This is a genomic window from Methylocella sp. (assembly GCF_041905455.1).
Taxonomy (GTDB): Bacteria; Pseudomonadota; Alphaproteobacteria; order Rhizobiales; family Beijerinckiaceae; genus Methylocapsa.
The window spans coordinates 224,123-277,516 of sequence record NZ_JAYRLA010000001.1 but is presented as its reverse complement, the minus strand read 5'-3'; the positions used below and the strand labels follow the sequence as shown (position 1 = coordinate 277,516).

Annotated in this window: 59 protein-coding genes and 2 tRNA genes (1 of these 61 running past the window's edge); 21 read left to right on the top strand and 40 right to left on the bottom strand. The window is 69.3% G+C overall.

Annotated elements, in window-relative coordinates:
* Positions 1-208: 208 nt before the first annotated feature.
* Both ACE3OG_RS01325 and ACE3OG_RS01320 read right to left on the bottom strand, forming a co-directional pair.
* Positions 209-826, bottom strand: coding sequence for an acyl-homoserine-lactone synthase (locus ACE3OG_RS01325; protein WP_374305319.1), 618 nt, complete (start codon positions 824-826; stop codon positions 209-211).
* Between the two features lie 242 nt (positions 827-1,068).
* The gene (locus ACE3OG_RS01320) at positions 1,069-1,803 is read right to left on the bottom strand and encodes an autoinducer binding domain-containing protein (RefSeq protein ID WP_374305317.1); all 735 of its coding nucleotides are present in this window, start codon (positions 1,801-1,803) and stop codon (positions 1,069-1,071) included.
* A 332-nt stretch (positions 1,804-2,135) separates the two neighbouring features.
* Here ACE3OG_RS01320 and ACE3OG_RS01315 point away from each other — a divergent pair, with 332 nt between their 5' ends.
* Positions 2,136-2,744 carry a TetR/AcrR family transcriptional regulator gene (locus ACE3OG_RS01315; RefSeq protein WP_374305315.1) on the top strand — a complete coding sequence of 203 codons (609 nt, stop codon included), beginning with the start codon at positions 2,136-2,138 and terminating at the stop codon, positions 2,742-2,744.
* A gap of 317 nt (positions 2,745-3,061) precedes the next feature.
* On the opposite strand, the gene ACE3OG_RS01310 is transcribed toward ACE3OG_RS01315, so the two are convergent.
* The 4 genes from ACE3OG_RS01310 to ACE3OG_RS01295 all read right to left on the bottom strand — a co-directional run bounded on the left by ACE3OG_RS01310 (position 3,062) and on the right by ACE3OG_RS01295 (position 7,550).
* The gene (locus ACE3OG_RS01310) at positions 3,062-4,312 is read right to left on the bottom strand and encodes a WcaI family glycosyltransferase (protein ID WP_374305313.1); all 1,251 of its coding nucleotides are present in this window, start codon (positions 4,310-4,312) and stop codon (positions 3,062-3,064) included.
* A gap of 190 nt (positions 4,313-4,502) precedes the next feature.
* Positions 4,503-5,729 carry a polysaccharide biosynthesis/export family protein gene (locus ACE3OG_RS01305; protein ID WP_374305311.1) on the bottom strand — a complete coding sequence of 409 codons (1,227 nt, stop codon included), beginning with the start codon at positions 5,727-5,729 and terminating at the stop codon, positions 4,503-4,505.
* A 260-nt stretch (positions 5,730-5,989) separates the two neighbouring features.
* Positions 5,990-7,114 (bottom strand): HPP family protein, encoded by a 1,125-nt coding sequence (locus tag ACE3OG_RS01300; protein ID WP_374305309.1) that lies wholly within the window; start codon positions 7,112-7,114, stop codon positions 5,990-5,992.
* 360 nt (positions 7,115-7,474) lie between these two features.
* Positions 7,475-7,550: transfer RNA gene (locus tag ACE3OG_RS01295), tRNA-Asn, on the bottom strand.
* A gap of 168 nt (positions 7,551-7,718) precedes the next feature.
* On the opposite strand from ACE3OG_RS01295, the gene ACE3OG_RS01290 reads away from it, so the two are divergent.
* The 4 genes from ACE3OG_RS01290 to ACE3OG_RS01275 all read left to right on the top strand — a co-directional run bounded on the left by ACE3OG_RS01290 (position 7,719) and on the right by ACE3OG_RS01275 (position 11,291).
* Positions 7,719-7,792: transfer RNA gene (locus tag ACE3OG_RS01290), tRNA-Cys, on the top strand.
* Positions 7,793-7,878: 86 nt separating this feature from the next.
* Positions 7,879-8,781: an efflux RND transporter periplasmic adaptor subunit gene (locus ACE3OG_RS01285; RefSeq protein WP_374305307.1), complete on the top strand. Its 903-nt coding sequence runs from the start codon at positions 7,879-7,881 to the stop codon at positions 8,779-8,781.
* 55 nt (positions 8,782-8,836) lie between these two features.
* Positions 8,837-9,883, top strand: a complete 1,047-nt coding sequence (locus tag ACE3OG_RS01280; protein WP_374305305.1) for an RluA family pseudouridine synthase — start codon at positions 8,837-8,839, stop codon at positions 9,881-9,883.
* A gap of 100 nt (positions 9,884-9,983) precedes the next feature.
* Complete coding sequence (locus tag ACE3OG_RS01275; RefSeq protein ID WP_374305303.1) at positions 9,984-11,291, top strand: choice-of-anchor tandem repeat GloVer-containing protein; 1,308 nt, start codon at positions 9,984-9,986, stop codon at positions 11,289-11,291.
* A 129-nt stretch (positions 11,292-11,420) separates the two neighbouring features.
* Here ACE3OG_RS01275 and ACE3OG_RS01270 read toward each other — a convergent pair whose 3' ends face one another.
* From ACE3OG_RS01270 to panC, 4 genes are all read right to left on the bottom strand, one after another.
* Complete coding sequence (locus tag ACE3OG_RS01270) at positions 11,421-11,603, bottom strand: hypothetical protein (RefSeq protein WP_374305301.1); 183 nt, start codon at positions 11,601-11,603, stop codon at positions 11,421-11,423.
* Between the two features lie 75 nt (positions 11,604-11,678).
* Positions 11,679-12,002: an acylphosphatase gene (locus ACE3OG_RS01265; RefSeq protein WP_374305299.1), complete on the bottom strand. Its 324-nt coding sequence runs from the start codon at positions 12,000-12,002 to the stop codon at positions 11,679-11,681.
* 27 nt (positions 12,003-12,029) lie between these two features.
* Positions 12,030-12,917, bottom strand: a complete 888-nt coding sequence (locus tag ACE3OG_RS01260; RefSeq protein WP_374305298.1) for a hypothetical protein — start codon at positions 12,915-12,917, stop codon at positions 12,030-12,032.
* A 112-nt stretch (positions 12,918-13,029) separates the two neighbouring features.
* A complete protein-coding gene (gene panC, locus ACE3OG_RS01255; protein WP_374305296.1) occupies positions 13,030-13,890 on the bottom strand; it encodes a pantoate--beta-alanine ligase in 861 nt (286 codons plus the stop codon).
* Positions 13,891-13,980: 90 nt separating this feature from the next.
* Between panC and ACE3OG_RS01250 the strand changes: the two genes are divergently transcribed.
* From ACE3OG_RS01250 to ACE3OG_RS01230, 5 genes are all read left to right on the top strand, one after another.
* Positions 13,981-16,335: an NADP-dependent malic enzyme gene (locus ACE3OG_RS01250; RefSeq protein WP_374305294.1), complete on the top strand. Its 2,355-nt coding sequence runs from the start codon at positions 13,981-13,983 to the stop codon at positions 16,333-16,335.
* 246 nt (positions 16,336-16,581) lie between these two features.
* Positions 16,582-17,640 carry a GDP-mannose 4,6-dehydratase gene (gmd, locus tag ACE3OG_RS01245; RefSeq protein WP_374305292.1) on the top strand — a complete coding sequence of 353 codons (1,059 nt, stop codon included), beginning with the start codon at positions 16,582-16,584 and terminating at the stop codon, positions 17,638-17,640.
* Between the two features lie 85 nt (positions 17,641-17,725).
* On the top strand, positions 17,726-18,691 hold the full coding sequence (locus tag ACE3OG_RS01240; RefSeq protein ID WP_374305290.1) for a GDP-L-fucose synthase family protein: 966 nt from the start codon (positions 17,726-17,728) through the stop codon (positions 18,689-18,691).
* A 216-nt stretch (positions 18,692-18,907) separates the two neighbouring features.
* Complete coding sequence (locus ACE3OG_RS01235; protein WP_374305288.1) at positions 18,908-20,194, top strand: hypothetical protein; 1,287 nt, start codon at positions 18,908-18,910, stop codon at positions 20,192-20,194.
* 82 nt (positions 20,195-20,276) lie between these two features.
* On the top strand, positions 20,277-20,588 hold the full coding sequence (locus ACE3OG_RS01230) for a hypothetical protein (protein WP_374305286.1): 312 nt from the start codon (positions 20,277-20,279) through the stop codon (positions 20,586-20,588).
* Positions 20,589-20,640: 52 nt separating this feature from the next.
* On the opposite strand, the gene ACE3OG_RS01225 is transcribed toward ACE3OG_RS01230, so the two are convergent.
* The 3 genes from ACE3OG_RS01225 to ACE3OG_RS01215 all read right to left on the bottom strand — a co-directional run bounded on the left by ACE3OG_RS01225 (position 20,641) and on the right by ACE3OG_RS01215 (position 23,239).
* Positions 20,641-21,063, bottom strand: a complete 423-nt coding sequence (locus ACE3OG_RS01225) for a hypothetical protein (RefSeq protein WP_374305284.1) — start codon at positions 21,061-21,063, stop codon at positions 20,641-20,643.
* 266 nt (positions 21,064-21,329) lie between these two features.
* Entirely contained in the window at positions 21,330-22,226 is an 897-nt protein-coding gene (locus ACE3OG_RS01220) for a hypothetical protein (protein WP_374305283.1), read from the bottom strand.
* Entirely contained in the window at positions 22,211-23,239 is a 1,029-nt protein-coding gene (locus ACE3OG_RS01215) for an acyltransferase family protein (RefSeq protein ID WP_374305281.1), read from the bottom strand. The genes ACE3OG_RS01220 and ACE3OG_RS01215 overlap by 16 nt, the downstream gene beginning before the upstream one ends.
* A 512-nt stretch (positions 23,240-23,751) precedes the next feature.
* Between ACE3OG_RS01215 and ACE3OG_RS01210 the strand changes: the two genes are divergently transcribed.
* Positions 23,752-24,267, top strand: coding sequence for a hypothetical protein (locus tag ACE3OG_RS01210; RefSeq protein ID WP_374305279.1), 516 nt, complete (start codon positions 23,752-23,754; stop codon positions 24,265-24,267).
* Between the two features lie 48 nt (positions 24,268-24,315).
* Here the strand turns inward: ACE3OG_RS01210 and ACE3OG_RS01205 are convergent, their stop codons facing one another.
* From ACE3OG_RS01205 to ACE3OG_RS01190, 4 genes are all read right to left on the bottom strand, one after another.
* Positions 24,316-26,673, bottom strand: coding sequence for an RND family transporter (locus tag ACE3OG_RS01205; RefSeq protein WP_374305277.1), 2,358 nt, complete (start codon positions 26,671-26,673; stop codon positions 24,316-24,318).
* Between the two features lie 96 nt (positions 26,674-26,769).
* Entirely contained in the window at positions 26,770-27,297 is a 528-nt protein-coding gene (locus ACE3OG_RS01200; RefSeq protein WP_374305275.1) for a gamma carbonic anhydrase family protein, read from the bottom strand.
* 36 nt (positions 27,298-27,333) lie between these two features.
* On the bottom strand, positions 27,334-27,729 hold the full coding sequence (locus tag ACE3OG_RS01195) for a DUF3126 family protein (protein ID WP_374305273.1): 396 nt from the start codon (positions 27,727-27,729) through the stop codon (positions 27,334-27,336).
* Positions 27,730-27,812: 83 nt separating this feature from the next.
* Positions 27,813-28,580: an alpha/beta fold hydrolase gene (locus tag ACE3OG_RS01190; protein ID WP_374305271.1), complete on the bottom strand. Its 768-nt coding sequence runs from the start codon at positions 28,578-28,580 to the stop codon at positions 27,813-27,815.
* Between the two features lie 156 nt (positions 28,581-28,736).
* Between ACE3OG_RS01190 and ACE3OG_RS01185 the strand changes: the two genes are divergently transcribed.
* Complete coding sequence (locus ACE3OG_RS01185; RefSeq protein WP_374305269.1) at positions 28,737-28,961, top strand: DUF2093 domain-containing protein; 225 nt, start codon at positions 28,737-28,739, stop codon at positions 28,959-28,961.
* 36 nt (positions 28,962-28,997) lie between these two features.
* Here the strand turns inward: ACE3OG_RS01185 and ACE3OG_RS01180 are convergent, their stop codons facing one another.
* The 4 genes from ACE3OG_RS01180 to ACE3OG_RS01165 all read right to left on the bottom strand — a co-directional run bounded on the left by ACE3OG_RS01180 (position 28,998) and on the right by ACE3OG_RS01165 (position 32,324).
* Positions 28,998-30,374: a 3-deoxy-D-manno-octulosonic acid transferase gene (locus ACE3OG_RS01180; RefSeq protein ID WP_374305267.1), complete on the bottom strand. Its 1,377-nt coding sequence runs from the start codon at positions 30,372-30,374 to the stop codon at positions 28,998-29,000.
* Positions 30,375-30,418: 44 nt separating this feature from the next.
* Positions 30,419-30,682: a DUF4170 domain-containing protein gene (locus tag ACE3OG_RS01175; RefSeq protein WP_374305265.1), complete on the bottom strand. Its 264-nt coding sequence runs from the start codon at positions 30,680-30,682 to the stop codon at positions 30,419-30,421.
* A 94-nt stretch (positions 30,683-30,776) separates the two neighbouring features.
* Positions 30,777-31,598: a 3'(2'),5'-bisphosphate nucleotidase CysQ gene (locus ACE3OG_RS01170; protein WP_374305263.1), complete on the bottom strand. Its 822-nt coding sequence runs from the start codon at positions 31,596-31,598 to the stop codon at positions 30,777-30,779.
* Between the two features lie 105 nt (positions 31,599-31,703).
* Complete coding sequence (locus ACE3OG_RS01165) at positions 31,704-32,324, bottom strand: hypothetical protein (protein WP_374305261.1); 621 nt, start codon at positions 32,322-32,324, stop codon at positions 31,704-31,706.
* A gap of 216 nt (positions 32,325-32,540) precedes the next feature.
* On the opposite strand from ACE3OG_RS01165, the gene ACE3OG_RS01160 reads away from it, so the two are divergent.
* From ACE3OG_RS01160 to ACE3OG_RS01140, 5 genes are read left to right on the top strand one after another with little or no spacing between them, the layout of a single operon-like run.
* Positions 32,541-33,674, top strand: coding sequence for an ABC transporter substrate-binding protein (locus ACE3OG_RS01160; protein ID WP_374305259.1), 1,134 nt, complete (start codon positions 32,541-32,543; stop codon positions 33,672-33,674).
* A gap of 5 nt (positions 33,675-33,679) precedes the next feature.
* Positions 33,680-34,558, top strand: coding sequence for a branched-chain amino acid ABC transporter permease (locus tag ACE3OG_RS01155; RefSeq protein ID WP_374305257.1), 879 nt, complete (start codon positions 33,680-33,682; stop codon positions 34,556-34,558).
* A 4-nt stretch (positions 34,559-34,562) separates the two neighbouring features.
* A complete protein-coding gene (locus ACE3OG_RS01150; protein ID WP_374305255.1) occupies positions 34,563-35,411 on the top strand; it encodes a branched-chain amino acid ABC transporter permease in 849 nt (282 codons plus the stop codon).
* A complete protein-coding gene (locus ACE3OG_RS01145) occupies positions 35,408-36,202 on the top strand; it encodes an ABC transporter ATP-binding protein (protein ID WP_374305253.1) in 795 nt (264 codons plus the stop codon). The genes ACE3OG_RS01150 and ACE3OG_RS01145 overlap by 4 nt, the downstream gene beginning before the upstream one ends.
* Entirely contained in the window at positions 36,199-36,915 is a 717-nt protein-coding gene (locus tag ACE3OG_RS01140) for an ABC transporter ATP-binding protein (RefSeq protein WP_374305251.1), read from the top strand. Before ACE3OG_RS01145 ends, ACE3OG_RS01140 begins: the two co-directional genes overlap by 4 nt.
* Here the strand turns inward: ACE3OG_RS01140 and ACE3OG_RS01135 are convergent.
* From ACE3OG_RS01135 to modA, 5 genes are all read right to left on the bottom strand, one after another.
* Complete coding sequence (locus ACE3OG_RS01135) at positions 36,900-37,214, bottom strand: ArsR/SmtB family transcription factor (protein ID WP_374305249.1); 315 nt, start codon at positions 37,212-37,214, stop codon at positions 36,900-36,902. The two genes, ACE3OG_RS01140 and ACE3OG_RS01135, sit on opposite strands and share 16 nt — an antisense overlap.
* Before the next feature lie 7 nt (positions 37,215-37,221).
* Positions 37,222-37,968: an SDR family NAD(P)-dependent oxidoreductase gene (locus ACE3OG_RS01130; RefSeq protein ID WP_374305247.1), complete on the bottom strand. Its 747-nt coding sequence runs from the start codon at positions 37,966-37,968 to the stop codon at positions 37,222-37,224.
* Between the two features lie 98 nt (positions 37,969-38,066).
* Positions 38,067-39,149: a molybdenum ABC transporter ATP-binding protein gene (modC, locus tag ACE3OG_RS01125; protein WP_374305245.1), complete on the bottom strand. Its 1,083-nt coding sequence runs from the start codon at positions 39,147-39,149 to the stop codon at positions 38,067-38,069.
* A 4-nt stretch (positions 39,150-39,153) separates the two neighbouring features.
* Positions 39,154-39,849 carry a molybdate ABC transporter permease subunit gene (gene modB, locus ACE3OG_RS01120; RefSeq protein ID WP_374305243.1) on the bottom strand — a complete coding sequence of 232 codons (696 nt, stop codon included), beginning with the start codon at positions 39,847-39,849 and terminating at the stop codon, positions 39,154-39,156.
* Between the two features lie 49 nt (positions 39,850-39,898).
* Positions 39,899-40,690 (bottom strand): molybdate ABC transporter substrate-binding protein, encoded by a 792-nt coding sequence (gene modA, locus ACE3OG_RS01115; RefSeq protein ID WP_374305241.1) that lies wholly within the window; start codon positions 40,688-40,690, stop codon positions 39,899-39,901.
* Between the two features lie 235 nt (positions 40,691-40,925).
* Here modA and ACE3OG_RS01110 point away from each other — a divergent pair, with 235 nt between their 5' ends.
* Positions 40,926-41,375, top strand: a complete 450-nt coding sequence (locus tag ACE3OG_RS01110) for a hypothetical protein (protein WP_374305239.1) — start codon at positions 40,926-40,928, stop codon at positions 41,373-41,375.
* 4 nt (positions 41,376-41,379) lie between these two features.
* Here ACE3OG_RS01110 and ACE3OG_RS01105 read toward each other — a convergent pair whose 3' ends face one another.
* The 10 genes from ACE3OG_RS01105 to ACE3OG_RS01060 form a co-directional block, all read right to left on the bottom strand.
* The gene (locus ACE3OG_RS01105) at positions 41,380-41,859 is read right to left on the bottom strand and encodes a hypothetical protein (RefSeq protein WP_374305237.1); all 480 of its coding nucleotides are present in this window, start codon (positions 41,857-41,859) and stop codon (positions 41,380-41,382) included.
* Positions 41,860-41,920: 61 nt separating this feature from the next.
* Positions 41,921-42,394: a hypothetical protein gene (locus ACE3OG_RS01100; RefSeq protein ID WP_374305235.1), complete on the bottom strand. Its 474-nt coding sequence runs from the start codon at positions 42,392-42,394 to the stop codon at positions 41,921-41,923.
* Between the two features lie 69 nt (positions 42,395-42,463).
* Complete coding sequence (locus ACE3OG_RS01095; RefSeq protein WP_374305233.1) at positions 42,464-42,907, bottom strand: hypothetical protein; 444 nt, start codon at positions 42,905-42,907, stop codon at positions 42,464-42,466.
* Positions 42,904-43,320 (bottom strand): hypothetical protein, encoded by a 417-nt coding sequence (locus ACE3OG_RS01090; protein WP_374305232.1) that lies wholly within the window; start codon positions 43,318-43,320, stop codon positions 42,904-42,906. Before ACE3OG_RS01090 ends, ACE3OG_RS01095 begins: the two co-directional genes overlap by 4 nt.
* A gap of 3 nt (positions 43,321-43,323) precedes the next feature.
* The gene (locus ACE3OG_RS01085) at positions 43,324-43,782 is read right to left on the bottom strand and encodes a flagellar biosynthesis protein FlgJ (RefSeq protein WP_374305230.1); all 459 of its coding nucleotides are present in this window, start codon (positions 43,780-43,782) and stop codon (positions 43,324-43,326) included.
* A gap of 33 nt (positions 43,783-43,815) precedes the next feature.
* Positions 43,816-44,232: a hypothetical protein gene (locus tag ACE3OG_RS01080; RefSeq protein ID WP_374305228.1), complete on the bottom strand. Its 417-nt coding sequence runs from the start codon at positions 44,230-44,232 to the stop codon at positions 43,816-43,818.
* A gap of 19 nt (positions 44,233-44,251) precedes the next feature.
* Positions 44,252-45,007 carry a flagellar biosynthetic protein FliR gene (locus ACE3OG_RS01075; RefSeq protein WP_374305226.1) on the bottom strand — a complete coding sequence of 252 codons (756 nt, stop codon included), beginning with the start codon at positions 45,005-45,007 and terminating at the stop codon, positions 44,252-44,254.
* Positions 45,004-47,094, bottom strand: a complete 2,091-nt coding sequence (gene flhA, locus ACE3OG_RS01070; RefSeq protein WP_374305224.1) for a flagellar biosynthesis protein FlhA — start codon at positions 47,092-47,094, stop codon at positions 45,004-45,006. Before flhA ends, ACE3OG_RS01075 begins: the two co-directional genes overlap by 4 nt.
* 69 nt (positions 47,095-47,163) lie before the next feature.
* Positions 47,164-48,165, bottom strand: coding sequence for a bile acid:sodium symporter family protein (locus tag ACE3OG_RS01065; RefSeq protein WP_374305222.1), 1,002 nt, complete (start codon positions 48,163-48,165; stop codon positions 47,164-47,166).
* Positions 48,166-48,250: 85 nt separating this feature from the next.
* Positions 48,251-49,297 carry an extensin family protein gene (locus ACE3OG_RS01060; RefSeq protein ID WP_374305220.1) on the bottom strand — a complete coding sequence of 349 codons (1,047 nt, stop codon included), beginning with the start codon at positions 49,295-49,297 and terminating at the stop codon, positions 48,251-48,253.
* Positions 49,298-49,381: 84 nt separating this feature from the next.
* On the opposite strand from ACE3OG_RS01060, the gene arfB reads away from it, so the two are divergent.
* Entirely contained in the window at positions 49,382-49,804 is a 423-nt protein-coding gene (gene arfB / locus ACE3OG_RS01055; RefSeq protein ID WP_374305218.1) for an alternative ribosome rescue aminoacyl-tRNA hydrolase ArfB, read from the top strand.
* 10 nt (positions 49,805-49,814) lie between these two features.
* Here the strand turns inward: arfB and ACE3OG_RS01050 are convergent, their stop codons facing one another.
* The 4 genes from ACE3OG_RS01050 to efp form a co-directional block, all read right to left on the bottom strand.
* Positions 49,815-50,705, bottom strand: coding sequence for an alpha/beta hydrolase (locus ACE3OG_RS01050; protein ID WP_374305216.1), 891 nt, complete (start codon positions 50,703-50,705; stop codon positions 49,815-49,817).
* 150 nt (positions 50,706-50,855) lie between these two features.
* Positions 50,856-51,308 carry a DUF2852 domain-containing protein gene (locus ACE3OG_RS01045; protein ID WP_374305214.1) on the bottom strand — a complete coding sequence of 151 codons (453 nt, stop codon included), beginning with the start codon at positions 51,306-51,308 and terminating at the stop codon, positions 50,856-50,858.
* A 120-nt stretch (positions 51,309-51,428) separates the two neighbouring features.
* Positions 51,429-52,247, bottom strand: a complete 819-nt coding sequence (locus ACE3OG_RS01040; RefSeq protein WP_374305212.1) for an inositol monophosphatase — start codon at positions 52,245-52,247, stop codon at positions 51,429-51,431.
* Complete coding sequence (efp, locus tag ACE3OG_RS01035; protein ID WP_374305210.1) at positions 52,244-52,813, bottom strand: elongation factor P; 570 nt, start codon at positions 52,811-52,813, stop codon at positions 52,244-52,246. Before efp ends, ACE3OG_RS01040 begins: the two co-directional genes overlap by 4 nt.
* A 146-nt stretch (positions 52,814-52,959) precedes the next feature.
* Here efp and ACE3OG_RS01030 point away from each other — a divergent pair, with 146 nt between their 5' ends.
* The gene (locus ACE3OG_RS01030; RefSeq protein WP_374305208.1) at positions 52,960-53,172 is read left to right on the top strand and encodes a type II toxin-antitoxin system VapB family antitoxin; all 213 of its coding nucleotides are present in this window, start codon (positions 52,960-52,962) and stop codon (positions 53,170-53,172) included.
* A protein-coding gene (locus ACE3OG_RS01025) for a PIN domain-containing protein (RefSeq protein ID WP_374305206.1) crosses the window boundary here: on the top strand, positions 53,169-53,394 show its 5' portion. 170 nt of this gene lie beyond the right edge of the window; the window shows 226 of its 396 coding nt (coding positions 1-226); it begins with the start codon at positions 53,169-53,171; its stop codon lies beyond the right edge, outside the window. Before ACE3OG_RS01030 ends, ACE3OG_RS01025 begins: the two co-directional genes overlap by 4 nt.

Below are 53,394 nucleotides of genomic sequence, written 5' to 3'. Positions count from 1 at the left end.
CCTCCTGCGGAGCGACGACGCGTCGCCGCCGCCGCCGCGGCCGTTCATAGGACGCAAGGCGCGGCGCGGGAAGAAAAATCCGGTTCGACGCCGATCCGCCCGCGGGGCTTGCGCTCCGCGGGCGGTCCAGTTTCTCGACGCCTTTTCAACTTCATCCGGCCTTTGCGTCGCGCGGCGCCGCCGGGTGGCGTCGCGCCTCCCGAGCCGCTTATTCCGCGGCTTCAGCGACGGCTTCGAGCAGCATGAGGCCGGTGGCCTGCCTGATCGAAGCCTCGGTCTCGCGCGAAACCTCGCCGAGAGCGAAATGGATGGCCCCGTGCTCGGGGCTGCGGTGACGCCCAAGCACGTAGTGCCTGACGCCGCATTTGCGGTAGACGCGCGCCATCGGCGCCTCGTAGATGGCGACGATCTGCGAAACGCCGTGATCGAGGCCGAACAGGCACGTTCCGAGCATGATCTCGCAGGCCGCGCGCGACAGCCCGTTCGGCTGCATCCGCGTGTCGTCCGGCACGGCGAAGCGGGTCGCCTCCCAGATCGTCGGCGAACGAATTGTCAGCTCAGGGAAAAGCTTCTGGAACGGACCGCTGGCCATGTGGTCCGTCAAGGTGTTGAGCAGGCGGATCGAGCCGGCGAGCGTGCCGTCCGGCCGCATGCTGCAAACATAGACCGTGTCGTCGCGGTCGTATTCGTCGATCTCGAACTGGCCGTCGACGACTTTCACGTCCCATTTCTTCTGATCGACGAAAACCTGTTTGCGCTGGCGAAACATCTCCGCGAAAAGCTCGGGCCGTTCTTCGCGCTCGTAACCGTAGACGATGGTGATCATGATGGGCTCCGGAAGGAATTGGTGCGCCCAATATTCCGCCCGGTCGTTGGTCAGCATATTCCCCCGATCGGGGATATCAGGCGCGCGCATGATATCAGGCGGGCGCGAGGCAGGCTCGCCTTTCCCGCAATGCGCGAAACGCCCGCCTGCGGAACGTCCATGCGGCGGCGGACGACCCGCCCGGCGGCGGTCGAACATCTATTGAGATAAAAATTCTATATATTGAGAGGCGAGTCCGCCGCCTACCGGATCAGGCCCGCGCGAATCGCCTTGGTGACGGCGTGGACGCGATTGAGGGCCTGAAGCTTGAACCTTGCGGAATCAAGGTGCGCCTTGACGGTTTCGACCGAAATGCGCATCAGGACGGCGGTGTCGGCCAGCGACTTGCCTTCGGCCGACCATTCGAGCGCCTCGATCTCACGCTTGGTGATGGTGTTGAGGTCGAGTTCGTCCTCCTTGGCGTGCAGCCGGTACGCCCGCTGATGCACGTAATGCGCGATATGCACCATGTCCCGCGTCAGCTCGAAGCGGCGCTGGGCCCACTGCGAGTCGTTCTCGTCGGAGGTGACGGTGAACAGCGCCCAAAGGCCGTTGGTCGGGCCGCGGACGGGGATCGTCAGCCCCTGACGCCCTATGCCGGCGTCGCGCGCCTCCCCGAACAGCTTCTGGACCTTGCGCTCGCCGCGAGGGAGCCGCGCCCAGTCGATGGGGAGGACGGAGCGCGCGCCGATGTTATGCACAGGATCGATGAGTCCGTACCCTTCGTCCTTGTAATGCTCGACCCACGCCTCGCTGTAAGTCAGGGCGGTGAAAGGGTCGAGGACCGAGCGGCCGCGAAAGGACGGGCACAGATAGGCGATGTGGGCGAGGCTGTAATGCTTGCGGATATATTCGATGAAGCCGTCAAGCGTCTCGTCGCTTAGATCCGCTTCCAGATCGAGCAGCTTGCGGATATTGACTTCTTCGAGGCCCTGCATTCCACCACTCCCGCCGCGTCCGGCGCTTCTTCTCAGTTCCGCCTCCGCGCTTGGAGCGGCTCGCCTTTTCCTCAGGTCAGGCTTGTTCTAGAATATGAGCGAGTGATAATAACACTACGCCGCGCAAATACAATTATCGTTGAAACGCCCCTGCTTCCCCGTTTCCGACGAGGTTCAGTAAAATTGCAGATGAAACAGCGGCTTGCTGAAAGTCCATTTCTCCCGAATCGGCGGAGAAGTCACCGTAGAATCTCTTTCCTGTCCCATATAGGGCAGGATTTTCAAAATCTCATGTTGTATGGTGCCCCGAGTCGGCTGGGAATAGTGGTAGAATGAAAATCGTCAGCGAGCAGAGGGAAAGCGACACGCGCCAGAACATCGTTGACGTCGCCGAACGCCTGTTCAGCCAGATCGGATTCCAGAAAACGACCGTCGCCGACATCGCGCGCGAGCTGCGCATGTCGCCGGCCAACGTTTATCGGTTTTTTTCCGCCAAGGCTGAAATCAACGAGGCGGTCGCGCGGCGGCTCCTGTCGCAGATGGAGAAGGACGTCGACGCCGTCGTCGGCGGACGCGAGCCTGCGCCCGCCAAGCTGCGCGCCGCCATCGCCTCCCTCGAGAAGGCCAACGCGCAGCGTTTCGTCGCCAACCGCAAGCTTCACGAGTTGCTGGAGACGGCCTTCAACGAAAGCTGGCCGATCGTGCAGCAGCATTCCAGCGCGCTCAACGCCAGCCTCTCCGCGATCGTCGGCGAGGGCGTCAGGGTGGGCGAGTTCAGGATCGACGATTGCGACCTCGCCGCGATCCTTGTGCGCAGCGCCTGCGTGCGGTTCTGCCATCCGCGACTTATGGTCGAATGCGCCCAAGAGCCGGAGCCGACGCTCGACCAGATGGTCGATTTCTGCCTTGTGTCGTTGCGCGGCGGCGGAGCCGACGCCTGAGGGCTGCGCGCGGCGCCGCGAATCGGCTTCATCGAACCTCATGTTCCGCCTCTTGATGTTCAGGGGCGGCCGTGGTCGCGATGACCGCCGGCGCCAAGCTCGTCGACATGATGCGTCAGCTTCGCCAAGACTTCTACAACGGCGCTTCAATTTTTTTCGCCAAACTCTTCTTCCATCGCAAGAACCTGTTCCCGGCGGCGATGCGCTGGATCAAGCTTTCGCGCGTCGTGACGCCCTTGCGACGCAATGTCGCTCTTGGCGAAGCGGAGCAAACGACGCCCGCTCGGCGCCGGCGCAACCTTCAGGCGCGCGTCCGATCAGACCGACGCCGCCGCGCCGTCGACGAAAGCGCGAAACTGCGCAAGGCAGGCCTCGCGCGCGAACATGCTCGCCAGCGCGCGCCCGTCGCCGAGCGCCGGATGGCGACCTTCGGCCGCGAGCCGCGCAATTTCGACGGCCATCGCCTCGCTGTCTCCCGCCGGCACGAGAACGCCGACGCCGCTCAGCACCTCGTGAAGCTCGGTCCCCGCGTCCGCCGTCGCCAGCACGGGCTTGCCGCTCGCCAGCATGCCGCCGAGCTTCGACGGCAGCACCAGGTCGGCCGCGCCCCGCGACTGCGGCAGGATATGCAGGTCGGCGAGGTTCAAGAGCTCGCACAGCCGCTCCTCGGGCTGCAGCGGCAGGAAGCGCACGTTGGCGAGGTCGCCGTAGTCACGCATGAGGCGCGCTTTCTCTGGACCGTCGCCGGCGACGACAAAATGGACGTTGGTCCTGCCGGCGAGTCGTCGCGCGGCGTCGAGCGCGACCTCGAGCGCCTGCTTCGCGCCGATGTTGCCGGCGTAGAGCGCGACGAAATCGTCGGCGCCGAGGCCGAGCTCCGCGCGAAAGGCGTTTTGTCCCTGCATCGGACGGATCTTGTCGAGATCGACCCAGTTGCGCACGATCCTGAGCCGCGCCGGATCGACGCCCTTCTCGACGAGCCGCTTGCTCATCTGCCCGGAGATGGTGACGATCCCGTCGAAGCGCTTCAGCAGCCAGGACTCGAAGCCGAACAGCGCGCGCTTCAGCGCGCCGCCCCTGAGATGGCCGACCGCGAAGGCGGCGTCGAATTCAAGGTCCTGCACATGCAGAAGGAGCCGCGCGCCGAACAGCCTGGCGAAGAGGCCGGCGGGCGCGACCATCAGCGTCGGCTCGATGCAGAGCACCACGTCCGGGCGTTCCACGACGGCGGCCCAGAGAGCCGGCGGCAGGCTTGCGGCGGCGAAGCTCGCTGGCGCGATCAGGCGCCAGATTCCGCGCATCTCCTCTCGCAGGACGATCGGGCAGCGCGTGACCTTGACGCCGTCGAGCCGCTCCCTCGCGTAACGCCAGGCGCTGTAGGGCGCCCTCACGCGCCAGCCCGGATAATGCGGCGGCGCGGCGACGACGGAGACGTCGTAGCCGCATTCGGCGAGATAGGCGCCGATTTCTCCCGTGTAGCGCCCGACGCCGGTCATCTCCGGCGCGTAATTTTCGCCGACGATGAGGATCTTCAGACGCTTGTCGCCGGTCTTGGAGGAGGATCGCATCGAGGCCCATAAAGAGAGGCGCCGCGAGGAGGCCGCGCCTGCCGCGGCAAGCAAGGGCCGCGCCCGCGGCGATCCGGCGCCGATCGAAGCCGCCGCGGAGTCCTCCGGAGCGCGCGGCGAAAACCTTGCGGCCCGCAGGATCGGGCCGCAAGGCGTTTGCGGGAGAGGAGGCGGCTCGGCCGCCTTTCTACTACTGCACGTAGGTGATGCTGGGCAGCGCGCGGCCCTTGCCGAGCGCCTGCACGGCGGTCGGCCAGCCGGTGCCGGCGTTGGACATACCGATCGAGGCGTCGGTCACCGTGTTCACGAAATTGAAGAACTTCGTGAGATTGTAGGACTGCGCGTTGGCGACGAAGATCACGTCCCCGTTGCGCATCTGCGTGCGGGTCGCGATGAAATAGCCGCCCGGGTCGCGCAGATTGACCTGGAAGATGACCGGCACGAGATCACCCGAGAAGCGCGAGACGTCGACGCCGAGCAGCTTGGCGACTTCCTTCGGCTCGCGGCGATAGAGGAACACCGCGCTTGCGTCGGCCCGCACGTCGTTGAGGCCGCCCGCCTTGGCCACCGCCTCGGCGAGGTTGATGCGCCAGGCGTCGAAATTGAACTCGCCCTGCCCGGCTCCCTCGCCCGCGCCGCCGAAGACGATGAACTTCTGCTGTTCCTGATAGACGTAGATGCGGTCGCCCGGCTGAATGTAAATGTTGTTGGACGGGTTCATCACGAGGTTTTCGAAGGGCACCGTCGCGCGCTTGCCGCCGCGCTCCAGCATGACCCAGGTCGAGAAGCCCTGCCCCTTGATGCCGCCCGCGCGGGTGATGGCGTCGAGGATGCGGTCGCCCGCGCCGGTCGCAGGCACGGCGAAGCGCAAGGGCGTGTTCACCTCGCCGACGACGCTGATGAGGGAGGTGCGCTGCTGCGCCAGGCTGACGATGACCTGCGGCTCGATGGCGCGGTTCTTGATCCGGTTGACGATGTCGTTCTGGATCTCGACGTTGGTGCGGCCGGCGGCGCGCACGACGCCCGCGAAGGGAATGGTGATGTTGCCGTTGTTGTCGATCGCCTGGTCGGGCAGCGTCACATAGTTGCCGGGCCGCGCGCCGGCGTCGAGCGGGATGAACAGGCCGCCCGCGGTCGCCTCGAACACGGTGGACGAAACGATGTCGCCGATTCCGAACTTGATGTTCGAGGCCGGCTTGCGGTCGGTGAAGGTGCCGGCGAGGCCCTTCGGCTCATAGGCCGCGAGAATGTCGACGACCTCCGGCGAAAGCTTCACCAGGGCGTAGGGGAGAAGGTCGGATTTCTCGGACTGAACGTCGACCGAGACAGGGCCGTCGTTCGGAAAGAAGGAGCACCCGCCGACGCTCGCAAGAGCGCTGGCCAGCAGGGCTATCCCGGACACTCGCAATCCCCGCATGAATCTCATCCCCGCGTAATTCCCTGACAATTACTCCGCGCGGCCGGCGCGGGCCAGAGACTCTGACGCCCATGGCCGGGATTCAGGCCGGTATGGCGCAGCATGTAGCAATTTTGGCACAGCGCCGGTTAAGACACGGCGCAGGGAAGGCTCGGGACGGGCGCGTGGACTTCGGGTCAGCGAGGTCAGCGCCAGCCGTATTTTTAAAGGACGGGGAAGGACGCCGAAACCGTCGAAGGTCCATCGGCCAAGCCTTCGTTTCAGCCATTCTCTGATTGGGCGGAGCGAAGAAGCAGACGGCCCATTGCGCTCATGAGATCGTTCTGCGAGACGAGCCCCAGCAGCCGGTTTCCGGCGTCGGTGATGAGGACGGCGTGCGCTCGTCCGTCGACGAGGAGCGGTAAAAGGCTAAGCGCCGGCGCCGACGGCGAGGCTGTCGCAGGCTTGTAGAGCGCATCGGGAATTCGCGCGTCCACCCGCGCGAGCTCGCGCAGGCCGACTGCGCCTAACAGGCGTCCGCCGTCATCCGTGACCGGCAGAACGCGAATGTTGTGCTGCAGCAGGAGCGACATGGCCTGCTCTCGGAGCGCGTACGGCCGAATGGCGACGACGTCGCGGGACATGATGTCGGCGCAGCTAAGATTTCCGTGCGCGCGGATAATCGCCTGCAGCTCCACTTCCTGCAGCAGCCGCTCGATGTCGCGGCGATCGATGTCGAACACCTCGCCCAGCTTCGCCAGCGCCGCGTCGATATCCTCCTTTCGAAAGCCGACCCTCGCGGACGGGGGCGGGTCCGCAGTCCCATGAACATTGACCGGCGCGGCGGCTGGAACATGGGGATAGTTGCGGCGCGACAGACGGTGAAACAATATGCCCAAGGCCACCAGAATGCAGGAATTCAGCGCAACTGGCGCCAGCGGGAAAAACACGCCCCACTTCGCCACGGCCGGGCCGCCCAGCACGGCGGTCAAGGCGGCGGCGCCCCCCGGGGGATGCAGGCACCGCGTCAAGGACATCACGGCGATGGCGATGGCGACGCCCGCGCCGGCGGCGATCATCGGCTCATGGATGATCTGCCCGACAAAGAAGCCCGCAAACGCCGACAGCGTATTGCCGCCGATGATCGACCAAGGCTGGGCGAGCGGGCTGGACGGCACCGCAAACAGCAAAACGGCCGACGCTCCGATGGGAGCGACTAAAAATGGCAAATGCGGATCGTCGCCGAGCGTCAGACCACATACGAGCCCCGTCAGGCCGACGCCGATCAGAGCGCCGAGGCAGGCGATCAGGCGTTCGCGAAGATTTGCGCCCGCGAGGATCGGAACGAAGAAACGGAGCCGGGCGCCTCGCGGCTTGGCGAGGGAAGGATCGGAGGTTTCAGCCATACGCCCTGGCGCATTTTTCCAGCGAGGTTCTGACGTCTTGAGCAGGCTCGCGCTTGAATATTTTTACATCTGGCGCGCTCGTCGGCAATCCCGCGGCGCGCGTAGCGTCTCGTAAGGCGGGGGCCGTCGCCGGGCGTTCCAAATTCCCGACTCGTTCGGCACGGACGACGCTGAAGGGAGGACGCTGAAGGGAGAAAGCCGCGGCCCGTCATTCCTCCGTCATGAAGCCAATCGGGCGAAGGCCAATGACTGCGCCAGCAATTTTCGGGACGCAACGGGACGAACTAGAACGGAAGATCGGCTTTATCCGCATATTTTTCAGATAATTACGGACGAAGCAGAACGGGCCCGAACAGATGATGGCTCCCTGAGCAGGACTCGAACCTGCGACCGATCGATTAACAGTCGATTGCTCTACCAGCTGAGCTATCAGGGACCAAGCCGGCGCGCCGGACGGATGCGGCATATAGCAAGCCAGCCGCGGATTGCAAAGCGCCAATTCGAGCGCGCCCGCCAGGACATTTCTCGCGCCGCGGCGAGGGCGAAGCATTGCCTGCGCGCCGCCTCCTTTGCTATAGGCGGTGGCGCGTCGTCGTCGCGACGGGGCCTCGTGGCGGAGTGGCTACGCAGAGGACTGCAAATCCTTGCACCCCGGTTCGATTCCGGGCGAGGCCTCCATCGCGACACGCGCCGACGCCGCGCTCCGCCGGCTTCGACATCGCCGGGCGTTCGACATCGCCAGGCGGACGCCCGGAGTTCGGCCCATGCCTCGACGCGTTCCGCGCGCTCCCGCGCTTCCCGCGCCGCCGGTCTTCTCCCTCTTCATCTGCGCGCTGCTCGCCTCGCACGCCGTCTTCGCGCAGCCGCCCGAGACGACGCGCGGTCCGGCGCCGATGACGGTCAGCGTCGCGACGGCGAAGACGCAGTGCTTCGTCGACAGGCTGCGGCTCGAGGGGCTCGCCGTGGCGCGCGAGGAGATCGCGCTGCGGCCCGAATACGAGGGGCTGCAGCTCGCGCAGATCCTCGTCGAGGACGGGGCGAGCGTCTCCGCCGGCCAGCCGCTCGCGCAGCTGACGCGCCCGGACTGGCTGCCCGGCCTGCCGACCAAGACGACGATGACCGCGCCGGCGGCCGGAACGGTGCTCATCGGGCGAATCGCCGTCGGCATGCCCGCCTCGGCCAAGGCCGATCCGATGTTCACGATCGCGCGCGGCGGCGAGCTCGAGGCCGAGGCGCGGCTTCCGCTCGGCGCCCTCGCGAGGGTCAAGCCGGGGCAAATCGCGCGCATCGTCGCGCTCGACGGCGCCGAACTCGCCGGCTCCGTCCGCCTCGTCCTGCCGCAGGTCGATCCGATGCTGCAGCAGGGCCGCGCCCGCATCCAGCTCAGCTCATGGGCGGGCCTGAGGCCCGGCGCCTTCGTCACCGCCATCGTCGACGCCGGCCAGAGCTGCGGCCCCGCCGCGCCGCTGTCGGCGATTCTCTACGGGCCCGAGGGCGCAATCGTGCAGGCCGTGCGGGGCGACCGGGTGGAGACGCGGCGCGTCAGGCTGGGGCTCTCGGACGCGACGCAGGCCGAGATCGTCGAGGGGCTCGAGCCCGGCGACGTCGTCGTCGCGCGGGCCGGCGCCTTCCTGCGCGAGGGCGACCTCGTGCGGCCCGCGCCTTGAGCCGCGCCTTCGCCGTCCGGCGCGGGCGGCGGCCGCGAATCGAAAGGACGCCGCATTGAGCGCGCAAAGCTATCTGGTGACCGAGGACGAGGACGGGCTGCGGCTCGACCGCTGGTTCAAGCGGCGGATCCCTTCGCTGTCGCTGTCGCATCTCAACAAGATCGTACGCACCGGCCAGGTGCGCGTCGACGGCGCGCGGGTCAAGACGGCGACGCGGCTGGCGCAGGGCCAGAGCGTGCGCGTGCCCCCGCTCAACCTCGACGCGCCGGCGACGCCTGAGGCGCCGAAAATCTCCGAAGAAGACGCGAACGACCTGCGCGCGATGATCCTGTTCGAGGACAAGGACCTTCTCGTGCTGAACAAGCCCTACGGCCTCGCCGTGCAGGGCGGCTCGGGAATGAAGCGGCACATCGACGGCATGCTCGCCTCGCTGCCGAACGAGCGCGGCGAGCGGCCTGTCCTCGTGCACCGGCTCGACCGCGACACCTCCGGCGTGCTGCTCGTGGCGAAAACGCGGAAAATCGCCGCGGACCTCGGCGAGATTTTCCGCTCGCGCGAGGCGCGCAAGATCTACTGGGCGCTGGTCGAGGGCGTTCCCAAGCCGGCGCAGGGCAGGATTTCGCTCTATCTCGCCAAAGGCGAGGGCATGGAGGCGCGCCCGCGCCGCCCGGGCGAAGACCGCGCCGCGCTCGAGAAGATGCGCGTCGCCAGGCATGGTGACGAGGACGCGCGCCATTCCGTGACCTATTACGCCACCGTCGAGAGCGTGCCGCACCGCGTCGCCTGGCTGTCGATGAAGCCGATCACCGGACGCACGCACCAGCTGCGCGCGCATGCCGAGGCGATCGGCCATCCGATCGTCGGCGATCCGAAATATGGGCTGAAGCCGAAGAACGATCCGCGCCGCAACGATCCGCTGCGCGCCCTGCCCGATCAGGTCGAGCGCAAGCTGCATCTTCTGGCGCGCCGCCTCGTGCTGCCGCATCCGCGCGGCGGCGTCCTCGACGTGACCGCGCCGCCGCCGCCGCATATGGCGAACTCGTTCGAGCTGTTCGGCTTCGACGTCAAGCGCGCCGATCCGATCGAGGACGCGCCGGAATAGGCGCGGCTCGCCGGTTTGTCCTGCTTGACGCCGACGCGCCTCCGGTTGATACAGTTTACCCGTCAAAGTCTATTTGAGAAATTTGTATTGGGTGATAATAATGATTTCATTATCAAGCTACATCAGCGCATCCGCCTTTACGATTCTGGTGTGCGCCAATGGCTTTAACTCCGCGGCCGCCGGCGACAACACGAAACTTACGCTTCTCTATGAGTTCAAGAGCGGCGCCGATGGCTGCAACCCCTATTCGACGCTGGCGATGGACAAGGCCGACGCGCTCTATGGCATGACGATCAACGGCGGAAGATATGGCTATGGGCAGGCGTTCAGGCTGGCCCCGCCCGCCGCCGGAAAGACAAAATGGACGAAGGCAGCACTTTACGACTTCAGCATGGGAAAGGGCGGCTACCCGCTCGATAGGTTCTTTGAAAAAGGCGATCTGATCCTCGACAGGCAAGGCGCCGTCTATGGCGTCGCCTCGCACGGGGGAGCCTTTGGTTCAGGCGTGGTGTTCAGGATTGCGCCGCCTCCTGCCGGCGAGACTCGATGGCGATATACGGTGCTCTGGAGCTTCACGGGCCAGGCGGGCGGCGATACGCCGATGGGCGGCCTCGTGATGGACGCGGCGGGCGCGCTTTACGGAACGACGGAGGAGGGCGGCGCGAATGGCGTTGGCGCAATCTTCAGGCTGGCGCCGCCGACTGCTGGAAAAACCCAATGGACCTATAAAATCATCTACAGCTTCAAAGGTGACGCGGACGGAGCAAATCCGGTGGCCCCGCTCATTCTCGACGGACAGGGCGCCCTTTACGGCACGACGCCGTTCAACGGCTACGGCAAAAACGGCACGGTCTTCAAGCTGACGCCGCCCGCCGCCGGAAGGACGCTGTGGGCCAAGACCCTGTTGTATCGTTTCAACGGCCGCCCCGACGGAAGGAATCCACAGGCGAGCTTGGTCATGGATCCGCACGGCGTTCTTTACGGCACGACGCAAACTGGCGGACTTTATGATCAGGGATCGATCTTTCAGCTCACGCCGCCGGCGCAGGCGGGCGGGCGATGGAAGAAGACCCAGCTTTACAGCTTTTGGCCTCTCAGGCCGCAGCCGTATAACATGGGACAGCCGATGGCGCCGCTGGCGATTGACGCCAAGGGCGTCCTCTACGGCACGACGGGGTTAGTTTCTCTATGGGCGGCTGTTTTTAAATTTTCGCCTCCGGCAGCGGGCCACACATCCTGGACCGTCACCACGCTTCATCATTCCGACGGTCTCGAACATGACGTCGGCGCTATTTTTAGCGGCGTCGTCAGGAATTCGCGCGGGACGCTTTTCGGAACATCGCAGAATGGCGGATACGGCGTCTCCGATATTTCCGCCGGCTGCGGATCCGTCTATCAGCTTGAGTAAATCGCATCTCCAACGTTTTATGAAATGTTCGGTTTAAATTACGGACACAAGCAGGGCATTCAGGTCCAAACGAAATACGGCCAACGATTTGGCTACACTTGCCCGACGACATGAACATAGCGGCCGCCGTCACTTCTCCATCGGCACGCCGTGGCAGACTTTCGGGAAGGTCGGGGCGTTGAACTTCACCGGATCGCCGCAGCGGTCGCAGCCGGCGAGCGCGAGGCAGGACAACGCCGCCGCCGCGAGCGCCAGCCGCGACGGACGAAGGCCGCGTTTCGAAGAGCGCCTCTCGCGCAGCACGCCCGTCATCCGCCCCGCCTCCGCCCTTGCGTCGAACGTGCATATCGCGAAGTTCTCGCGCGGGGCAAGCGCGGGCCGGACTTTTCAGACCGTCGGCAGACGCGCGAAGCCGGCCGCCGCGCGCCGCGCGAGGTCCGTCTCATCCGCCTCGTCGAGCTCCACGCGCGCGACGCGCGCGGCGGGCGGTCCGCGCCAGAGCCTTTCGCACATGCGCGCGACGGCCCCGGCGGGGCCTGCGAGCAAAATCTCGACCTCTCCGCTCGCGCGGTTGCGCACCCAGCCTTCGAGCCCGAGCGCCTGCGCCTGTCCGCAGGCCCAGTCGCGATAGCCGACGCCCTGCACGCGTCCGGCGACCGTGGCGCGCAGGATGCGCCGGAAGGCGCCCGTCATGTCCTCGTCGCCCGTCATGTCCGGTCTCCGCGAGGGTGAAGAAACTCAAGCTCCGCCGAGGAAGTCGATGCGCAGGACATGGCCGTCGGGACACTGCGAGTTCGGCTGCGGCGAGGGGGTGGGAAAGAAATAGGCGTTGTCGCAGCTCTGGCTTCCGCCGACGCAGCTCGCGGCCGGATCGCCGCATTTGTCCGGATAATCGGCGGCGCCATGGGTCCCGTCGCGCGGCCCCCTGCACACATAGGTCGGCTGACCGGCGCACGAGAGCGAGACCGGAACATTATAGGAGGCGCCGCCGTCATTGGCGCATTTGTTCCTTTTCCAGTCGTCCGCAGTGCAATTCTGCGGAATGACGCTGATGTCGTACCAGGCGCAGGTCGCCATGCTCGCCGGATAGCAGCCGTTCGCGCCGGCGCCGAAATTGACCTCGATCATCGTCTGGTTGCGGGTCTGGGCGAGGTTGCAGTTGGGAAGCCGCCCGGCCGGAACCTGCGTCCGCGAGGCGCAAAAGCGCGCGATTCCGTTCGAGACCGGCGCGACGGCGGCGCATGAGGCGCCGGGCGCGAGGGCGAGTTGCTGATTGACGACCTTGCCCTGGCAGCCCGCCGCCCAGTCGATCACGCCGGGCTGCTGCGTCGTGTAATTGGTGAAGGCGACGTAGATGGTCGCCGCGCCGCTGTTCTTGACCACGACGTCGAAGGTCGCGCCGCCGGGCGCCGGAGCGCAGGCCCTGGCGGCGATCGCGCGGTCCACCGGGTCGGCGATTCGATGGCGCAGGCCGTCGGCGTCGACGAGCACGGGGTCGCCCGACGCCGGACACGTCAGCGTATAGCTCGCGGGGGTCGTCGGCGCGGCGGCGCGGGCGAAGGGGCCGCCGAAGCCGAATGCGCATAAGGCCGCCAGAAACGCGGCCCCGACCGATGCTTTCGCCATATGCCCCCTCCCATTCCATCGACGCGTCGCCGCCCGACGCCGGGATTTCGACGACCGGACCTTTCGGCGCCGGCGCGGAGGATGCCGCGAAATGCTGGCTCCGAGCTTGCGGTCAGTCGACGCCGATATTGTCGATGAGCCGCGTTCGCCCGAGCCGCGCCGCGACGAGAAGCCGGATCGGGCCGTCGGCGGCGGCCTCGACGGAAGCGAGGCTCTCGGCGCGGCGCGCCTCGAAATAATCGACGTCGAACCCGGCGGCCGCCAGCCGCGCGCGCGCGTCTTCAAGCGCCGGCGCGATCGGCGCGCCGGCGCGGATCGCCTCGGCGCAGACGCGCAGCGCGCGATGGAGCGCCGGCGCCCGCGCCCGCTCGTCGGCCGAAAGGTAGACATTGCGCGAGGACAGGGCGAGGCCGTCCGCCTCGCGCAGGGTCGGGGCGGCGACGATCTCGACGCCGAGGTCGAGGTCGCGCGCCATGCGCGAGATGACCTGAAGCTGCTGGTAGTCCTTCTCGCCGAACACGGCGACGTCGGGACGCGCAAGACAGAGGAGCTTCGCCACTACGGTGGCCACGCCGGCGAAATGCGTCGGGCGGAAACGGTCCTCGAGGCCCGCGAGCGCGGGCCCGCCGACCGAGACCGTCGTCGCGAAACCCTCGCCATAGACCTCGGCGACCGCAGGCGCATAGACGAGGTCGCCGCCCGCCGCGGCGAAGGCTTCGACGTCGGCCTCGAGCGCGCGCGGATAGGCCTCGAAGTCCTCGCCTTCGGCGAATTGCGTCGGATTGACGAAGATCGACATGACGACGCGGCGCGCGCGCGTCTTCGCCAGCGTGACGAGAGAGGCGTGGCCGGCGTGCAGCGCGCCCATCGTCGGCGTGAGCGCGACGCTCTCGCCCGCGGCGCGCCAGCGCGCGAGAATTTCGCGCAGCTCCGCGTCTGCGCGCGCGACCGCGACGCCTGCGATCTCGTCCATGGCCCGTCCCCGCCGGCCCTGTCCGGCGGCGATAGACTTAGCCGCCGCGCCGGCCTATTGCAAAGCCTCGCCAGCGGCTGCGGCCGCGTCATGCGCAACGCCGGCGCCAGACCGGAACCGCGAAGGGGAGCGATCGCCTTGTCCAAGCCCGTGCCCTCAGACCTCGCCTCCAACGCGCTGCATTACCATCGCTCGCCGCGGCCGGGTAAGCTCGAGATCCGCGCGACGAAGCCCCTTGGCACGCAATACGACCTCTCGCTCGCCTATTCGCCGGGCGTCGGCGCAGCCTGCCTCGCCATCGCCAGCGATCCGGCGGAGGCCGCCGAGCTGACCGCGCGGCAGAATCTGGTCGCGGTGATCACCAACGGCACGGCGGTGCTCGGCCTCGGCGACATCGGCCCCCTGGCGGCGAAGCCGGTGATGGAGGGCAAGGCCGTCCTGTTCAAGAAATTCGCCGGCATCGACGTCTTCGACATCGAGGTCGAGGAGAAGGACGTCGACCGGCTCGTCGACCTCGTCGCGGCGCTCGAGCCGACCTTCGGGGGCATCAACCTCGAGGACATCAAGGCCCCGCAGTGCTTCGAGGTCGAGCGCAAGCTGCGCGAGCGCATGAAGATTCCGGTCTTCCACGACGACCAGCACGGCACCGCGATGGTCGTCGGCGCCGCGGTGCTCAACGCCCTGGAGCTCAGCGGCAAGAAGCTGTCCGAGGTCAGGATCGTGACGTCCGGCGCGGGCGCCGCCGCCCTCGCCTGCGTCGACTTTCTCGTCGAGCTCGGCGCGAGCCCGCAGAACATCACCGTCACCGACATCGACGGCGTGGTCTACAAGGGCCGCCCGTCGATGAACGAGCGCATGGCGATCTACGCCCGCGAGACGGACGCGCGCGCGCTCGGCGACGTGATCGGCGGCGCCGACGTGTTCCTGGGGCTTTCGGCCGCCGGCGTGCTGAAGCCCGAGATGGCCAGGCGGATGGGCGAGAAGCCGCTGATCATGGCGCTCGCCAATCCGACGCCGGAGATCGAGCCCGAGGCCGCCCGCGCCGCGCGGCCCGACGCGATGATCTGCACCGGGCGCTCGGACTATCCGAACCAGGTCAACAACGTCCTGTGCTTTCCCTATATCTTCCGCGGCGCGCTCGACGTCGGCGCGACGACCATCAACGAGGCGATGAAGCTCGCCGCGGTCAGGGCGATCGCCGAGCTCGCCCATGAGCCGCCCTCCGACGTCGTGGCGCGCGCCTATGGCGGCCAGTCGCGGCAGTTCGGCGCGCAGAGCCTGATCCCCTCGCCCTTCGACCCGCGCCTCATCCTGCGCATCGCCCCCGCCGTCGCGAGAGCGGCGATGGAGAGCGGCGTGGCGCTGCGCCCGATCTCCGACTTCGCCGCCTATGAGGAGACGCTGGCGCGCTTCGTTTTCCGCTCGGGCTTCATCATGAAGCCGCTGATGCAGGCCGCCAAGCGCGATCCGCGCCGCGTCGTCTACGCCGAGGGCGAGGACGAGCGGGTGCTGCGCGCCGTGCAGATCGTCGTCGACGAGGGCGTCGCCAAGCCGATCCTGATCGGGCGCCCCGACGTGATCATCGCCCGGCTCGAGCGTTTCGGCCTCTCCGTCAGGCCCGACCGCGACTTCGACCTCATCAACCCGCTGGACGATCCGCGCTACCGCGACTATGTCGCGACCTATCTCGAGCGGGCCGGCCGGCGCGGCGTGACGCCCGACAACGCCCGCACCAAGGTGCGCACCAACACCACGGTGATCGCCGCCGTCGCGCTCGTGCGCGGCGACGCCGACGCCATGCTCTGCGGCCTCGACGGGCGGTTCAAGTCGCGGCTCGCCTATATCCGCGACATCATCGGCCTCACGCCGGGCGTCACCGATTTCGCGGCGATGAGCCTCGTCATCACCGCCAAGGGCCCGTTCTTCATCACCGACACGCATGTGCGCGACGACCCGGCGGATTTCGAGATCGCCGAGACGGCGATGCTGTGCGCCCGCCAGGTGCGCCGCTTCGGCCTGACGCCGAAGGTCGCCTTCCTGTCGCACTCGGACTTCGGCTCGGACGACGGCGCCTCGCCGCGCAAGATGCGCCGCGCGCTCGAAATCCTGCGCGTCCGCGCGCCCGACATCGAGGCCGACGGCGAGATGCAGGCCGACGCCGCCCTGTCGGAGAGCGTGCGCGAGCGGCTGGTGACATCCTCTCCGCTCGACGGCGAAGCCAACCTGCTCGTCATGCCCAATCTCGACGCCGCCAACATCGCCTATTCGCTGGCGGTGAGCCTCGCCGACGCGCTGCCGGTCGGCCCGCTCCTGATCGGCGGCGCGCGGCCCGCGCATATCATCCGTCCCTCGACCACCTCGCGCGGGATCGTCAATCTGACGGCTTTCGCCGTCGTCGAGGCGCAGGACGAAAGACGCGACGCAAGGCCGCAGTCCGCCGCCTGAGCGCCGCCGCGCGCGGGCGGCGCTTGCGGCCCGCGCCGGACGCGCCGTATGACTTGACGAGCGGCCGAGCGGCGCGAGGCCGCGGGCGCCGCTCGGCGCATGATTTGCGGGCGCAACAAGGACGCGGTCGGTCGACGCCGCGGGCCGCGCGACTGGCCAAGGCCGCGCCCTTCATGCTATGGCGTGGCCTGCGCCAATGGCGAGTTTGCGCCCAGACCAGCAACAGATCAAAGGTAACAGCCGCTTATGACTGCACAAAAGACAGCCTTGATCACTGGCGTCACCGGCCAGGACGGCGCTATCCTCGCCGAGCTTCTTCTTTCCAAAGGTTATATTGTGCACGGCGTGAAGCGCCGTTCTTCCTTGATCAACACCGACCGCATCGATCATCTTTATCATGATCCGCATGAGGAGGACGTCGGCTTCTTCCTGCACTACGGCGATCTGACCGACTCGACCAATCTCATCCGCATCGTCCAGGAAGTGCAGCCCGACGAGATCTACAATCTCGCCGCGCAAAGCCATGTGCAGGTGAGCTTTGAGACGCCCGAATACACGGCGAACTCCGACGCGCTCGGCACGCTGCGCATCCTCGAGGCGATCCGCATCCTCGGCCTGACGGGGAAGTCGCGCTTCTACCAGGCCTCGACCTCCGAGCTCTACGGCAAGGTGCAGGCGGTGCCGCAGAGCGAGACGACGCCGTTCTATCCGCGCTCGCCCTACGCCGCGGCCAAGCTCTACGCCTACTGGATCACGGTGAACTACCGCGAAGCCTACGGCATGCACGCCTCGAACGGCATCCTGTTCAACCATGAAGGCCCGACCCGCGCCGAAACCTTCGTGACGCGCAAGATCACCCGCGCGGTCGCGGCGATCCATCTCGGCTTCCAGGACAAGCTCTACCTCGGCAACCTCGACGCGCAGCGCGACTGGGGCAACGCCAAGGACTATGTCGAGGGCATGTGGCGCATCCTGCAGCAGCCCGAGCCCGACGACTATGTGCTCGCCACCGGCGAGATGCACACCGTGCGCGAATTCGTCGAGAAGGCGTTCGCCGAGATCGGGATCGCCATCGGCTGGAAGGGCGAGGGCGTCGAGGAGCGCGGCTTCGACGTCAAGACCGGCAAGACCCTGGTCGAGATCGATCCGCGCTACTTCCGTCCGACCGAGGTCGAGCAGCTGCTCGGCGATCCGACCAAGGCGTACAAGAAGCTCGGCTGGAAGCACAAGACCACCTTCGCCGAGCTGGTGTCGGAGATGGTGGCGAGCGACCTCGTCGTCATGAAGGCGCGCGGCCGGGTCTGAGGACGCGAGCTAAATCTTTGAAGCGGCTCGGCGCGGGTCCGTCTGCGCCACAGGAGGCCGCGTCGCGCGAATCGAGGAGCAGTTCATGTCCGAGCTTTCGACGGGAGCGCCGCGCAACAGGCGGATCTGGGTCGCCGGCCATCGCGGCATGGTCGGCTCGGCCATCGTGCGCCGGCTCGCCGGCGAGCCGGTCGAGGTCCTGACCGTCGGGCGCGAGGGGCTCGACCTGCGCGACCAGCGCGCCGTGCGCGAATGGGTCGCACGCGAAAAACCCGACGTGATCATCCTCGCCGCGGCGAAGGTCGGCGGCATCCTCGCCAACGACACCTATCCGGCCGATTTCCTCGTCGACAACATCGTGATCGAGGCGAACGTCATCGAGGCGGCGCATCGCGCCGGCGTCGAGCGCGTCGTCTTCCTCGGCTCGTCCTGCATCTATCCGAAGTTCGCGCCGCAGCCGATCCGCGAGGAGTCCCTGCTGACCGGCCCGCTCGAGCCGACCAACGAATGGTACGCCATCGCCAAGATCGCCGGCATCAAGATGTGCCAGGCCTACCGGCGCCAGCACGGACGGAGGTACATCTCGGTGATGCCGAGCAACCTCTACGGCCTCAACGACAATTTCGACCTCAATAACAGCCACGTGCTGCCGGCCCTGATCCGCAAGTTCCACGAGGCCAAGCGCGCCGGCCGCGACGAGGTCGTCGTGTGGGGCACCGGAACCCCCCTGCGCGAGTTCCTCTACGTCGACGACCTCGCCGACGCCGTCGTCTTCCTCATGGACAATTACGACGGCGCCGAGCCGATCAACTGCGGCGCGGGCTATGACGTCACCATCCGCGAGCTCGCCGAGACCGTCGGCCGCGTCGTCGGCTTCACAGGCAAGCTCGTCTTCGACGCGTCGAAGCCCGACGGCACGCCGCGCAAGCTCATGGACTCGAGCCGTCTCGCCGCCCTCGGCTGGACCGCCAAAACCGGCCTCGAGGAGGGAATCGGCGAGGTCTATCGCTGGTTCCTGCGCGAGAAGGCCGACGAGCTCGCTCCCGCCTGAGAGGCGGCGCGAAGCGGCGGCCGACGACTTCGACAAGCTTCAGGCGAGCCCGGGGACGCCGCCGCCTTGATGCCCCCACGGCCATGGGATAACAGTCGAGACGCCGCCGCCGCCAAGCGGCGGGCCTGCGATTCGCGTCCCTCGCCCGGCGTTCCCCCGCGCGATTGCGACGCGAGCGATCCGCGCCTCTTTCTCACCCATGGGGCAAGCGTCGTCATGTTCGTCGCCCTCGGCTTCCTCCTCGGCTCGCTCGCGCTCAGCGTGGCGAGCTCCTTCCTCGACGCGACGATCCTGCCGACCCTCATTCCCCTGTTCGTCGCCGCCGGCCTCGCCATCGTCGCGGTCAACGTTCCGACGCAGGAGGCCGAACGCTTCTCGGCGCTGGTCCGCCCGGTCGCGCTGTGCGCGATCGTTCCGGCCGTCTGGATGCTGCTGCAGATGGCGCCGCTGCCGTTCCCGGGGCTCGTCCATCCGGTCTGGAGGAGCGTCGCGGCGGCGTTCCCGCATCCTCCGGCCGGAGCGATCAGCGTCGACATCGGGGCCACGACGCTCGCCCTCGCGCGCTACGCCGCGCTCGTCGGCGCGCTGCTCCTCACCACCGCGCTGACGGTGAACCGCGAACGCGCCGAGACCGTTCTCGCCGCCCTCGCCGGCGCGACGACGCTGTGCGCCGCGCTCGTGATCGCTCTCGACCTCTTCGGGGCGCCGACGGCGGCGGTTCGCGAGGAGGCGACGAGCGCCGCCTGCCTCGGCGTGGTGCTCAACGCGGCCCTCGCCTGCTTCGTCTTCGAGCGCCACGAGACGCGGCGGGCCAAGCTCGGCTTCTCGACGGCGAAATTCCTCTATCCGATGGCCGCGACGATCGTCGCCTTCGCGATCTGCGTCGCCGCGATCGGGCGCGCGTGGTCGGGGTCGCTGTCGTTCGCCGCCGCTTGCGGCTTCAGCGCGTTCGCCGCCATCTTCATCGTCCGCCGCCTCAATCTCGGCCGCTGGGGCGCGGGCGCTCTGGCGGTCACGGGCGCGGTGATCGTCTTCGCGCTCATCACCGGCGCGATCGACGCCGAGTCCGACGCGCGGCTGACCTTCGTGCGCAAGGACGCGGCGACGATCGACCTGACCCGGCGCATCCTCGCCGACACGCCGCCCGCCGGCGCCGGCGCCGGCGCCTTCGCGTCGCTGGCCCCCATCTACCGTTCGGCCTCGCCGGACGTCGCCGACCTGCGCGCCGCCACCGCCGCGGCGCAGCTCTCCATCGAACTGGGACGGCCGGCGCTGTGGGCCAGCCTCGCCGCCGCGCTCGCGGGGGCCGCGGCGCTCGTGCGCGCCGCCGCGCGGCGCGGCCGCGACTCGTTCTTTCCCGCCGCCGCCGCCGCCAGCCTCCTGACGCTCATCGTCCTCGCCTTCATCAACGTCAGCCTGTTCGCCCCGGCCCTGCCGTTTCTCGCGGCGGTGATCTGCGGCCTCGGGCTCGCGCAATCGCAGCAAAGCCGATCGTCGGCCTGAGCGCGGTCGCGCCTGCGGCTTGCAAGCCGGCGCCCGCGTCTCCATCTCCTGCTTTCCCGCTTCGCCGCGCAAGAGGGCTCCGATGGCCGACAAGCACCAGCAAAGACTCGACCGTCATCTCGACGGCGTCGAGAACAGGCTGCCGGAGACGCCGGCGCGGTGGGTCGCGTGGCTGCGCCGCCCCTCGTCGCGCGCCGTGCGCATGCCGGCCGGGATTCTTCTGATCGTCGCGGCGCTGTTCAGCTTCCTGCCGGTACTGGGGTTGTGGATGGCGCCGCTCGGGATTCTCCTCCTCGCCCTCGACGTGCCGGCGCTACAGCGGCCGACCGGCCGGGCGCTGGTGCGCGGGCGCCTGTGGTGGAGCCGCTGGCGCAAGCGCCGCTCGCGCGCATGAGGCGCGGGCGCCGCGATCGGCCTGTCGTAGATCGGGCGGCGGCCGCGCAGCCTCAGAACGGACGGCCCCAGCCGAGCGGACCCCAATAGCCGACAGGCCCCCAGGGGCCAGGTCCCCACGGGCCGAAGTCGAACGCGGTCTGCTGGTACATCATCGCCGTCATCTGTTGCTGGTCGGCGAGGTTCTGCGCGAAGACCATCCGGCGATAGGTCTGGTAATTCTGCTCCGACCCGTAATAGATGCAGTTGCACACCTGCGGATCGGCGAAGAGATAGATCGGCCGCCCGTTCTTCGTCTGCAGCACGAAAGTGTGCGGAGGAAGCGTCCGCAAGGAGGCGACCTGCTTCGGCGTGGTCGCGACGCGGATATTGAAGCCGGCGGCCGACAGCATGTTCCCCTTGTTCTCGATGTCGCTGACGCAACCGGCGACGCTCAATCCGACGAACGCCAGCGTCGCGATGGACGTGAGTTTCACCTTCCGCTTCTCCTGATGGGCGACGACGCGAACAGGCGGGACCATAGCAACGCCGCGGCTCGCCTCCAACCGTCATTCTCCGGCCCCGCGCCCTGTTCGCCGGAGGCCGGCGAACCCTGCGCGCGACGCGCGCCATCGACCCGCCGGCGGGATGCGCTGGAGCGAGAGCAGGCCAGACCGGATCGGGCTTTCGCGCCAGCGCGGAGCATGGCGCGTCGTCCGGGGCTCATTCCTATTACGCGCCCGCCAGCCCCAGTCTTGGCGGATTATGGAAGCGCGCCGGGCGTGAAACTCGACACGCTTGTTTCCTGAATCTGCCAGATCACTGCGGCGCGGGGCTCCCCGTTCGCCAAATAATCGCGCATGGCTCGCCACGGGCCCTGGCCGGAATAACTTACGCGATGCTCGACCGCGGCATGAAGCTGGCGCGACAGCTCCTGCGGGAAGCCATAATAGGTGTCTATGAAGCTGTTGCCGACCACTTCCACCGTCGGCTTGCCCGGGATCGGCGGCACATAATCACGACGCTGGAAAACATCCTCGCTCCAGCGCAGATCGCCGCGGGATTTGGCGAGCGCCGCGAGATCGCCCAGCCGACGCTCCTCGACCCAGCGTGGAACAGGCAGTTTCGGCCCTTTGGAACGCTGAAACGCGGCGAGCCGCGTCGCCAGTTGGCGTGCGGCGGCTTCGCCCGCCTCTCCTGTCCAATGCGCGTCGCGTGGGCTGAATTGAGGCCACACCGTCTCGACCTCGATCCCTCGATCCCGCAGCCTGACGGCCAGCTGCTCGAATCCGTCGGCGTATTGCGCGGTCCACGCGGCGCGATCCTCGGGCAGTCGATCATGATGAACCCTGGCCTTGTTCGGGATCAGCAGGACGATCACACGCGATCCGCGCGCGCGGGCCGCCTCCGCCATCTTGACGATCTGCTCGATCGCCGAAGCGGTCTCAGCCGGTCGTTCGTCGACCAGATAATCCCAGCCCGGATAAAGCCAGCCGTCCCGACCCTCGACGATGTCGACGGGCGCGGGCTGACCCTGCGCCGACGGCGACGACGGAGCCGTCGGCGCAGGAGCGCGCGTCATCGCTTCCCGAGCGTATGTAAGGCTGAGCCACCCCGCCGCCGCGGCGGCGACGACGCCTGCGATCATATTGCGGCCCATCGCCGCCCCCATTTGCGTGCGGGCTCTTCGATCGACGCCCAGGTTATTGCGGCGAACGCCAGCGCGATTCCTGACGCCGCGAGCCGGACGTAAAGGCCGGACTGAATCATCTCGCCGAAAACGATAAGCGGCCAGTGCCAGAGATACCAGGAGTAGGAGCGCGCGCCGATCCACACCAGCCCCGCACCACCCAACATCGGCGACGGCGCGGCGATCGCGAGGAGCGCTCCGAGGACAGGTAGAACGGCGGCGTAGCCTGGAAACGGCGTGGCCGCGTCAAACCACATGACCGCGAGGATGATCGCCGCGATCCCCACGGCCGCCGCCCAAGCCGGCGCCCGGCGCCCGGACAGAACAAGCGCCGCGCCCGCCGCCATTTCCCACAAACGCGACGGCAAGCCGTAATAGGCGAGCGTCGGGTGCGTTGGAGTGACGGCCGCCGACACGGCGAGCGACGTCAGCCCGATAAGGACGACGCCAGCCACGCGAAAACGCGGAGCCATGAGCAGCGCTGCAAGCGGCCAGATTACGTAGAACTGGGCCTCGACGCCCAAAGACCACATATGCAGCAGCGGATTGAGAGCGGCCATGGCCGAGTGATAGTCGCTGGCGACCGCAATGAAATGAAGATTCGCCGTGAAGCCGGCCGCCGGCAAGATCGCGGCGGCGAGCTGAAGCGCACGGTCCTGCGGAAGCGTCGCCAGTCCTACCGCGCCGACGACCGCCACGACGAATATGCCGGCCGGCGCCAGCCGCGCTATCCGGCGCAGCCAGAAATTGAAAATGTCCAGCTCGCCCCTGTCCTTCAACGACGTTATGTGACCGCAGATCACGTAGCCGGAGATGACAAAGAAAACGTCCACTCCGACAAAGCCGCCGGCGAAGCCGGGCAATCCGACGTGGTATCCAACCACGGCGATGACGGCGATCGCGCGAAGTCCCTCTATGTGACGCTGGCGGGCGGAAGCGGGCCAGCCCCACGCCTTCCACGCCAGTGGAGAACAATTCTGCATGAAACGTCAATAAATCCCGGGGACGCCCTCGGCGTCGGCCGCAGCGGTCCACAGGTGGCGGGGGCTGATCACCGTTCGCCCGCCGACGCTCCCGCGACGCCGCGTCAGCGCGACTTTAGTTCCGGTGAAGCTTCCTGACAATTGAATGGCGCATCAGCGCTTTCGCCGCCACGATCGCGGACGCTCGAAGCAGACGGGACGACCCGACAAGAAGCTCTCGTCCCGGCGACGAAGATCACGCCAGCCTCTTGTCTGGACGAACGTCGAAAGGCGACGCATGGCGCTCCCTGCGAGCCGCCATGGGGGGTCGCCCCAACGGCCGTCCACGCTTGCCGGGCCTTGTTCGAGCAGCTACATAATTTGCGCTCGCCTGCACCAAGTCGACACATCCGGTTTCACGCCATTTCAGCCAAGCGCGCTCCCGAATTGCGGCCCGCATCGGGACCCTTAAAGCCTCGTTTGCGAAACCGGCCTATAAATCAACTTGTTAGAAGCACATGCAAGAGGATGGCATGACGTCGTTGAACCGCCCGGGACGCGCCCTCGCCCTCGCTTTCGCCCTCGGGCTTCCCGCAGCCGCGCTGTCGATTTCCGCGCTTCCGGCCAGTGCGCTGGCCGCCGGGCCTTTCGCGAGCCTGTCCGGCTACTGGACCGGCGCCGGCACCATCACCATGAAGAACGGGACGAGCGAGCGCATCCGCTGCCGCGCGACCTACGCCGTCAACGACGCCGGCAACGCGCTCAACCAGAGCCTGCGCTGCGCGAGCGACAGCTATCGCCTCGAGATCGCCGGCAACATCCAGGTCAACAACGGCGCCGTGACCGGCGACTGGAGCGAGCAGACGCGCCACGCGCGCGGCGTGATCTCCGGCGGCGCCACGAATTCGGCGATTCTCGCGCGCGTCGACGGCGCCGGCTTCTCCGCCGGGCTCGACGTGCGCTTCAAGGGCGCCCAGCAGTCGATCTCGATCCGCCCGACCGGCGGCTCGGACGTCACCGACGTCGCCATAACGCTGCGCAAGGGCTAAGGCCGCCCCGCGTCTTACGCCCGAAGGAAAGTTTCGGCCGGGAGCGGCTCAGGGGCGGCTCCCGGACGGCGTGCGTCGGCCGCGATGCAGGACCATCACCAGCGGGCGCAGGATGAACAGATCGGCGACGAGCGCCGCCAGCATGGAGAAGGCGCTCAGCCAGCCGAACAGCCGCAGCGAGGGAAGGTCCGAGACGACCGTCACCGCGAGGCCGCAGGCGAGCACGATCGAGGTCAGGATCAGCGCCGGTCCGACGAGCACGGTCGCCTGCTCCACGGCGAGCGCGTAGTCGGCGCCCGCCCGCGTCGCGAGCCTCAGCCTGTTGAGGAAGTGGATCGTCGCCGAGAGGCCGAGGCCGAAGGACACGGTGAGGGCGACGACGCTCGCGAACTGAAGCCCCTGCCCGGTCGCCGCCAGCAGCGCTCCCGATGCGACCACGGGAAAGATCCCCGGCGGAACGCAGGCGAGCCCGATGCGCGCGGAGCGGAAGGCGAGGCCGATGAAGGCGGCGACGAAGAAGAACTCGAAGGTCAGCCCCGCCGCCAGCTTGCCGATCATGCTGGCCGAATTGCGCGCGGCGATCGCCGAAAGTCCGGTCACCGCGATCTCATAGCCGGGGTGGGCCGCGCGGACCGCGTCGAGCTTGCGGTCGAGCGCCTCGACGAGCGGCAGGAGGCGGCTCGCGTCGGCGTCCGGCACGCGCCCCGTGACGAGCGCCGACGCCCCGTCCGCGGCCACGAAGCGGCGCGTGAGATGCTCGGGCAGCCGGCCGACGTATTTGCGCAGCGTGGCGACGTCGGAGTCGCCGAGCTTGTCGCGCAGCCAGCGGCGCAGCGTGTCGATCGACCAGACGTTGCCGACGCCGGGCTGCGTCTCGAGCGCCGTATGGACGGCGTCGATCACTTCGAGCGTCTGCGGCGCGTAGAGCGAGGCGCCGGGCGGAAAGACGATGAGCACGTCGATGGGGTTCGCGCCCGCGAGCCTGGCGTCGAGCGCGCCGCTCGCCGACACCGCCTGCTCCTTGTCGGGAACCTGGTCGGCGAGGCGGTAGCGCGGCTCAAGGCCGGCGAAGACGGCGGCGAGCGCCGCCACGACTGCAAGGCCCACCACGCTGTAGAGGCCGGGACGGCGGACCATGCGCGCGGCGATCCAGAAGCAGACCCGGCGCAGCGCCTCGACGCCGAAGTCGCCGCCGCGGCCGGAGCGCGCGAGCTCCGCCTCGTCGCGCAGCAGCAGCGCGCCGAGCAGCGGCAGCAGCATGAGCACCGCGAACAGGGCGACGCCGGTGGCGAGCAGCCCGGCCTCGCCGAAGCGGCGGATCGCCTCGGAGGACGAGAAGATCAGCGCGAGGAACGAAAGCGCCGCCGTGGCGTGGGTCAGCACGCAGGCGGGGCCGGCGATCAGCACCGCCTCGCGCAGCGCCTCGAGGCGGCCGCGCCCGGCGAGCAGCCTGTCGCGCGCGGCGAAGGTCAGCTGCATCGAGTCGGCGAAGCTGATGACCATGATGAGCGGCGTCATCACGTTGAGAAACATGTTGAGGCGGAAGCCGAGCCAGCCCAGCGCGCCGAGCGCGAGCAGGATGGCGGCGAGCGGCGGCCCCGCCGCCACGACCATGAAGGACGCGCGCCTGAAGAACGCGATGGCGATGAGGCAGCCGGCGAGAAAGCCCGCGGCGTTGTAGACGATCCGGTCGCGCTCCACCGCCTCGCGGATCTCGAGCTGCATGACGGGGACGCCGGACAGGCGCGCCGAGAGGCCGCTTCCCTCGAAGGCCTGAGTCATGACATGGCGGATCTCCTCCACCGCGCTCTTGAGGCTCCCGGCCTCGACCGCCTGCGGATCGAGAGCGAGCACGACGAGAGTGAGGCGACCGTCCTGCGACAGGAGCTTGCCGCGCAGGATTTCATTGGCCTGCGCTCGCGCGACGAGCCTGTCGAACGCCTCGCCCTCCGGCAGCGGGTCGGGGAACAGCGGGCCGGGCGAGCCGCCGCCGGGCTCGGGCTCGCGCGCGGAATAAAGCGAGATCACGCCGCGCACGCCGTCGATGAGCTGCGCGTCGGTGACGAAGTCGCGCAGCCGCGAGAGCGCGTCGCGCGTCAGCAGCCCGTCGCCCTCTATAACGGCGAGGACGTCGTATTCCGCCGAGGGAAATCGGCGCGTCGTCTCCTCGAACTGACGGAATTCGGCCGTGTCGGAGCGGAAGAGCTGGCTCAGCGAATCGTCGACTTTGAGCCGCGGCAGGCCGAATCCCGCGCCAAGCGCGAGCAGGAGCGCGATCAGTCCGACGAGCAGCGGATGGCGCAGCGGCAGCAGGCCGATCCGCTCGATCCCGAGCGCAAGGGAGGATCCCGCGACGGGCGGCGGAGCGGCGAGGTCCACGGCGCCCGGCGTATTCTTCGCGTCCATAAGCGCCCAAATCCCGCGTCAAGTCCCGCATGCGAAACTAGCGGCGGAGCGTGACGTTTCAACGCGCGCCGCCGCGCCTCGCGCGGCCGGCGGCCTTCACAGGGGAACCAGCCCCTTGGCGTAGCGCCGCCAGTTGGCGACGTAGCGTCCGGCGGAGGCCTTCAGGCGGGCCACGTCGATCTCGTCGAGCTGGCGCAGAACCTTGGCCGGCGAGCCGACGATCAGCGAATTGTCGGGAAAGCTCTTGCCTTCCGTCACGAGGGCGTTGGCGCCGACGAGGCAGTTCGAGCCGATGCGCGCGCCGTTGAGGATCGTCGAGCCCATGCCGATGAGGCTGTTGTCGCCGATGCGGCAGCCATGCAGGATGACGCGATGCCCGATGGTGCAGCCGGCGCCGATGGCGACGGGCCAGCCCGGATCGGTGTGCAGGACGCAATGGTCCTGCACGTTCGTGCTTTCCCCGACCGCGATCTCCTCGCCGTCGCCGCGCAGCACGGCGCCGAACCAGACCGACGCCAGCGCCCCGAGCCGCACCCGGCCGATCACCTGGGCGTCCGGCGCGATCCAGAATTCGCCCAGCGGCGGCAGGCTCGGCTCGATTCCGTCGATGGCGTAAAGCGGCATGAGCGCGGTCTTTCGTCCGGTCGTGTGGTCGGGAGCTCAGAAGGCGTCGAGGTCGAGGTCGAGGATGGCCATCTGCAACGTGAAGCTGCGCCCCTTGGGGTCGTCGGCGGAGATGACCCCGAGAAAGTCGTCGCCCTTGTTGAGCTCGACGGAATCGGTCTTCTTCGCGCGCGCGACGATCCTCAGCTTGTCGCTCTCGAACAGGCGGCGCAGGTAATCCTGAAGGATCGGCCGCTCGACCGGGATCGGCATGGCGAAGGCGAAGGAGCGGTCGCCGTCCTCGTCGTCGACGGTGATCGAGCCGATCTGGCGCTGGCCGAACAGCACGTCGGCGTCGTCGGGGTTGCGCTTGCCCTGCACGACCTTGACGCCGTCGTTGCTGAAGGCGTCGCGCAGAAAGCCCTGCAGCTTATGCAATTCGGTCTTGTCCAAGGCGGCCCTCCCGGACCGTCCGGGCGTCTCCAGACGGTCTTTCTGTCGATCGCGACGCTGATTCCCGCCGCGTCGCGACCGGTTTACGGCCGCTCGGCCAGGAATGTCAAAACCGCCTTCTTGTAGGCCGGATCGCCGACCGTGCGGTTGTGGTCGCGCCCGGCGATCTCGAGCGCCCGCCCGTTGGGAAACAGCGCCGCGAGCCGCTTCGGATCGCCTGCAACGTCGTCGAGCGAGCCGGCGACGACGAGCGTCGGCGCGACGATCTCGCCCGCTTCGGCCTCGGTCAGCGGCCGGCGCGCGCCGCGGATGCAGGCGGCCATCGCGCGCAAATCGCTCTTGGTCGCCTCGGCGAAGAGGCGGAACATGCGCTGGTTCTCCGTCGCAAGGCCGTCGGCCGAAGGCGCCTCCATCGCGTCGGCGACGCCGAGCGGCAGCCCCGCCCCGTCGATGAGGTGATGGCCGAGGCCGCCGAGGATGAGCGAGCGCGTCCGATCGGGCCAGGCGTGGGCGAAGAAGGCGGCGATGCGCGCGCCCATCGAATAGCCCATGAGGTCCGGCTTCTCGATCCCCAGCCGGTCGATCAGGCGCAGGCAGTCGTGCGCCATCCGGCGCACGTCATAGTCCTGCGGCAGGTAGAATTTTTCGCTGCGGCCATGGCCGCGGTTGTCGAAGGCGACGACCCGCCGCCCGTCCTCCGTGAGCGTCTTGACCCATTGCGGGAAGAACCAGTTGACCGCATGGTTCGAGGCGAAGCCATGGATCAGGATGACAGGCTCGCGCCGGTCGAACCCGACGGGCGCCTCGTCGACGAAGGCGATGCGCGCGCCGCCATCGGCCAGTTCCTGCATGACTCCTCCGCGCCGCTGAAGCTTGGCCGAACATAGGCGGGCCGCGCAAGGATTTGAAAGCGCTATCTTGAATTTTCGCCCGCGCGCCGAACTGGCGTCGGCGTCCCGCGCGCGCTATGATGACGGTCTTTTTACAGTATCTGGACGACCGAATTGATGAACCGCTATGAACGGCGTCCGATGACGGCGGGCGAGGCCGAGATCGAGTATCTCGACGGCGAGTTCCGCATCCTGCGGCCGGGCGCCTTCGTGCGCTGCGCGGCGACAGGCGCGCCGATCCGGGTTGAGGACCTGCGTTACTGGAACGTCGACCTGCAGGAGCCCTACGCCGGCCCGCAGGCCAAGCTCATGCGCCTCAACAAGCTCGCCGAAGGCGGCTGAGCGCGTCTCGATCCGATGCGAGGCGGCGGCGCGGGCTCACGCTCCCTCCTCGTCGTCGACGTCGGGACGCAGGAAGACCTGGGCGAGGATCGGCGAGAGGGCGTGCATGATCTGCGTCGAGGCGCCCGAGCGGCGCTCGGTCTCCTGCGCCGCGGCGCGCCCGCGCGCGCGCGCCGTCGCCGCGTCCCCCAGGGCTTCGACGATTTCCGCGGCGAGCTCGCCGACGTCGGCGACGCAGGCCGCGGCGCCGGCCTCGTCGAGCGCGTCGTAAGCCCCGGCGTAGGCGCCGACGCGCGGCCCGTGGACGATGACGCATTGCAGCTTGGCGGCGCCGACCGGGCTTTGCGCGCCCCGCCCTTCCGGTTCTCCCCACAGACCGATCCATGGCGCGGCCGACGCGCCGAGACCGCCGAGATAAGCGACGGGCGCGGCGCGCAGCGCAGTTCCCGAGCCCGCTCCGGGGGCGACGAGGACGTCAGGCGCCGGACCCTCGTCGTCGGCGCCGACGATCTGCGCGTCGAGCCCGCGCCCGCCCGCGCGACGGGCGAGCGGCTGCGCCAGGGCGGGACGGCGGGGAACGAGCAGAAGGACGGCGCCGGGCAGCGCCGCGCAGATCTCGCGCTGCGCTTCTATGACGAGCTCGCCCTCGGCGAGGCCGCCGACGAAGGCGCACCAGGCGGGCCGCGCGCCGATGCGCGCGCCGAGCCGGCCGAGCGCGGCGGCGTCGGCCGGCTCAGGCGAGACGTCGTAAAGCGGATCGCCCACCCAGCGCGCGTCCGGCGCGCCCGCGCGGCGCAGCCGCCCGGCGTCGGGCTCGGCGTGCGCAAGGCACGGCTCGAAGCCGGAAAAGAACGCGCGGGCGAAGCGCGGCGCGCGCGCGAGGACCGCAGCCGTCCGGCCCGACAGGCGCGCGTCGACCGCGGCGAGCGGAACGCCCCGCCGTCGCGCTTCGCAGACGAGCGCGGGCGGACGCTCGCCGCCGGCGAAGATCGCGACGTCCGGGCGCCAGAACGACAGGAAGGCGGCGCAAAAGCGCGGCGCGTCGAGCGGCGCGTACTGATGCAGCGCCCGCGGCGGCAAATGCGGCGCGGCCTCTCCTTCGTCGCGGGTCGTGGCGAGCACATGGAAGCCGGCGGCGCCGAGCCGGTCGACGACCGGGATCAGCGCCTCGAGGTCGGCGGCGGCGCGCGCGGCGATCCAGGCGAGGCGCCCATGCGGGCGCGGCGCGGACGCTATGGCGAGCCGCTCGCCCGCGCGGCGCCGCTCAAGGGCGCCGGCTTTCGAGCCGCGCAGCCAGCCCCGCGCGCGCAGCAGCGCCGGAGCGAAGACGCTGAGCGCTTCGCCCAGGGCCCGATAGAGCGATATTGGCGCCAACCAGCCGGCGGCCGCGCCGGAAAGGCGGTCGCTGGACATGGACGCGCCGCGGCCCGCGCGCCGGGCGCCGGGCGCCCGGCGCTTTACTCCCTGTCGCCTTCCTCCTCATGCTCCTCGGGATCGAGGAGGCGATGGAGATGCGCCACGAAATAGCGCATTTGCGCGTTGTCGACCGAGGCCTGCGCCTTGGCGCGCCAGGCGGCGACGGCCGAAGCATGGTCGGGAAACAGGCCGACGATCTCGATCTCGTCGAGATTCTTGAACTCCGTCGCGCCAAGCTCCGTGAGTTCGCCGCCGAAAACGAAGTGAAGAAGCTGCTTCTTGGGCGGCGCGGGCGCACGTTTCATGGTCGATCAAGCTCTTTGCTGAGGCTTTTGGACGAGGCTTCAGGCGCAGGCGTATGCGTATTTCCCGCTCCATGCAAGCGGCGCGCCGCGGCCCTCACGATTTCGAATAGCCGAACGCGCGGCGCAGCGCGTCGTTGACCTGCGGATAGATCCGCGCCGGCGCCGCCGCCAGCACGCCATGCCGCGTCTCGGCGCGGTTGTAGACCAGCGGACGCCCGTCGAAGCTCGCGAGCCGCCCTCCCGCCTCCTCGAGGATCAGGTCGGCCGCGGCGATGTCCCAGTCGTTGGAGTTCTCCGACGCGAAGCCGGCGTCGAGCGCGCCCGAGGCCACATAGGCGATGCGCATGGCGAGCGAGGGCACGCGGGGCTGCAGCGAGAAGTGGAGGCCGGCGAGGCGCAGCTCCTCGGCGAGGAAGATGGGCGCCCCGACGCGCGAGCCGGCGTCGACCGCCGCGCGGGACGAGACATGGATCGGCGCGCCGTTGAGGCGGGCGCCCGCGCCGCGCACGCCGACATAGGTCTGGCCGAGCGCCGGCGCATGGACGATCCCCATCACCGGGCGGCCGTCGCGCACCAGCGCGGCCGCGACCGCCCAGGTCTTCTCGCCTAGAGAAAAGGCGCGCGTGCCGTCGATCGGATCGACGACCAGCACGTCGCGGCGGCGCAGCCGCTCGCGCGAGTCTTCCGTCTCCTCCGAGAGCCAGCCGGCTTCCGGGAAGATCTCCTCAAGGCGCGTCTTGAGGAAGGCGTCGACGAGATGGTCGGCCTCGGTGACGGGCGAGCCGCCTTCCTTGTGAAAGACGGCCGCGCTGGTGCGTCGCCCGACATTGAAATAGCGCAGCGCGATGTCGCCCGCGCGCCAAACGGCCTCTCCAAAAGAGGCGACCACATCGTCGGCGTATGAAAGCGGCGTCAAGAACCTTCTCGGGCAGGGCGGGACCGCGCGGGCCAAACGTTTCGATTAAGGCGCCGCGCGGACCCGCACAAGCATTTCTCCGGCCGGAGACTTGAAGCCCTGCGGCTAGGGCGTGACCGAGCCGCGCGCCCGGCCGCCGGCGACGCGGCACGAGCAGCCGCCGCCCACATAGGAGGCGTTGATGAGCTGGCAGGTGCGCACGGGCGTCGTGCAGAAATTGCCGATCGCCCCGGTCGCGACGCTGCGCCCGGTCACGAGCGGCGCGGCGGGCGCCACATAAGCGTAAGAGTCGTAGGGCGCGCCCCAGCCGTCCCAGCCCCAATCGTTGGCGAGCCCGTAGCCGAGGCCAAGGCCGGCGAGGCCGCCGCCCCATCCCCAGCCCCAGCTCGGACCGTAGTTCCAGCCCCAGCCGCGTCGCCAGCCGGCCCAGCGGTTCCAGCCGTTATGCCAGCCGCCGTTCCAGCCGCCGCGCCAGCCCGGGTTACGCCAGCCGGCGGCCCGCCAGCCGCCGTTCCAGCCACGGTTGGCCCAGCCGCCGTTCCACCCGCCGCCGCGCCAGCCGCCGCCCCAGCCGCCGTGAAAGCCTCCGCCGTGGAAGCTCCCTCCGTGAAAGCCGCCGTGGAAACCGCCGCCGCGGAATCCCTGCGCGAGCGTGGCGCTCGGCGCGGCGGCGATCAGGGCGCCGGACAGAAAGACGGCGCCGCCGAGGGCGCGTAGACTGGTCATGACGATCTCCACGAATGGCGGGCCGGGCGACGCCTTGCGGACGGATCGCCCCGGAATTTTGTTTTCGCCCCGGTCAACGTCGGCCGGGCGGGCCAGGTTCCGGCCGCGCGCCGCGCTCTAGGAATTCGGCGGCCTTAGGTTTAGACCGGTCGGCGTTCTCGCCTTCGCTCCGCAAAGCCGCCGCCCAAATCAGATTTGTCCAAGACAGGTCCGCGCATGTCCATTCCGCGCATGTCAGTCACGCGCCTTTTCGTCCTCCTCGCCCTTCTTCTCGGCGCGACCACGGCGCGCGCGCAGGAGCCGATCAAGATCGGCGCGATCGAGATCCTGAGCGGACCCAACGCCAAATATGGATCAGCCATCAGGCAGGGCTTCGACCTCGCGCTCGAGGAGGTCAACCGGGCCGGCGGCGTGCGCGGCCGTCCGCTCGAGCTCGCCTACGAGGATTCCACCGGCTCGAAGGAGCAGGCGATCAACGCCGCCCGCCAGCTCATCGGCCGCGCGAAGGTCGCCCTCATCCTGGGGCCGACGCTCTCGACCGAGATGTTCGCCGTCGGGCCCATCGCCAACCAGCGCGGCGTGCCGATCGTCGGCACCTCGACGACGGCGATCGGGATCACCGACATCGGCCCGTTCGTCTTCCGCACCTCGCTGCCCGAGGCCGACGTCATTCCAGTCACGCTGCGCGCGGCGCGCGACGGGCTCGGCGTCAAGCGGGTCGCGGTGCTCTACGGGCGCGACGACGCCTTCACCAAATCCGCCTACGACGTGATGAAGGCCGCGCTCGAAAAGCTCGGAATCGAGGTCGTCGCGACGGAGACCTTCGGCGCCAAGGACGCCGATTTTTCGGCGCAGCTCACCAAGGTCAAGAGCCTCGCGCCTGACGCGGTCGTCGTCTCCGCGCTCGCCGACGCCGGCGCCGGAATCCTGCTGGCCAAGAAGGCGCTGGGCTTTCCCGAGAGCGTGCGCTTCATCGGCGGCAACGGCATGAATTCGCCGACGGTGCTGTCCATCGCCGGCCCCGCCGCCGACGGGCTGCTCGTCGGCAGCCCGTGGTTCGTCGGCAAGGAGGACGCGCTCAACGTCGCCTTCATCAAGGCTTACCGCGAGAAATACGGCGCCGACCCCGACCAGTTCGCGGCGCAGGCCTACGACACGCTGAAGATCGTCGCCGCCGCGCTCGCCGCCGCCCCCGACCTTACGGGAGACGCCATCCGCCAGGCGCTGCAGAACGTGAAGATCGAGGGCGTCACCGGCTCCTTCGCTTTCGATCCGAGCCGCAGCCCGGCGATCGCCTCGGGCGTGCTCGTGCTCGAGGCGCGCGGCGGCAAGTTCGCCATCCTCAAGTAGCCGCGATGCTGGCGCAGCAGATCGTCAACGGGCTCGTCGCCGGCGCGGCCTATGCGCTGTTCGCGCTGGGCTTCACCCTGATGTTCGGCGTGCTGCGGCTCGTCAACCTGACCTACGGCTTCTATTTCTCCTGCGGCGCCTATCTCGCGCTGTTCGCCGTCGAGGCCGGCGCGCCGCTCGCCCTCGCCCTGCCCGCCGCGGCGCTCGCGACGGGAGCGATCGCGGCGGTTCTCGACTTCGCCCTCCTGGCGCGGCTTCGCGCGCGCGAGGCGCCCGAGCTCGCCTCGCTGATGGTCACGCTCGGCGCGACGCTGTTCCTCTATTCCGGCGCGACCGCCCTGCTCGGCTCGGACATAAGGCGCTTTCCGCCGGGCGTCGCCGACGCCGCCCCTTTCGCGCTCGGCCCGGTCAGCCTCACGCCGATCCAGATCGTCATCCTCGCCACGGCCGGCGCGCTGGCGCTCGGCCTCGTCCTCGTCCTGCGCGCGACGAAGACCGGGCTCGCCATGCGCGCCATGGCCGAAAACCGTCAGGCCGCCGAGCTGATGGGCATGGACACCGGCGCGATCATGCGGCGCACGTCCTTTTTGTGCGGGGCGGCCGCCGGCGTCTCGGGCGTGCTGATCGGTCTCGAATACAACGCCATAACCCCCTACATGGGCGAGGCGATGGCGCTGAAAGGCTTCGCCGTCATCATCCTCGGCGGGCTTGGCGACGTCGCCGGCGCGCTCGTCGCCGGCCTTGCGATCGGCCTCGCCGAGGCGCTGACGGCGGGCTACGTCTCATCGCTCTACAAGGACGCCGTCGGCTTCCTGCTGCTCGTGCTTACGCTGTGGGCGCGCCCGCAAGGCCTGTTCGGCCGCGCCGCGGTCAGACGGGCCTGACGCGATGCCCGTCTGGCTCGACGATTTCCTGTGGACCTATCAGAGCCTGATCGCCGCGCTCGGCGTCAACGGCCTGCTCGCGCTCAGCGTCTATGTCGTGCTGGCGGTCGGCCAGCTCTCGCTCGGCCAGGCGGCCTTCATGGGGCTCGGCGCCTACGCCTCGGCGCTGCTCAGCCTGCACGCCTCCCTCCCCTTCCCGCTCGTCCTTCTCGCCGCCATGGGGATTCCGGCGCTGGCGGCGATCGTCGTCGGCCTGCCGACGCTGCGCCTGTCCGGCGTCTATCTCGCGCTGGCGACCATCGGGCTCGGCGAAATCTTCCGCATCTTCCTCATCCAGTCGGATTTCGCCGGCGGCGCGCTCGGCCTTTCCGGCATTCCCGAGCGAGCGGGCTTCGCACTCATCTACGGCTGCCTCGCGGCGGCGCTGACGGCCATCGTCCTCCTCTCGCGCTCGCGCGTCGGCCGCGCCATGGACGCCATCCGCCAGGACGAGGCGGCGGCGGCGGCGAGCGGCGTCGACCTCGCGCGCTACAAGCTCGGCGCGCTCGTCGCCTCGGCCATGCTCGCCGGGCTCGCCGGCGCGCTCAACGCTCACGCCACCGCCTTCATCGGCCCGAACGACTACGGCTTCGACGCGGCCGTCGCCATCTTGAGCTACGCGCTGCTCGGCGGGATCGGCTCGCCCTTCGCCCCGCTCCTCGGCGCGCTCATCCTCACCCTTTTGCCGGAGATCCTGCGCCCGCTCGCCGAGGCGCGCATGGCGGTCAACGGCCTCATCATCGTGATCGCCGTCCTGTTCATGCCGCACGGCCTGCTCGCCTGGCGCATGCCCCGTCTCGGGGCGCGCCCGTGAGCGAGGTGCCTGTCCTCGAAGTCCGCGGCCTGACGCTGCGCTACGGCGGGTTGAGCGCGCTCGAAGGCGTCGACCTCGCCGTCGCCCCGCGCGCCCTCGACGCGCTGATCGGCCCGAACGGCGCCGGCAAGACCAGCCTGTTCAACCTCGTCTCCGGCTTCGCCCGGCCGCAGGCCGGCGAGATCAGGTTTTGCGGCACGCGGATCGAGGGGCTCAAGCCCTCCGCGCGCGCCGCGCTCGGCCTTGCGCGCACCTTCCAGAACCTGCGCCTTTTCGCCGAAATGAGCGCGCTCGAAACCGTGCTCACCGGCATGCACGCGCGCCTTCGCGCCTCGCCGCTCGCCATCCTCGCGCGCGGCCCGCGCTTTCGGCGGGAGGAGCGCGCCGCGCTCGAGGAGGCGCGCGCCCTCCTTGATTTCGTCGGCCTCTCCGGCGTCGAGCTTCGGCGCGCCGGCGAGCTCTCCTACGGCGAGCGCCGGCGGCTCGAAATCGCCCGCGCGCTCGCCTCGCGCCCAAAGCTCCTGCTGCTCGACGAGCCGGCGGCGGGGATGAACCCGGCCGAGACCGCCGCGCTCGGCCGGCTCCTCGGCGAGATCCGCGCGCGGGGAATCGCGCTGCTGCTGGTCGAGCATGACATGAGCCTCGTCATGCGCCTGTGCGAAAAGGTCGCCGTGCTGAACTTCGGCCGCAGGATTTTCGAGGGTTCGCCCGAGGCGGCGCGACGCGAGCCCTGCGTGCTCGAAGCCTATCTCGGCGTCGGCGAGGCCGCGCCGGCGCGGGCCGCGCCGTGAGCGGCGCGGTTCTTGAGGCGCGCGGCCTCAAGGCGGGCTACGGCGCGGGCGACATCGTCAAGGGCGTCGACCTCGACGTCGGCCGCGGCGAGATCGTCTGCCTGATCGGCGCCAACGGCGCCGGCAAGACGACGCTTCTGCGCGCGCTCTGCGGGCTCCTGCGCCCCGGCGCCGGCTCCGTCCGGCTCGACGGCGAGGAGATCGCTGGCCTGCCCGCCCATGCGATCGCCGCGCGCGGCATGGCCCATGCGCCGGAGGGGCGGCAGGTGTTCGGCGAGATGAGCGTCGCCGACAATCTTCTCGCCGGCGCCTATCTCGCGCCCTCGCGCGCCGAAATCCGCCGCCGTCGCGAGGCCGCGCTCGCCCGCTTCCCGCGCCTCAGGGAGAGGCTGACGCAACAGGCCGGCTATCTCTCGGGCGGCGAGCAGCAGATGCTCGCCATGGCGCGGGCGCTGATGGCGGAGCCGAAGATTCTTCTGCTCGACGAGCCTTCGATGGGCCTCGCCCCGCTGATGGCGCAGGAGATTTTCAACCTGCTCGCGCCCCTGCGCGCGGAGGGGCGCTCGATCCTGCTCGTCGAGCAGAACGCCCATGCGGCGCTGGCGCTCTGCGACCGCGCCTATGTGCTGGAGTCCGGGCGCGTCGCGCTCGAAGGGACCGGGGCCGAGCTGCTCGGCCATGACGCGGTCTCCGCCGCCTATCTCGGCGGCTGACCGGCGCCGACGAAAGCCTCGCGCAGCCCCGCCGCGAAGCGCTCGAGGGCGTCGCGGCGCAGGACGTAATTGACGCACCTGCCCGCATGCGCGCTTTCGATCAGGCCCGCCGCCTCGAGCTCCTTCATGTGGTGCGACAGGGTGGCGGCGTTGATCTTCAGGCTTTCGCGCAGCTCGAGGCAGGCGAGCGGCTCCCGCCGCGCCGCAAGGCGCGACAGGATTTCAAAGCGCGTCCTGTCGCCGAGCGCCCTCGCGATGGTCAGCGCCTCGTCGACGTCCATGAGCGCGTCGTTCGACATCACAGTCCTATCGCAGGCCGCCGGACGCCAGCAGCGTCTCGCCGGTGACCCAGCGGGCGTCGTCGGAGACGAGGAACAGCGCCACGTCGGCGACCTCCGACGGCTGGCCGACGCGGCCGAGCGGCGTCTGGGCCACCGCTCCCGTCTCGAACTCCGAGCCGATGACGCCGGCCGTGTGCGTCCCCTCGGTCTCGACGACGCCGGGATTGAGCGCGTTGACCCTGATCCCGCGCGGCCCGAGCTCCTTCGAGAGCACATGCGTCACGGCGTCGACCGCCGCCTTGGTGGCCGTGTAGATCGTCGATTGCGGCGGCTCAAGCTCGGTGATCGCCGAGCTGACGTTGAGGACGACGCCGCCGTCGCCGAACTGCGCCGCCGCCGCCTTGGTCGCCAGGATCAGGCCGAACACATTGATGTCGAACTGGCGGCGAAGCTCCGCTTCCTCGACCTCTTCGAGCGGAGCGAATTTATAGACTCCGGCGTTGTTGACGAGAATGTCGACCTTGCCGAAAGCCGCCTTGGCCTGCGCGAAAATCTTCTCGACGTCCGCCGCCTTGCCGACGTCGCCCTGCGCGGCGACCGCCCTGCCGCCCTTCGCCTTGATGTCGGCGACGACGCGCTCGGCGCCCTCGCGGCTCGACGCGTAATTGACCACGACCGCCGCGCCTTCCTCGGCGAAGCGCCGCGCGATCGCGGCCCCGATCCCTTTGGAGGCGCCTGTGACCAGCGCCGTTTTTCCAGCGAGCCTGCCCATTATAAATGCTCCAGATCGTTTTATATTTTTGCAACTATCGAATGATAGCCGTCCAGATCTGGGACGGCGCGAACGAAGTTCAATAGCCCCCACAGGATTCAGCCGGCGGTCAGCCGATCGTCAAGGGCCGTCGTCTTGAGCAGCGCGAAGACCCGCGCGCCGGGCTTGAGGCCCAATTCGTCGACGGCCTTGCGGGTCACCAGCGCGGCGAGCTCCTCGCCGCCGTCGAGCGCGACGCTGGCGAGAGCGAGCGGACCCTTGACGTCGATCGCCTTGACCGAACCTGTCAGCATGTTGCGCGGGCTGACGCCGACGAGTTCGGCGTTGGACAGCACCACGTCGTTGGCGCGCACGACGACGCGCAGCCTGCGGCCTGGCGGCCCGGCGGCGGCCGTCGTCCAGATCACGCCGGACGAATGCTTCAGGGCGACGAGGCCATAGGCCTCGTCGACGTCGCTCACCACGACGTCGAGGGCGCTCGACTGCTCGAAGCGGTCGTCGAGCGCCTGCGTCCCGCCGCCGAACACGGCGTTGGGCTCGCCGATCGACCTGACCCTGCCGGCCTGCAGCACGACGACGCGGTCGGCGAGCCGCACGACCTCCTCGACCGCGTGCGAGACATAGACCATCGGAATCCTGAAGTCGTCGCGGATGCGTTCGATGAGCGGCATGATCTCGAGCTTGCGCGCCATGTCGAGCGCGGCGAGCGGCTCGTCGAACAGGAGAAGCCGCGGGCAGGACAGCAGCGCGCGGCCGATGCCGACGCGCTGGCGCTCGCCGCCCGAAAGCCGCCCCGGGCGTCTCTGCAGCAGCTTGCCGAGGCCGAGCGTCTCGACCACGGCGTCGAAGTCGATCTCGCGCTCGCGCCTTGGCGCGAACCAGCGTCCGAACAGCAGGTTGCGCCGCACGCTGAGGTGCGGGAACAGGTTCGCCTCCTGGAACACCACGCCGATGCGGCGCCTGTGCGGGGGAACGAAGATCCCTTTTTCGACGTCGACGAGCGGCTCGCCGTCGAGCCGGATGAAGCCCTGCTGCGGCTTCATGAGGCCGGCGATCATCGAAAGGGTCAGCGATTTGCCGCAGCCCGACGGGCCGAACAGGGCGGTGATCCCCGCCCCCTCGTCGAAGGCGACGTCGAGCCTGAACGCGCCGAGATCGAGCTTCACGTCGACGTCGAGCATGGGCTCAGTCGATCATGCCGACGCGCCGCTCGGCGTAGCGCTGGACGACTTCCGACGCCATCAGCGCGAGGAGGGCGATGGCGACGGCGATGGCGGTGAGGCGCATCGCGCCGGCGTCGCCGCCCGGAACCTGCGTCAGCGTGTAGATCGCCGCCGAGATGGTCTGCGTCTCGCCGGGTATGTTGGAGACGAAGGTGATCGTCGCGCCGAACTCGCCGAGCGCGCGGGCGAAGCCGAGGATGCAGCCGACGATGATCCCGGGCGTCGCCAGCGGCAGCGAGATCAGGGCGAAGGTCCACGCCCTGCTCGCGCCGAGCGTGCCGGAGGCGAGCTCGAGCCTGCGGTCGATGCTCTCGAAGGAGAGGCGCATCGCGCGCACCATCAGGGGGAAGCCCATGACCGCGCAGGCGAGCGCCGCGCCCGTCCAGCGGAACGAGAACACGATCCCGACGCTGGCGAGAAAGGGTCCGAAGACGCCGCGCCGCCCGAACAGGATGAGCAGGATGAAGCCGGTGACCACCGGCGGCATGACGAGCGGCAGATGAACGAGGCCGTTGAACAGTGTCTTGCCGGGAAACTTCCAGCGCGCGAGGGCGTAGGCGGTGAGAATGGCGAACGGCAGGCTCGCCACAGTCGCGACCACGCCGATGCGCAGAGACAGCATGATCGCCGTCAGCTCATTGTCGGTGAGGTCGAGCATGGCGCCTCCCGGCGGACGCGCGGCGGCCGTGCGGCGCGCCGGCCGGCGATCATTTCGCGAGGATCGAGAAGCCCTGGTCGACGAGGATCTTCGTCGCCGCCTGCGAGGACAGGAAGGCGATGAAATTCGCCGCCTCGGGATTCTTCGAGCCTTCGATCACGGCCGCCGGATAGACGATGGGGCTGTGCGTGGCGGCGGGAAAGACGCCGACGACGCGCACCTTCGGCTCCGATTTGGCGTCGGTCGCGTAGACGATCCCGAAAGGCGCCTCGCCGCGGGCGACGAGGGTGAGCGCGGCGCGGATATTGTCCGCCTGGGCGAGCTTCGGCTCGACCTTGTCGAACACGCCGAGCGAGGTCAGCGCCTCCTTGGCGTAGACGCCGCCGGGACAGGAGGCGATGGTGCAGACGGCGATCTTGCCGCCGGGGCCCGCGGCGCCGGCGAGATCGAAGCCCTTTTCGATCTTGAGCGCGACGTTGTGGTCGGCCGGCTCGATCAGCACGAGCTCATTGCCGAGGATGCTGCGCCGCGTGCCGGGCTTCAGGAGCCTGGCGGCGTCGAGATAGTCCATCCATTTGAGGTCGGCGGAGATGAACACGTCGGCCGGCGCGCCCTGCTCGATCTGCTTGGCGAGCGTCGCCGAGGAGCCGTAGACGATGGCCGGCGCCGGCTCTCCCTTGGCCGTCCAGGCGGCGGCGATGGCGTCGAGCGCGGTCTTCATGCTGGCGGCCGCGAAGATGTTGAGCGCGGGCGCCTGCGCTCCGGCCGGCGCGAGCCCTGCGCAGAGGAGCGCCACACCAGCCGCAAGCGCGAGGACGGCGCGACGCGTGATCCCGGCCATTCGAGACTCCTTGAAAATCGAGGATGCGAGAAAATCGGACGAGCGGCCGGCGAAGGCGCGCCGACGTCGCTGACGTATTTCATGAAACACAGCTTTGAGGCAAGAGCCGCGAACGCCGCAATATCGCTTGCGCCGCCCGACGCCGCTCGCCGTCATGATCCAGCTGGGTCATGGCCGGCGCGGCGCGGCGCGCTACGCTCAGTCTTCGGCGGCCGAAGTCGGAAGGAGCGGGCGAATGAAAGGCATGCGGGACGACGCAGCGCCGGGACGCGCGTTCGAGGCGGTCAGGGTCGAAGGCGCCGGCGTCTTCGCGGCGGACGCCGGCTTCGCCTATCGCGTCGTCGACGCGCCGGGCGGGCGGCGTCAGGAACGGCGGGCGCGCCCGCGCCGCCGCACGCGGCTGCGCTCGGGCAAGCTGCTCGACGCCGGCAACGGCTTTCTCGCCGACTGCCTGATCTACGACGAGTCGGAGCTCGGGGCCCGCGTGCGGGTCCTCGCCGCCCCGCCCAGGGCCTGCGCCTACCGGCTCTATCAGGATCGGCCGGAGCGGCTGGTCGAGGCGAGGCTCGCATGGCGCTCGGACCGTGAGCTCGGGCTCGCCTTCCCGCCGCCGGCCGCGCCGCTGCGGATCGGCGCGCTCGACCTGACGGCGCTGCGCGAAGGGCGCTACGCGGTCAGGGACTGAACGTTCATTCGTCCTCGAGGATCACGCCGCGCTCCGTCTCGACGCGCCAGCGGCCGTTGCGGTTCTCGACGGCGAGCACCGCCCCGGCGCCGGGCAGCTCCGCGCCGGGGCGCACGTCAAAGCGGCCTTTCGGACCTTCCGCGACAAGCCCCGTCCCGGCGGCGTGGCGCAGCACATAGGCCTTCGCGCCCAGGGCTCGCGGCGCGATCGAGCCGGTCGCGTCGGGATCGACTCCGGCCGCCCGCGCGTCCCGCGCCGCCGGCCCGCCGATCGGCTGCGCGAAAATCATCAGATGCTCGATCCCGCCGAAGGTCGGGCGGCTGTTGTCGCGCGACATCATGGCTCCGGCGAAGAGCGTCGAGGCCGCCGCCGCCGCGACGCCCGCCGCGGCGAGCGCCCGGTCGAGCCTCGCGCCGGCGACGCGCGCCCGCGCGGCGGACGTCTGCGTCCGCGCGGGAAGGAAGGCGCGCCCTTCATGGCTCATGCTACGTCTCCTGAAGCGAGAGGACCGCCCGGCGCCCGCGCCGCGCGGCGGCCGGACGAAGTCACGCGATGAATTCCTGCGCGTCCTTGAGCGAAGGAAAAAGGCGCCGGCCGAGCATCGTGTCGACCTCGACGCTGCCGTCGGCGAATTGCACATAGGCGCGGTCCTTCACCCAGCCGCGCTCGAGCACGCGGCGCGTCGGGCCTTGCGGCGCGGGCGCTTTCTGGCGCGCCACGCCGCGCCCCGGCCCGCCCGAGGCAGGCCCGGACGCAGCGCCGCCGCGGCCCTGCTGAGCGCGCAGCGCGACCGTCTCGAAGAATTTGTTCAGCGCGCCGAACCCGGTCTGCAGCGCGCCGATGACGGCGATGCCGAGCCCGCAGACGATCAGGCTCTGCGCGACCGCCGAGAAGTCGATCGTCGCGCGCGCCGCCGCCAAATCCGCGGCGCCGCCGCCAAGATGCGGCGCCGAGAACAGCAGCGCCCATCCTGCGGCGACGATCATGAAGCCGACCCATGTCAGTCGTTCAAACGCCATTTCACACGCTCCCCGAGCCTGGGCCGGACGCCTTTTCACGCGGAGAGGCTCCGCCGGCGCCGGTCGACGTCAATGCGGCATGTCCGCCTTCGGGACGTAGGTGAACTGCTCGACCAGTATGTCGCGCACCACCTCTGCCCCGAGCCTGTGGTTCACTTTCTCCCGCAGCGTCTGCGTCAGCGCGGCGAGGTCATATTTTTCGAGACGGGAGAAATCGATCTTGTCGACGTAGAGCTTGCGGAAGGCCTCGTCGGTGATGAAGGCGTCCGGCGGCGTCGACAGCGCCTTCAGCGCCTCGCCGTCGACCACGTAGACGAATTGCGCGACGACATAGCCGGCGACCGCGCCGTCGGCGATGATCGGAACGCTCACCGCCTCGGTCTTGTGGCGCTGCAGATGCTCGGGCGCCGCGGCCTTCGTCTCGTGCGCGCCGAACCGCCATGTCGCGCCGGCGTAGGTCGACGCCAGCGCGACGACGATCATCCATGCGCAGCTGGCGAACGTCCTGATCATCCGGCCGCGCCTTTGCGCGCGCGCGGGGCGGCGTAGGTGCCGTCGGATTCATGCTCGTCGATCGCCCGCGCGATAATCGCGGCGACCTGGCGCACCGCCTGCAGCAGCGTGTCGGCGGCGGAAAGGTTGCGCGCCAGCGCCTCGCGCAGCCGCGCCAGGGCCGGCCGCGCCTCGTCGTCGAACTGCGCGCGGCCGCGAACGAGCGCCAGCGCGCGGCTGAGCTCGAGAAGCCCGACGTTCTTGGCGCGGTTGAAGTCGCCGATCCGGCTCAGGTCGTTGCGCTGAAGCGCGCGCGTCTCGTCGTCGACGACGCCTTCGAGCCGCTCGAGCGCGCGAAAGAACGGCTCCGCAGCGCTCAGTCCGCCGGCCGTCTCAACCTGCGCGGCCTCGCCGCCATCGCGCCCTTCCGTCATTTTTCAGCCCTCCTTGCCGCCGCCGGCCGCCGCGCGGCCCTGCGCCGCGAGCCGCGCGCCAGCCTGCCGCGCGATCACAAGGTCGATCGATCCGCCAAGCTGATGCGCGAGCTGGTCGGCGAGCATCGAACGCCAGGCGTCGCCCGCCGCGCCCGCGCCGAACGCGGCCTCGCCGCGCGGCAGCATGGTCTCGACGACGCTCTTCAAAAAGAATTCCTCGAGCCCCTTCGCCGCTTTCGTCGCCGCGGACTGCGGCTCCGCCGCCGCCCGCGCATGGACCGGCCAGGAGAAGTTCGGCGCGGGGCGCGGCGCGACGCTCGCGGCGAGGCTCCGCGCGAAGCTTTCACTGGCCCCGGCCGCGGCCTGTGGGCGGCGCAGCCGCTCCGCCGCGGCCATCGCCGCACGGGGGTCGGCCGCCTGCGCGACGTCCATCAGAATGTCAGACGGCGGCGCGATCGACATGAGGCTCTCCGCTATTGCGCTGCTGCTCTGCGCTCACACTGACCCGCCAGCCTTGCCGGGGCCTTGTTCCCTCGGCTGGAGCGCCGCCTCGATAGCCTCCATAAGCAGGGCCGCCTCCTCGCCCCGCGCCGCGGCGCTGGCGGCGGCGCCGACACGACGCTCGGCCTGGCGCAGCCGGCCCTTCTCCGCGTCGCGCCGCTCTTGCGACTGGACGAGGCGCGCCCTCGCCTCGGCGAGCTCGCGTTCAAGCCCTTCGAGCCGGCGCATCGTCGCCGAAGCGAAGAAATCGGCGTAGCCGTCGGGCGCCGCGAGAAAGGCGAGGAGCGCCGCCCGGCGCTCCTCGAGCGCGGCGAGCCTTTCGCGCGCCTGCGCGAGACGCCACGCCGCAAGGCGCTCGAGGTCGCCCGCGACGGCGCAGATGCGCCGCGCCTTGCGCAGCCTCTCCTTCATGGGCGCGTCCCCGCCCCGTTCATCCGGCGACGAGCCAGCCGGAGAAGCCGGCGATGAACGCTTCGACCATCCGCGCGCCGGCGAGATAGAGCAGGAACAGGCCGCCTCCGGCGACCATCGGCGCGGTGACGAAATAGATCGGGATCTGCGGCGCGAAGCGGGCGGCGAGGCCGACGGCGAGGTTGACCACCAGCGTATAGACGATGAAGGGGCTGGCGACGCGAAGGCCCAGCATGAACGCCTGCGCGAAGGCCGTCCCGACCTCGACGAGGCCGACGCGCGGGTCGAAGCGCCCCGTGACCGGCCAGGCGGCGTAGGAGTCGACGAGGCCGCGCAGCACCTCCCAGTGCAGGTCGGCGACGAAGAACAGCGCCAGCGCCGCCGCCGAGATCAGCGAGGCGACGGCCGGCGCCTGCTCATGCGCGTCGGCGACCGGCGTCAGCGGGCTCGTCAGGCCGATCGCCATGGCGACGACCTCGCCGGCGAGGTCGAGCGCGGCGAAGAAGATGCGGCCGAGGAAGCCGATCAGCGCGCCGGTCATGGTCTCGGCGACGATGATCGCGGCCATCGCCGCCCCCGGCGCCGCGTTGAGCGTCGGCGCGATCTTCGGCAGGAGCAGCGGCGTCAGCCCGAGCGAGACGGCGAAGGCGACGAACAGGCGCACCCGCGCCGCGATCCGCGCGCTCGAGACGCCGGGCATGATCATCAGGCAGGCGCCGACGCGGCAGAACACGACGAAGGCCGCGAGCGCGGCGTCGTTCAGCGCCGCGCTCAAGAAATCGCGCCGAGAGACTTGACGCTGACGCCGCGGGCGATCTCGAGATGCGAGAGCACCGGCAAAGTGGCGAACAGGCGCTCGACCACCATGCGCACGTAGGGGCGCGCCTCGGGCGCGGCGACGAGGACGAAATGGTCGCCCGCGTCCATGCGCTCGCGGATCGCCGCGCTCGCCTGCCTGCCGAACTCCTCGACCATCGCAGGGTCGAGATCGAACTCGACCACCTCGCCCTTGGCGTCGCGCTTGAGGCTCTGGTGAAAGGCGAGATCCCAGCGCGCGCCGAGCCGCAGCACCTTCAGCGCGCCGCCCTCGGCGAGGTCGCCGCAGATCTGCGGGGCCATCCGCATGCGCACATGCTCGGCGACCTGCTCGGCGCGCCTCGCGTGCGGCGCAATCTCCGCCACCGCCTCGAGGATGAGGTGCAGGTTGCGGATCGAGACGCGCTCGGCGAGCAGCAGCTTCAGCACCGCCTGCAGGCCGGAATAGGAAATCTGCGAAGGGCAGATGTCGTCGATCAGGCGCTTGTAGTCAGGCCCCAGCCGGTCGATGAGCGCGCGCATGTCCTTGTAGGACAGAAGCTGCGGGAGATTGTTGCGGATCGTCTCGCTGAGATGGGTGAGCAGCGCCGAGGCGTTGTCGATCGGGTTGAAGCCGTCGCGCTTCAACTCGCTGGCGAAGGCCTGCGAGATCCACAGCGCCGGCATGCCGAAGGCGGGCTCGCGGCAGTCCTCGCCCGGAACGTTGGGCCGACGGCCCTCGGCGGTCAGCACGAGGAAGTCGCCGACGCGCAGCTCATGGGCGGCGACGACAGCCCCGTGGATGCGGATCTCATAGCCCTTGGTCGGGATCGACAGGCTGTCCGAGAGCTTGATCTCGGGGATCACGAAGCCGTACTGGCGCGCGAACTTGCGGCGCATCTTGGCGACGCGCGCGGCGAGCTCGTTGTGCGAGGCGACGAGGCGCGCCGAGAGCTGCTTGCCAAGGCACAGCTCGACCTCGGGCGAGCGCATCGACTCCTTCAGCGAATCCTTCGCCTCGAGCGCGGCCTGACGCTCCTCCTCGGCCTTCCTGGCCTCCTCCGCCTCGCGGCCGCGCGCGACGCGCTTCGGCGCCTCGACGGCGACGAAGGCGAGGACGCCGCCAAGGACGGCGAAGGGAAAGAACGGCAGCCCCGGCGCGAGCGCCATGCCGAACATCAGCGCGGAGGCGACGATCAGCGCGCGCGGATATTTGACGAGCTGGCTCAGCACCGCCGCCTCGGCCGCGCCGCGCACGCCGCCCTTGGAGACGAGCAGCGCCGCCGACAGCGAGATGATGAGCGCCGGAATCTGCGACACGAGGCCGTCGCCGACGGAGAGCTTGGCGAAGACGTCGGCCGCCTGGCCGAGCGGCATGCCGTGGCGCGTCGCGCCGATGACGATCCCGCCGAAGATGTTCACGGCGAGGATCACGAGGCCGGCCACGGCGTCGCCGCGCACGAATTTCGAGGCGCCGTCCATCGAGCCGAAGAAGGAGCTCTCCTCCTCGAGCTCGCGCCGGCGGCGCTGCGCCTCCTTGTCGTCGATGAGGCCCGCCGACAGGTCGGCGTCGATCGCCATCTGCTTGCCGGGAATGGCGTCGAGCGTGAAGCGCGCGCCGACCTCGGCGATGCGCGTCGCGCCCTTGGTGATGACGACGAAATTGACCGTGACGAGGATGGCGAAGACGATGAGCCCGATGACGAAGTCGCCGCTCATCACGAGGCGCGAGAAGCCGCCGATGATGTAGCCGGCCGCCGTCAACCCGTCGCTCCCGTGCGAGAGGATGAGCCGCGTCGTCGCGATGTTGAGCGCGAGGCGCAGAAGCGTCGCGACCAGCAGCACGGTGGGAAAGGCCGAGAAGTCGAGCGGACGCTCGATCCACAGCGCGACCATCAGGATCAGCACCGAGAGCGCGATCGAGAAGGCGAGGCCGAGATCGATCAGGATCGCCGGAACCGGCAGGAAGAAGATCGACAGGATGGCGACGACGCCGACCGCGAAGGCGACGTCGCGCACGCTCTTGCGTTCGGCCCCGCCCGACGCGGCCAAAGCGATGTCCGACATTCCGGGCGCCCTCCCTGAACTGCGCCGGCAGGCTCGCCGACGAGCCTTGCGCGGGCGGCGCCCGGGCGATCAGCGCTCCGCGTCTTTCGCCGCGGGGTCGGGCCCGCGCGCGGCGTAGCGCCGCGCCAGCAGCGCGCAGGCGAACAACTGGATCTGGTGGAACAGCATCAGGGGCAGCACGAACAGGCCGAGCGCGCGGCCCGGAAACAGGATGCTGGCCATCGGCACGCCGTTCGCCATGCTCTTCTTGGAGCCGCAGAAGACGATGGCGATCTCGTCCTTCTTCGGGAAGCCGAGCCGGCGCGCGAGAAAGGTCGAGACGAGGAGCGCGGCCGCGAGGACGGCGAAGTCGAGGCCGGCGACGAGGGCGAGCGCGCTCCAGGTCAGATGCGTCCACGCCCCGGCCGCCGTCCCCTCCGAAAAGGCGACGTAGACGATGAGCAGGATCGAGCCGCGGTCGACGAAGGAGACGAGCGTCTTGCGGCGATGCAGCGCCGCGCCGATCAGCGGACGGACACATTGCCCGAGCGCGAAAGGCAGCACAAGCTGCAGCGCGACGTCCTCGATCGCCGCAAGGCTCATGCCGCCGCCCCGCGTCGCCATCAGCAGCGCGACCAGCGCCGGGCTCAACACCACGCCGAGGATGTTGGAGGCCGAGGCCGAGCACAGCGCGGCCGGCACGTTGCCGCGCGCGATCGAGGTGAAGGCGATCGACGACTGCACCGTCGAGGGCATCAGCGTCATGTAGAGAAGGCCCTGCGCGAGGTCCGGCGGCAGCGGCCCGGCGCCGGCCCGGCTCGCGAGCAGGCCGAGGATCGGGAGAATGGCGAAGGTGAGGGCGAACACCAGCGCCTGCAGCCGCCAGTGCGTCAGGCCCTCGAGCAGCGTCTTCGGCGCGAGCCGCGCGCCATAGAGGAAGAACAGCAGCGAGACGGCGAAGAAGGTGGCGTGGCTCATGAGCGAGGCGAAGGCGCCTTGCGCCGGCAGGAAGAGGCCGAGCGCGACGCTCGCGAGGAGGCCGAGGAGAAAGGGGTCGATCCCGAATTGGCGGAGACGGCGCAGAACTGTCATCGCGGGCCTTGACGCAATCGGCGCGCCTGCGCGCCGGCCGGCGGGTTCTAGCGCAGCCCGCGCGCGCTCGAAAGGGCGCGTCGGCTCAGCGGCGCGCCGCGATGCTCGAGGTGAGGTCCCAGTCGGCAGGCGAGCCTTCCGGCGCGCGGCGCGCGGCGGGGGCCGGCGTCGAGACCGTGGCCGCCGGCTTCTGCGCCCGCGCCGCGACGCTCGGGATCGCCGCCGGCGGGCGCATCGCCGACCGGAAATATTCGTCCGGGATGCGCGCGAGCGGCGCGGGACCCGGCCCCGCCTGGACGACGTCGTTCCTTGTCGCCGGGTCGGTCGCCTCTTTGGCGACGTCGACCTCCTCGTCGATCTCCGGCGGCTCGGGCAACCCGTCGGGCGCGGGCGGCGGGGCGGCGCGCGGAACGGGGGAGAAATTCGGCGCGGCCGGAGCGCTCGGCGTCAGGAAAGGCTTGCAGATGCGCCGCGGCCCGGTCGACGTCCCGCCATGCATGGCGAGGTCGACGTGAATATGGTTGTAGTGGAAGACGTTGGCGCCCGGCCCGAGCACCGTCGTGAAATAGGAGCAGGCGCCCATATGCACTTCCTGCAGGAAGGCGCGGGTCTGCTCGTCGCCGCGGGTCCAGTCGCGCACGATCCTGACCTCGCGCCCGTCCGACAGCCGGAAGCCGGCGACGTCGAGCGCGTTGCCGAAGGCGTGCTCCGATGTGTGGCCCGAACCATAGGCCGCGCCGTTCATCGCCCGGCACGAATAGGCGCCCATGCCGATGATCTCGACGACCCGCGCGCCAAAGCGCGCCGAGGCCGTCGGCTGCACGACCTCGGCGACCCAGCGGTTGAGCGTCGCGACCATCGGGCAGTCGAGCGTATAGGGAGCGCTGAAAGCCACCTGCCCGTCGCTGAGGGCGTAGACCTTGAGCGGCCGCGTCAACCCGCAGATTCCCGGCCCGTCGATCTCGCGCGTCGGCTGGATATAGGCGGAGAGCGCGAAGGGGCGTTGCGCGAAGCAGGCGGCCTCCGCCTGCGCGCGCCACGGCGGACGGCGCGGACGCTCGTAGTTCGAGCAGCCGGCGAGCAGGCCAAGCAGCGCCGCCAGCGCGGCGAAGGGCAGGAGGCGACGCGCCATCGCGGCAGGTTGGGCGCGCCGGCTTAATTTGCGCTAAAGGAGCAGGGTTAACGAAACCGCCCGCGGCGGAGAAAGGGCTTCGCTATGGCGCGGATCGAGGCGGCGCCCGGCGTCTTCATCGAGGAGGAGGAGGCGCGCTTCTCCTACGCGCGAGCCTCGGGGCCGGGCGGCCAGAACGTCAACAAGGTCGAGACGGCGGCATGGCTGCGCTTCGACGCTGCGAATTCGACCTCGCTCGACGAGCGCGTGAAGCGCCGTCTTCTCGCCCTCGCCGGGACGCGGGCGACCAAGGAGGGCGAGATCGTCATCTTCGCGCAGAATTTTCGCACGCAGGAGATGAACCGCAAGGACGCGCTGGCGCGGCTTCTGGCGCTGATCGAGGCGGCGGCGCATCGGCCGAAGTTCCGCGTCAAGACGCGGCCCTCGCTCGCCGCGAAGAAGCGTCGCGCCGACGAGAAGACGGCGCGCGGCGCCGTCAAGAAGCTGCGCCGCGCGCCGCAGGACTGAGAGCGCGCCGTCAGGCGCATCCTGTCCACTTCCGCACGAAGTCTCCGACCTCCGCGAGCGCACGCCGCGCGACGGCGACCTGCGGATAGAATAGCGTGAAGGCGTGGATCATGTCCGGCCAGATCTCGAGCGTCACGCGCACGTCCGCCGCGCCGGCCGCCGCCGCGAAGCTCATGGAATCGTCGAGCATGGTTTCGGCCGTTCCGACGAAGATCAGCAGCGGCGGCAGGCCGGCGAGCTTCGCGCGCACAGGCGAGGCCAGCGGATTGTCCGGATCGGCGCCCTGGAGATAGGCCGCCGCAAGCTCGTCGAGATAGCGTTTCGAGATCAGCGGATCGACGGCCGCTTTGCTCGCCATCGTCGCGCCGCTCTGGGCGAGGTCCGTCCACGGCGAGCTCAGCCATGCGCAGGCGGGCGAGGGATCGCCCGCGTCGCGCAGCGCGCAGAGCGCGGCGACCGCAAGGCCCCCGCCGGCGCTTTCGCCGCAAAGCGCGACGCGGCGTGGGTCGACGCCCTGTTTCAGGAGGAACCGATAGGCCGTGAGCGCGTCTTCGAGCGCGGCCGGAAAGGGATGTTCGGGGGCGAGCCGATAATCGACGGCGAGCGTGCGCGCGCCGGAGAGACGCCCGGCTTCGGCGACGAGATGGCGATGGCTTGCGAGCGAGCCGGCCATATAGCCGCCGCCATGCAGGAACATCAGCACGCGGGCGGGGTCCGAGCTTGGCGCGAGCGTCCACTCCGCGCGAACGCCATCGGCGCTGACGGGCTCGACCCTTATATCGGGGGCGAGCTCATACTGACCGCCGATGGCGTCGAGCCGGGCGCGACGCTCGGCCGGGCCTTTGGGCCGCGGCTTTGCGGCGAGTTGCGCGCGAACCGCCTCAATGTCTGGATCCGCCATGGCCCGCTCCATCTCGGCGGCGTCGCCAAACGTTCGCCGGCCGCCAGTCTATGCCGTCCGCGGGACGCAAAAAAGGGCGCCTTGCGAGCGCCCTTGATTTGTCTGTCACAAGCCTCGCGGCTCAATTCGAGCTGCGTCGCCCAGCCAGCCTCACGCCGCCCTGTTGCGGCGCTCCTGCATGAAGCGCTCGAACTCCTCGCGGTCGCGGGCGCGGCGCAGGTTCTCCATATAGTCCACGAACTCGCGCTCGGCGGCGACGAGCTTGCGGCGCTCCTCCTCGAGCCTTGCGAGCTCGCCGTCGCGCCAGTCGTCGAAGGCGCGGTTGCCGCTCGAGCTCATCGCGCCCCAGCCGCTCCCGAACGAGGACCAGCGGAAGTTCGCGGCGGTCTCCCATTTCTCGCGGCCGAAGGAGAACAGGTCGCCCTGATAGCCGCTGCGGCGCTGCCAGAACTTGAAGCCGATCACGGCGAGGCCGAGTGGCCAGTACAGCATGAAGCCGAAGACGGCGGCGGCGATCTCCAGCGGCTTCCAGCCCCAGCTGCAGCTTTGCGTCGCGGCCCGCGCGCCGGGGCGGGAAAATCCCGGATCGTAGGGTCTGCCCATGTCAGGGTTCATCACAAGGCTCCTCGTCGCCGGGCGCGAGGAAAGCTGCGCGCTCAATGACCGGGACTTGGCGAATATGTAATGAAGCGAGCGCCTGCGTCGAGGCGAGGTTACCAAAGTTTAATCTTGCCGCGCCGGGGCCGCCGGCCGGCTCTTTTTCAGAAGCGCGAGCAGCGCGCGGTGGATGGAGTCGTTGCCGGCGCAGACCGAGCAGGTCGAGAGCGGATCGGCCGCGCCGTCGGCGTCGGTGACGAAGCCGCCCGCCTCGCGGATCATGACGATCCCGGCGGCGACGTCCCACGCCTTGAGGCCGCGCTCCCAGAAGCCGTCGTAGCTGCCCTCGGCGACGTGGCAGAGGTCGAGCGCGGCGGAGCCGAGGCGGCGGATGGCGCCGGCCGCCCGCATGACCGTCGAGAACTCCTCGATGAAGCGCGCGTGCTCGGCGCTCTTGCCGATGTGCGGCACGCCGCAGCCGATCAGCGCCTCGGAGACGTCGCGGCGCGCGGCGACGCGCAGACGGCGGTTGTTGTGATAGGCCCCCTGCCCCTTTTCGGCGACGTACATGTCCTCCGTCGCCGGATTGTAGACGAGCCCGGCGACGATCTGCCCCTCGCGCACGAGGCCGATCGAGATCGAGAACAGCGGCAGGCCGTGCAGGAAATTGGTGGTGCCGTCGAGCGGATCGATGATCCAGGTGTGGCTCTTGTCCGAGCCCTCGACCTCGCCGCTCTCCTCCATCAGGAAGCCGTAGCCGGGCCGCGCCCGCGACAGCTCCTCGAAGATGACCTTTTCGGCCTTCTTGTCGGCGGCCGAGACGAAATCGCCCGGCCCCTTGACCGAGACCTGCAGGTTCTCGACCTCGCCGAAGTCGCGCTTGAGGCCGCGCCCGGCCTTGATGGCGGCGGCGGTCATGACGGTCATAAGGGCGGAGCGGATCACGCTTCGGCCCTGCGCAGGTAGGAGACCTCGTTGGTGTCGACGACGATCTTTTCGCCCGCGCCGATGAACGGGGGCACCAGCACGCGCAGCCCGTTCTCGAGCACGGCGGGCTTGTAGGAGGAGGCGGCCGTCTGGCCCTTCACCACCGGATCGGCCTCGACGATCTCGAGCGTCACCTGCTGCGGCAGGCGGATCGAGATCGGCCGCGCCTCGTGCATCTGCAGCGTGACCTTCATGCCGTCCTGCAGGAACGCCGCGCGCTCGCCGACGAAATCCCTGGGCAGCTCGATCTGGTCGTAGGTGTCGAGGTCCATGAACACGAGGTTCCCGCCCTCGGCGTAGAGGAAGGAGAAGTCCTTGAACTCGAGCTCGACGGCGTCGACCGTCTCGTCGGCGCGGAAGCGCTCGTTGAGCTTGCGGCCGTCTACGAGGTTCTTCAGCTCGACCTGATTGAACGCGCCGCCCTTGCCCGGCTTGACGCTGTTGGTCTTGACCGCGACCCACAGGCCGCCGTCATGGCTGATGACGGCGCCGGGCGCGATCTGGTTTCCGTTGAGCTTTGGCATTTGTGGGGTCCGGGCGGCCGACGAGATTGGATGCGGCGCGAATTTCGGGCGGTGTGCCCTGTCGCGGCTCGAAGGTCAACCTGGAAGCGCCGGCGCGCCGTCAGCGATGTGCATATATTCGGCGCAAGATACACATTGGCTGCGACATGCGCACGAATATCGACATCGACGAAGAGCTGCTCGCCGAAGCGATGAGCGCGACCGGGCTTTCGACCAAAAAGGCCACGGTCGAGGAAGCCTTACGGACGCTCGTTCGGCAAAAGCGTCAGCGCCGCGCCATCGCTGACATGATCGGGCTTGGCTGGGAGGGCGATCTCGACGCGTCGCGACGGGGCCGGTCGGGCGATCAGGGTTCTTGATCGTCGTCGACAGCTCGGTGTGGATCGCCAATCTGCGCGATCTCGATACCGGCGCTGTGCGCCTGCTGCGATCGATCGCCGATCCCGACGATATATTGGTTGGCGACCTGATCCTGCTCGAAGTGCTGCAAGGCGCGCGCAGCGAGGCCCACGCCGCGCGGATCGAAGCCGCCCTGCGCCAGTTTCACGTCGAACCGATGCTCGACGACGCGCTCGCCGCGC

Excerpts from the sequence above, each read along its gene's own strand:
- ACE3OG_RS01285 (WP_374305307.1), top strand. The coding sequence starts at position 7,879 with ATGCCTCGACGCGTTCCGCGCGCTCCCGCGCTTCCCGCGCCGCCGGTC.
- ACE3OG_RS01085 (WP_374305230.1), bottom strand. The coding sequence starts at position 43,782 with ATGTCGATCGCGCCGCCGTCTGACATTCTGATGGACGTCGCGCAGGCG.
- ACE3OG_RS01150 (WP_374305255.1), top strand. The coding sequence starts at position 34,563 with ATGCCCGTCTGGCTCGACGATTTCCTGTGGACCTATCAGAGCCTGATC.
- ACE3OG_RS01220 (WP_374305283.1), bottom strand. The coding sequence starts at position 22,226 with ATGGGCCGCAATATGATCGCAGGCGTCGTCGCCGCCGCGGCGGCGGGG.
- efp (WP_374305210.1), bottom strand. The coding sequence starts at position 52,813 with ATGCCAAAGCTCAACGGAAACCAGATCGCGCCCGGCGCCGTCATCAGC.
- ACE3OG_RS01065 (WP_374305222.1), bottom strand. The coding sequence starts at position 48,165 with ATGACAGTTCTGCGCCGTCTCCGCCAATTCGGGATCGACCCCTTTCTC.
- ACE3OG_RS01270 (WP_374305301.1), bottom strand. The coding sequence starts at position 11,603 with ATGACGGGCGTGCTGCGCGAGAGGCGCTCTTCGAAACGCGGCCTTCGT.
- ACE3OG_RS01160 (WP_374305259.1), top strand. The coding sequence starts at position 32,541 with ATGTCCATTCCGCGCATGTCAGTCACGCGCCTTTTCGTCCTCCTCGCC.
- ACE3OG_RS01190 (WP_374305271.1), bottom strand. The coding sequence starts at position 28,580 with ATGCAGGAACTGGCCGATGGCGGCGCGCGCATCGCCTTCGTCGACGAG.
- ACE3OG_RS01310 (WP_374305313.1), bottom strand. The coding sequence starts at position 4,312 with ATGCGATCCTCCTCCAAGACCGGCGACAAGCGTCTGAAGATCCTCATC.
- ACE3OG_RS01235 (WP_374305288.1), top strand. The coding sequence starts at position 18,908 with ATGTTCGTCGCCCTCGGCTTCCTCCTCGGCTCGCTCGCGCTCAGCGTG.
- ACE3OG_RS01045 (WP_374305214.1), bottom strand. The coding sequence starts at position 51,308 with ATGGGCAGACCCTACGATCCGGGATTTTCCCGCCCCGGCGCGCGGGCC.
- ACE3OG_RS01100 (WP_374305235.1), bottom strand. The coding sequence starts at position 42,394 with ATGGCGTTTGAACGACTGACATGGGTCGGCTTCATGATCGTCGCCGCA.
- modC (WP_374305245.1), bottom strand. The coding sequence starts at position 39,149 with ATGCTCGACGTCGACGTGAAGCTCGATCTCGGCGCGTTCAGGCTCGAC.
- gmd (WP_374305292.1), top strand. The coding sequence starts at position 16,582 with ATGACTGCACAAAAGACAGCCTTGATCACTGGCGTCACCGGCCAGGAC.
- ACE3OG_RS01060 (WP_374305220.1), bottom strand. The coding sequence starts at position 49,297 with ATGGCGCGTCGCCTCCTGCCCTTCGCCGCGCTGGCGGCGCTGCTTGGC.
- ACE3OG_RS01305 (WP_374305311.1), bottom strand. The coding sequence starts at position 5,729 with ATGCGGGGATTGCGAGTGTCCGGGATAGCCCTGCTGGCCAGCGCTCTT.
- ACE3OG_RS01275 (WP_374305303.1), top strand. The coding sequence starts at position 9,984 with ATGATTTCATTATCAAGCTACATCAGCGCATCCGCCTTTACGATTCTG.
- modA (WP_374305241.1), bottom strand. The coding sequence starts at position 40,690 with ATGGCCGGGATCACGCGTCGCGCCGTCCTCGCGCTTGCGGCTGGTGTG.
- ACE3OG_RS01205 (WP_374305277.1), bottom strand. The coding sequence starts at position 26,673 with ATGGACGCGAAGAATACGCCGGGCGCCGTGGACCTCGCCGCTCCGCCG.
- ACE3OG_RS01030 (WP_374305208.1), top strand. The coding sequence starts at position 52,960 with ATGCGCACGAATATCGACATCGACGAAGAGCTGCTCGCCGAAGCGATG.
- ACE3OG_RS01230 (WP_374305286.1), top strand. The coding sequence starts at position 20,277 with ATGGCCGACAAGCACCAGCAAAGACTCGACCGTCATCTCGACGGCGTC.
- arfB (WP_374305218.1), top strand. The coding sequence starts at position 49,382 with ATGGCGCGGATCGAGGCGGCGCCCGGCGTCTTCATCGAGGAGGAGGAG.
- ACE3OG_RS01250 (WP_374305294.1), top strand. The coding sequence starts at position 13,981 with ATGCGCAACGCCGGCGCCAGACCGGAACCGCGAAGGGGAGCGATCGCC.
- ACE3OG_RS01325 (WP_374305319.1), bottom strand. The coding sequence starts at position 826 with ATGATCACCATCGTCTACGGTTACGAGCGCGAAGAACGGCCCGAGCTT.
- ACE3OG_RS01265 (WP_374305299.1), bottom strand. The coding sequence starts at position 12,002 with ATGACGGGCGACGAGGACATGACGGGCGCCTTCCGGCGCATCCTGCGC.
- ACE3OG_RS01215 (WP_374305281.1), bottom strand. The coding sequence starts at position 23,239 with ATGCAGAATTGTTCTCCACTGGCGTGGAAGGCGTGGGGCTGGCCCGCT.
- ACE3OG_RS01210 (WP_374305279.1), top strand. The coding sequence starts at position 23,752 with ATGACGTCGTTGAACCGCCCGGGACGCGCCCTCGCCCTCGCTTTCGCC.
- ACE3OG_RS01135 (WP_374305249.1), bottom strand. The coding sequence starts at position 37,214 with ATGTCGAACGACGCGCTCATGGACGTCGACGAGGCGCTGACCATCGCG.
- ACE3OG_RS01130 (WP_374305247.1), bottom strand. The coding sequence starts at position 37,968 with ATGGGCAGGCTCGCTGGAAAAACGGCGCTGGTCACAGGCGCCTCCAAA.
- ACE3OG_RS01090 (WP_374305232.1), bottom strand. The coding sequence starts at position 43,320 with ATGACGGAAGGGCGCGATGGCGGCGAGGCCGCGCAGGTTGAGACGGCC.
- flhA (WP_374305224.1), bottom strand. The coding sequence starts at position 47,094 with ATGTCGGACATCGCTTTGGCCGCGTCGGGCGGGGCCGAACGCAAGAGC.
- ACE3OG_RS01175 (WP_374305265.1), bottom strand. The coding sequence starts at position 30,682 with ATGAAACGTGCGCCCGCGCCGCCCAAGAAGCAGCTTCTTCACTTCGTT.
- ACE3OG_RS01260 (WP_374305298.1), bottom strand. The coding sequence starts at position 12,917 with ATGGCGAAAGCATCGGTCGGGGCCGCGTTTCTGGCGGCCTTATGCGCA.
- ACE3OG_RS01080 (WP_374305228.1), bottom strand. The coding sequence starts at position 44,232 with ATGAAGGAGAGGCTGCGCAAGGCGCGGCGCATCTGCGCCGTCGCGGGC.
- ACE3OG_RS01105 (WP_374305237.1), bottom strand. The coding sequence starts at position 41,859 with ATGAGCCATGAAGGGCGCGCCTTCCTTCCCGCGCGGACGCAGACGTCC.
- ACE3OG_RS01240 (WP_374305290.1), top strand. The coding sequence starts at position 17,726 with ATGTCCGAGCTTTCGACGGGAGCGCCGCGCAACAGGCGGATCTGGGTC.
- ACE3OG_RS01300 (WP_374305309.1), bottom strand. The coding sequence starts at position 7,114 with ATGGCTGAAACCTCCGATCCTTCCCTCGCCAAGCCGCGAGGCGCCCGG.
- ACE3OG_RS01155 (WP_374305257.1), top strand. The coding sequence starts at position 33,680 with ATGCTGGCGCAGCAGATCGTCAACGGGCTCGTCGCCGGCGCGGCCTAT.
- ACE3OG_RS01095 (WP_374305233.1), bottom strand. The coding sequence starts at position 42,907 with ATGATCAGGACGTTCGCCAGCTGCGCATGGATGATCGTCGTCGCGCTG.
- ACE3OG_RS01165 (WP_374305261.1), bottom strand. The coding sequence starts at position 32,324 with ATGACCAGTCTACGCGCCCTCGGCGGCGCCGTCTTTCTGTCCGGCGCC.
- ACE3OG_RS01185 (WP_374305269.1), top strand. The coding sequence starts at position 28,737 with ATGAACCGCTATGAACGGCGTCCGATGACGGCGGGCGAGGCCGAGATC.
- ACE3OG_RS01200 (WP_374305275.1), bottom strand. The coding sequence starts at position 27,297 with ATGCCGCTTTACGCCATCGACGGAATCGAGCCGAGCCTGCCGCCGCTG.
- ACE3OG_RS01110 (WP_374305239.1), top strand. The coding sequence starts at position 40,926 with ATGAAAGGCATGCGGGACGACGCAGCGCCGGGACGCGCGTTCGAGGCG.
- ACE3OG_RS01315 (WP_374305315.1), top strand. The coding sequence starts at position 2,136 with ATGAAAATCGTCAGCGAGCAGAGGGAAAGCGACACGCGCCAGAACATC.
- ACE3OG_RS01050 (WP_374305216.1), bottom strand. The coding sequence starts at position 50,705 with ATGGCGGATCCAGACATTGAGGCGGTTCGCGCGCAACTCGCCGCAAAG.
- ACE3OG_RS01180 (WP_374305267.1), bottom strand. The coding sequence starts at position 30,374 with ATGTCCAGCGACCGCCTTTCCGGCGCGGCCGCCGGCTGGTTGGCGCCA.
- modB (WP_374305243.1), bottom strand. The coding sequence starts at position 39,849 with ATGCTCGACCTCACCGACAATGAGCTGACGGCGATCATGCTGTCTCTG.
- panC (WP_374305296.1), bottom strand. The coding sequence starts at position 13,890 with ATGGACGAGATCGCAGGCGTCGCGGTCGCGCGCGCAGACGCGGAGCTG.
- ACE3OG_RS01320 (WP_374305317.1), bottom strand. The coding sequence starts at position 1,803 with ATGCAGGGCCTCGAAGAAGTCAATATCCGCAAGCTGCTCGATCTGGAA.